The 57671-nt window shown below is 73.4% G+C and carries 38 protein-coding genes (1 of these 38 running past the window's edge); 9 read left to right on the forward strand and 29 right to left on the reverse strand.

Translation table 11 applies throughout. From position 1 onward, the window contains the following. Window positions 1–122 precede the first annotated feature (122 nt). The 12 genes from ACZ4TO_RS29000 to ACZ4TO_RS29055 all read right to left on the reverse strand — a co-directional run bounded on the left by ACZ4TO_RS29000 (window position 123) and on the right by ACZ4TO_RS29055 (window position 29383). Window positions 123–1355, reverse strand: coding sequence for a cytochrome P450 family protein (locus tag ACZ4TO_RS29000; protein WP_451076324.1), 1233 nt, complete (start codon window positions 1353–1355; stop codon window positions 123–125). A 237-nt stretch (window positions 1356–1592) separates the two neighbouring features. After that, the gene (locus tag ACZ4TO_RS29005) at window positions 1593–2354 is read right to left on the reverse strand and encodes an ABC transporter permease (protein WP_382778228.1); all 762 of its coding nucleotides are present in this window, start codon (window positions 2352–2354) and stop codon (window positions 1593–1595) included. Beyond that, window positions 2351–3325 carry an ATP-binding cassette domain-containing protein gene (locus ACZ4TO_RS29010; RefSeq protein WP_382778229.1) on the reverse strand — a complete coding sequence of 325 codons (975 nt, stop codon included), beginning with the start codon at window positions 3323–3325 and terminating at the stop codon, window positions 2351–2353. Before ACZ4TO_RS29010 ends, ACZ4TO_RS29005 begins: the two co-directional genes overlap by 4 nt. A 228-nt stretch (window positions 3326–3553) precedes the next feature. Then, window positions 3554–4288 (reverse strand): thioesterase II family protein, encoded by a 735-nt coding sequence (locus tag ACZ4TO_RS29015; RefSeq protein ID WP_382778230.1) that lies wholly within the window; start codon window positions 4286–4288, stop codon window positions 3554–3556. Window positions 4289–4332: 44 nt separating this feature from the next. Continuing rightward, window positions 4333–9318, reverse strand: coding sequence for a non-ribosomal peptide synthetase (locus tag ACZ4TO_RS29020; RefSeq protein WP_468025641.1), 4986 nt, complete (start codon window positions 9316–9318; stop codon window positions 4333–4335). After that, a complete protein-coding gene (locus ACZ4TO_RS29025; RefSeq protein WP_468025642.1) occupies window positions 9315–17090 on the reverse strand; it encodes an amino acid adenylation domain-containing protein in 7776 nt (2591 codons plus the stop codon). The genes ACZ4TO_RS29020 and ACZ4TO_RS29025 overlap by 4 nt, the downstream gene beginning before the upstream one ends. Window positions 17091–17094: 4 nt before the next feature. Then, window positions 17095–24828 carry an amino acid adenylation domain-containing protein gene (locus tag ACZ4TO_RS29030; RefSeq protein ID WP_468025881.1) on the reverse strand — a complete coding sequence of 2578 codons (7734 nt, stop codon included), beginning with the start codon at window positions 24826–24828 and terminating at the stop codon, window positions 17095–17097. A gap of 85 nt (window positions 24829–24913) precedes the next feature. Next, the gene (locus ACZ4TO_RS29035; protein WP_382778234.1) at window positions 24914–26101 is read right to left on the reverse strand and encodes an NAD(P)/FAD-dependent oxidoreductase; all 1188 of its coding nucleotides are present in this window, start codon (window positions 26099–26101) and stop codon (window positions 24914–24916) included. A gap of 77 nt (window positions 26102–26178) precedes the next feature. Then, on the reverse strand, window positions 26179–26406 hold the full coding sequence (locus ACZ4TO_RS29040; protein ID WP_382778235.1) for an acyl carrier protein: 228 nt from the start codon (window positions 26404–26406) through the stop codon (window positions 26179–26181). Continuing rightward, window positions 26406–27974, reverse strand: coding sequence for an amino acid adenylation domain-containing protein (locus ACZ4TO_RS29045; protein ID WP_468025643.1), 1569 nt, complete (start codon window positions 27972–27974; stop codon window positions 26406–26408). Before ACZ4TO_RS29045 ends, ACZ4TO_RS29040 begins: the two co-directional genes overlap by 1 nt. Before the next feature lie 189 nt (window positions 27975–28163). Beyond that, the gene (locus ACZ4TO_RS29050; RefSeq protein WP_468025644.1) at window positions 28164–29027 is read right to left on the reverse strand and encodes an LmbU family transcriptional regulator; all 864 of its coding nucleotides are present in this window, start codon (window positions 29025–29027) and stop codon (window positions 28164–28166) included. Between the two features lie 140 nt (window positions 29028–29167). After that, entirely contained in the window at window positions 29168–29383 is a 216-nt protein-coding gene (locus tag ACZ4TO_RS29055; RefSeq protein ID WP_328443621.1) for an MbtH family protein, read from the reverse strand. Between the two features lie 1000 nt (window positions 29384–30383). Here ACZ4TO_RS29055 and ACZ4TO_RS29060 point away from each other — a divergent pair. The 4 genes from ACZ4TO_RS29060 to ACZ4TO_RS29075 all read left to right on the forward strand — a co-directional run bounded on the left by ACZ4TO_RS29060 (window position 30384) and on the right by ACZ4TO_RS29075 (window position 34600). After that, window positions 30384–31535, forward strand: coding sequence for a serine hydrolase domain-containing protein (locus ACZ4TO_RS29060; protein WP_451076330.1), 1152 nt, complete (start codon window positions 30384–30386; stop codon window positions 31533–31535). Between the two features lie 271 nt (window positions 31536–31806). Beyond that, on the forward strand, window positions 31807–32493 hold the full coding sequence (locus ACZ4TO_RS29065; protein WP_382778239.1) for a DUF4097 family beta strand repeat-containing protein: 687 nt from the start codon (window positions 31807–31809) through the stop codon (window positions 32491–32493). A 29-nt stretch (window positions 32494–32522) separates the two neighbouring features. Further along, window positions 32523–33497, forward strand: coding sequence for an ATP-binding cassette domain-containing protein (locus ACZ4TO_RS29070; RefSeq protein ID WP_468025645.1), 975 nt, complete (start codon window positions 32523–32525; stop codon window positions 33495–33497). 290 nt (window positions 33498–33787) lie between these two features. Next, the gene (locus ACZ4TO_RS29075) at window positions 33788–34600 is read left to right on the forward strand and encodes an LmbU family transcriptional regulator (RefSeq protein ID WP_468025646.1); all 813 of its coding nucleotides are present in this window, start codon (window positions 33788–33790) and stop codon (window positions 34598–34600) included. A gap of 29 nt (window positions 34601–34629) precedes the next feature. Here ACZ4TO_RS29075 and ACZ4TO_RS29080 read toward each other — a convergent pair whose 3' ends face one another. Further along, window positions 34630–35319 carry an FMN-binding negative transcriptional regulator gene (locus ACZ4TO_RS29080; RefSeq protein WP_385042065.1) on the reverse strand — a complete coding sequence of 230 codons (690 nt, stop codon included), beginning with the start codon at window positions 35317–35319 and terminating at the stop codon, window positions 34630–34632. 559 nt (window positions 35320–35878) lie between these two features. On the opposite strand from ACZ4TO_RS29080, the gene ACZ4TO_RS29085 reads away from it, so the two are divergent. The 3 genes from ACZ4TO_RS29085 to ACZ4TO_RS29095 all read left to right on the forward strand — a co-directional run bounded on the left by ACZ4TO_RS29085 (window position 35879) and on the right by ACZ4TO_RS29095 (window position 39088). Then, window positions 35879–37231, forward strand: a complete 1353-nt coding sequence (locus tag ACZ4TO_RS29085; protein WP_468025647.1) for a lysine N(6)-hydroxylase/L-ornithine N(5)-oxygenase family protein — start codon at window positions 35879–35881, stop codon at window positions 37229–37231. Window positions 37232–37505: 274 nt separating this feature from the next. Beyond that, window positions 37506–38414, forward strand: a complete 909-nt coding sequence (gene argB / locus ACZ4TO_RS29090) for an acetylglutamate kinase (protein WP_468025648.1) — start codon at window positions 37506–37508, stop codon at window positions 38412–38414. Continuing rightward, window positions 38411–39088, forward strand: coding sequence for a hypothetical protein (locus tag ACZ4TO_RS29095; RefSeq protein ID WP_468025649.1), 678 nt, complete (start codon window positions 38411–38413; stop codon window positions 39086–39088). The genes argB and ACZ4TO_RS29095 overlap by 4 nt, the downstream gene beginning before the upstream one ends. Before the next feature lie 49 nt (window positions 39089–39137). Here the strand turns inward: ACZ4TO_RS29095 and ACZ4TO_RS29100 are convergent, their stop codons facing one another. The 16 genes from ACZ4TO_RS29100 to ACZ4TO_RS29175 all read right to left on the reverse strand — a co-directional run bounded on the left by ACZ4TO_RS29100 (window position 39138) and on the right by ACZ4TO_RS29175 (window position 55522). Further along, complete coding sequence (locus ACZ4TO_RS29100; protein ID WP_468025650.1) at window positions 39138–40187, reverse strand: AfsR/SARP family transcriptional regulator; 1050 nt, start codon at window positions 40185–40187, stop codon at window positions 39138–39140. After that, on the reverse strand, window positions 40184–40939 hold the full coding sequence (locus tag ACZ4TO_RS29105; RefSeq protein ID WP_382778248.1) for a thioesterase II family protein: 756 nt from the start codon (window positions 40937–40939) through the stop codon (window positions 40184–40186). Before ACZ4TO_RS29105 ends, ACZ4TO_RS29100 begins: the two co-directional genes overlap by 4 nt. Window positions 40940–41242: 303 nt before the next feature. After that, complete coding sequence (locus ACZ4TO_RS29110; protein ID WP_468025651.1) at window positions 41243–41704, reverse strand: nuclear transport factor 2 family protein; 462 nt, start codon at window positions 41702–41704, stop codon at window positions 41243–41245. 28 nt (window positions 41705–41732) lie between these two features. After that, window positions 41733–43022 carry an MFS transporter gene (locus ACZ4TO_RS29115; RefSeq protein ID WP_468025652.1) on the reverse strand — a complete coding sequence of 430 codons (1290 nt, stop codon included), beginning with the start codon at window positions 43020–43022 and terminating at the stop codon, window positions 41733–41735. 83 nt (window positions 43023–43105) lie between these two features. Beyond that, the gene (locus ACZ4TO_RS29120) at window positions 43106–44479 is read right to left on the reverse strand and encodes a M16 family metallopeptidase (RefSeq protein ID WP_468025653.1); all 1374 of its coding nucleotides are present in this window, start codon (window positions 44477–44479) and stop codon (window positions 43106–43108) included. Beyond that, window positions 44476–45786, reverse strand: coding sequence for a M16 family metallopeptidase (locus tag ACZ4TO_RS29125; protein WP_468025654.1), 1311 nt, complete (start codon window positions 45784–45786; stop codon window positions 44476–44478). Before ACZ4TO_RS29125 ends, ACZ4TO_RS29120 begins: the two co-directional genes overlap by 4 nt. Beyond that, the gene (locus ACZ4TO_RS29130; protein WP_468025655.1) at window positions 45783–46325 is read right to left on the reverse strand and encodes a GNAT family N-acetyltransferase; all 543 of its coding nucleotides are present in this window, start codon (window positions 46323–46325) and stop codon (window positions 45783–45785) included. Before ACZ4TO_RS29130 ends, ACZ4TO_RS29125 begins: the two co-directional genes overlap by 4 nt. Further along, window positions 46322–47242 (reverse strand): AAC(3) family N-acetyltransferase, encoded by a 921-nt coding sequence (locus ACZ4TO_RS29135; RefSeq protein WP_468025656.1) that lies wholly within the window; start codon window positions 47240–47242, stop codon window positions 46322–46324. The genes ACZ4TO_RS29130 and ACZ4TO_RS29135 overlap by 4 nt, the downstream gene beginning before the upstream one ends. Continuing rightward, complete coding sequence (locus tag ACZ4TO_RS29140) at window positions 47239–47418, reverse strand: hypothetical protein (protein ID WP_468025657.1); 180 nt, start codon at window positions 47416–47418, stop codon at window positions 47239–47241. Before ACZ4TO_RS29140 ends, ACZ4TO_RS29135 begins: the two co-directional genes overlap by 4 nt. Further along, window positions 47415–49463 (reverse strand): S9 family peptidase, encoded by a 2049-nt coding sequence (locus tag ACZ4TO_RS29145; RefSeq protein ID WP_468025658.1) that lies wholly within the window; start codon window positions 49461–49463, stop codon window positions 47415–47417. The genes ACZ4TO_RS29140 and ACZ4TO_RS29145 overlap by 4 nt, the downstream gene beginning before the upstream one ends. Then, window positions 49460–50809 (reverse strand): TfuA-like protein, encoded by a 1350-nt coding sequence (locus ACZ4TO_RS29150; protein WP_468025659.1) that lies wholly within the window; start codon window positions 50807–50809, stop codon window positions 49460–49462. The genes ACZ4TO_RS29145 and ACZ4TO_RS29150 overlap by 4 nt, the downstream gene beginning before the upstream one ends. Continuing rightward, window positions 50806–52005: a YcaO-like family protein gene (locus ACZ4TO_RS29155; RefSeq protein WP_382778259.1), complete on the reverse strand. Its 1200-nt coding sequence runs from the start codon at window positions 52003–52005 to the stop codon at window positions 50806–50808. The genes ACZ4TO_RS29150 and ACZ4TO_RS29155 overlap by 4 nt, the downstream gene beginning before the upstream one ends. Further along, on the reverse strand, window positions 52002–52973 hold the full coding sequence (locus ACZ4TO_RS29160; protein WP_468025660.1) for a JmjC domain-containing protein: 972 nt from the start codon (window positions 52971–52973) through the stop codon (window positions 52002–52004). The genes ACZ4TO_RS29155 and ACZ4TO_RS29160 overlap by 4 nt, the downstream gene beginning before the upstream one ends. Continuing rightward, a complete protein-coding gene (locus ACZ4TO_RS29165; protein WP_382778261.1) occupies window positions 52973–53839 on the reverse strand; it encodes a JmjC domain-containing protein in 867 nt (288 codons plus the stop codon). The genes ACZ4TO_RS29160 and ACZ4TO_RS29165 overlap by 1 nt, the downstream gene beginning before the upstream one ends. 72 nt (window positions 53840–53911) lie before the next feature. Then, complete coding sequence (locus ACZ4TO_RS29170; RefSeq protein WP_351867782.1) at window positions 53912–54088, reverse strand: hypothetical protein; 177 nt, start codon at window positions 54086–54088, stop codon at window positions 53912–53914. Window positions 54089–54271: 183 nt separating this feature from the next. Further along, window positions 54272–55522 (reverse strand): aminotransferase class V-fold PLP-dependent enzyme, encoded by a 1251-nt coding sequence (locus ACZ4TO_RS29175; RefSeq protein WP_468025661.1) that lies wholly within the window; start codon window positions 55520–55522, stop codon window positions 54272–54274. Window positions 55523–55924: 402 nt separating this feature from the next. Here ACZ4TO_RS29175 and ACZ4TO_RS29180 point away from each other — a divergent pair, with 402 nt between their 5' ends. Both ACZ4TO_RS29180 and ACZ4TO_RS29185 read left to right on the forward strand, forming a co-directional pair. After that, the gene (locus ACZ4TO_RS29180; RefSeq protein ID WP_468025662.1) at window positions 55925–56338 is read left to right on the forward strand and encodes a hypothetical protein; all 414 of its coding nucleotides are present in this window, start codon (window positions 55925–55927) and stop codon (window positions 56336–56338) included. Window positions 56339–56639: 301 nt separating this feature from the next. Then, window positions 56640–57671, forward strand: partial view of an AMP-binding protein gene (locus ACZ4TO_RS29185; protein WP_468025663.1) — the beginning only. 3759 nt of this gene lie beyond the right edge of the window; 1032 of the gene's 4791 nt are visible here — the first part of the coding sequence; it begins with the start codon at window positions 56640–56642; the stop codon falls past the right edge of the window.

The raw sequence follows: 57671 nt of genomic DNA on the forward strand, positions 1-57671 counted from the left end.
TCTCCGGGGGAACTGTTGGTTCCTTGCAACACCGTTGTGGAAAGCCCCTCCCCCCACACCTCCCCACAGGCCCCTGTTTCTTTGGGGTCCCCCCCCTCCTGTCCGCCGCACTGTTCAGGCGGTCACAGCCGCACCGGGAGGGCGTTGAGGAGCCGGGCGCCGCCGGGGGTGGCTTCGGTGTAGCGCAACTGGTCGCGGCCGACGGTGACTTCGAGGGTGTCGCGCTGGATGAGCAGGTGGTCGAGGGCGATCTCGGCCTCGAGCTGGGCCAGGGCGGCGCCGGGGCAGTAGTGCGGGCCCGCCCCGTAGGAGAGGTGGCTCTGCCCGCGCTCCAGGACCCGTTCCACGTCGCAGCGCTCGGGGTCGGCGAAGACCCGCGGGTCGTAGTTGGCCGACAGGTAGGAGCCGGTCAGGGCGTCGCCCTTGGAGATCGGGACGCCGGCGAACTCCATGTCCTCGGTGGCGTAGCGGGGTCCGGCGGTCGGGACGGGGTTCGCGATCCGCATCAGTTCGCCGATGGCGTGCGGCAGCGCCTCGGGCCTGGCGCGCAGCAGGGCGAGCTGGTCGGGGTTGTCGAAGAGGGCGAGGACGGCGTTGGGGATGAAGTGGGAGGTGGAGTGGTGGCCGTTGTTGACGACGGTGAGGACCACCGAGACGATCTCCTCCTCGCTGAGCCGGTCGCCGTCGGTGTCCCGCGCCTCCACCAGGGCGGAGACCATGTCCTGCGCGGGCTCGGCCCGGCGGCGCGCGATGAGGTCCTTGACGTGCTCGACCATGGACCGGCCGCTGGCGGCGATGTCGGCGCCGGGGGCGGTGTACTCGTTCATCCACTGGCGTACCTGCGGCTGGTCGGCCTTGTCGATGCCGATGAGCTCGCAGATGACGGTGCCGGTCAGCGGTGAGGAGTAGTCCTCGATGAGGTCGCCGGAGCCCTTGAGGGCGAGGGCGTCGAGGAATTCCGCGGAGATCTCCTCGACGCGGGTCCGCAGGGCCTTCATGCGCCGGACGGTGAACGCCGGTGTCACCAGGCGGCGCTGGCGGGCGTGGTCCTTGCCGTCCTTGAGCATCATGTTGGCGGCGACGTAGGGCACGAACTCGTCGGGCAGGTCGAGGGCGGCGACCATCTGGTCCGCCACGCTGGGTCCCTGGTGGCCGGGCACGTTGCTGTAGTCCACCACCAGGCGCGGGTCGCTCAGCGCCGCCTTGACGTCTTCGTTCCGTGTGATCAGCCAGACCCGCGGGCCGCCGGGGAACCCGATCCGCACGAGCGGGGCCTCTTCCCGCAGGCGCGCGTAGGCGCAGACGGGGTTCTCCGTGAACTCGGGGTTCGTGAGGCTGACGATCGGCTCGGACATGGTTGCCGTCTCCTTGGGATGTCGTCGGACGGGTGGCAAGCCCAGTGGTCGTGCGGGGTGCCGCAGCAACGGCACCGCCGCCCCGGCGAGGCGTGTCCCGCGGGAGCGGCTCGGGCCTGTCCGGCCGTCGCCTCCCCGCCCGGGCGGGCGGTGGGCGACGGCCGGACAGGCCCGTCAGGGGCGGTGGCCGGGTGGATTCCGGCCGGTGGGTCGGGCGCGCGGATTCCGGCCGGTGGGTCAGGCGCGCTTCTTGAAGGTGGACAGGGCCCACACGTAGCCCAGGACGGCGAAGCCGAGGCACCAGGCGACCGCGGCGATGGCGTCGCCGCCGGAGACGTGGCCGGCCAGCAGTCCGCGCAGGGTCTCGATGATGGGGGTGAAGGGCTGGTACTCGGCGAACTGCTTCACGCCGGCGCCCATGGTGTCCGCGGGCACGAAGGCGCTGCTGAGGAACGGCAGCATGATCAGTGGCACGGTGGCCAGGCCGGCCGACTCGGTGGTCTTGGCGGCCAGGCCCATGGCGACGGTGAGCCAGCTCGCGCCGACGGCGAGCAGGACGAACAGGCCGAGCACGCCGAGCCAGTCCAGGGCGCTCGCGGCGGGGTCGAAGCCCATCGCGAAGGCCACGCCGACGATGGCGGCGCAGGCCACCAGGCAGCGCACGGTGGTGACGACGACGTGGCCGGTGAGCATGGCGCCGCGGGAGACGTCCATGGTCTTGAACCGGTTGATGATGCCCTTGGTCATGTCGTCGTTGACGGCCGTCGCGGTGGCGCCGAGGCCGTAGCTGACGGCCATCACGAGCAGGCCCGGCGTCGCGTAGTCGATGTAGTGCTCGCCGACGCTGAAGGCGCCGCCGAACACCTTGACGAACATCAGCATGATGACGATCGGGAACAGGACCGCGTTGAACACCGTGGTGGGGTTGCGCAGGGTGTGCTTGACGTTGCGGCGCAGCATGATGCCCGAGTCGGTGAACGCCGTCGCGACCGTGCTCATCGCGCGATCGCCTCCTTCTTCTCGCTGGTGTCCTGGGCGTCCTCGGCGTCCTTGGCGGTGTGCTCGGTCAGGGCGAGGAAGACGTCGTCGAGGTCGGGGGTGTGCACGGAGAATTCCTGTGCGTCGAGGGTGTGTTCGTCGAGGCGGTCCAGCAGGGCCCGCAGTGACCGTGAGCGGCCGTCGCTGGGCACCCGCAGGATCAGCTCCTCCTCGTCGCGGGTGGAGTCGGTGAAGATCCGTGCGGCGGCGTCGAGCTGGAAGGCGTCGGTGAACCGCAGCCGTACGTGGGTGCCGGGGATCTGCCGCTTGAGCTCCTCGGCGGTGCCCTGGGCGACCAGGCGGCCCTGGTTGAGGACGGCGATGCGGTCGGCGAGCTGGTCGGCCTCCTCGAGGTACTGGGTGGTGAGGAAGATGGTGGTGCCCTCGGCCACCAGCTCGCGGACGATCCCCCACAGCGTGCGCCGGCTGCGCGGGTCGAGACCCGTCGTCGGCTCGTCGAGGAAGATGATCTGCGGGCTGCCGACCAGGGTCATCGCCAGGTCGAGCTTGCGGCGCATGCCGCCGGAGTAGGACGCCGCGTGCTTGTCGGCCGACTCTCCCAGGTCGAAGCGTTCCAGCAGCCCGTCGACGAGCGGGCCGCTGGAGCGCACGCGCTTGAGGTCCGCCATCAGCTGCAGGTTCTCGCGGCCCGTCAGCAGGTCGTCCACCGCGGCGAACTGGCCGGTCACGCCGATGGCGGCGCGTACCTGCTTGGTCGCGTTCGCCACGTCGTGGCCGGCTACGTACGCGGTGCCGGCGTCGGCGGTGAGCAGCGTCGTGAGGACGTTCACCGTAGTCGTCTTGCCCGCTCCGTTCGGACCGAGCAGGGAGAAGACCGATCCCGCGGCGACTTCGAAGTCGATGCCGTCGAGCACGACCTTGTCGCCGTATGCCTTGCGCAGCCCTGTCACTGCGATAGCGGAACTCTTCATGTCTCCACTGTCGGGCCGGGGATCGGCATCACCCTGTCACAGCCCTGTCATGGCCCTCGAGCCTTCCTCGACACCGTGGGCGGCGGGGCGGGAAAGCGGAATCGGGGGCCGGCCGGAGGCGTCGGGGCGGGGCGCACGGGCAAGGGCGTCCGCCGCAGCGGACGCCCTTGGCTCTGGCCGTGCCGCGGTGGCGGGCCGGATCGTGCCGTCACCCGCGCCGTCGTCGTGTCAGCGTTCCCGGGCGCACTCCGCCTCGATCACGTCCAGGATCTCGCGGCCCCGGTCGACCAGGTACATGTGATCGCCCGGGAATTCGGTGTAGCGGAACGCGGCCGTGGTGGCGTCGCGCCACTGGCGGCCCTCCTCCGCGGTGACCAGGCCGTCGCTGTCGCCGCGCAGCGAGGTGATCGGCACCGTGACCGGGTCGTCGGTGCTGGGGACGTAGGCCTCGTGCATCTCGCAGTCGGCCTGCAGGGTGGGCAGGATCAGCTCCCGCATCTCGGGGTGGTCCAGGGCCTCGTGCCGGAAGCCGGCGAACTCCTCGACGCGGGCGAGGAATTCGTCGCCCTGAAGGCCTGCCGCGCGGCGTTCGCGCTGGGTCCAGGGTCCGGGCGAGCCGCTGACGACCAGCCGTTCGACGTGCACGCCGCGTCCGGTCAGCAGGTGCACCAGTTCGTAGGCGAGGACCGCGCCCAGGCTGTGTCCGAACAGGACGGCCCGGCTGCCCTCGCCGAGGTCGGCGGCGATGGCGTCGATCTCGGTCTTGGCGGCCTCGACGACGTTGCGGTAGGGCTCGTCGAGGATCCGGCGTTCCCTGCCGGGCAGTTCGACCGAGGTCACCCGCCAGCGGCCGGCGGCCAGGTCCTGCCAGGGGTGGAAGAAGGAGGGGCCCGCTCCGGCGAACGGCACGCACAGCAGGGTGGTCCGCTCCCCCGTTCCCGCCGATGTGCCCGGTCCTGTCACCGCTGCCGACTCCTCTCGTCGTGTTCCCGGTTCGCGCGGCCCGCTCACCGCTGCGCCAGCTTGCGGGCGATGACCCGCATGATCTGGCCCGCGGGCTTGGGCATGTGCAGGTCGTGGTGGGTGGCGTCCACGTCGTACTCCTCGATGGTGCCAAGGACGTGCGGGCGCCAGTCGGGGCCGTAGGAGGTCACTCCGTCGACCTTGTCCAGGCGGGCGTTGAAATACAGCACGTCGCCGCGGTAGACCGGCGACTCGAAGACGCCCATCTTCTGCAGGTTGTTGGCGCCGACCTGCGACATGGTGTCGAGGAAGGCGTCCATGTTGACGGTGTTCATGAACTTGCCGAAGACCTCCTCGATGTCGGCGCGGTAGAGCTCCTTGGTCCGGCCGGCGACCTCGCGGAAGCCGTTGTTCGTGGCGGAGTTGGCGGGCTGGGAGTCCAGGACGGCGATGAGGGCGACCTCCAGGCCGCGGCGGTCCATCGCCTCGGCGACGGCGTGCGCGATGGGGCCGCCGAAGGACCAGCCGATCAGGTGGTAGGGGCCCTGCGGCTGGACGGCGAGGATCTGCTCCAGGTAGTCCTCGACCATCTCCTCCACCGAACGGGCCATCGGCTCCTTGCCGTTGGAGCCGCGGGACTGCAGGGAGTAGGCCGGCCGGTCGGGCACGTGGGGGGCGAAGGTGAAGAACGCCCAGCCCAGGCCACCGCCGCCGTGGAAGAACCACACCGGCTCCTTGCCGGTGCCGGGGTCCCGGTTCAGCGGCAGCACGACGTCGAAGGAGTCCTCGTGGTCGCCGGGGATGCTGCCGATGAGCAGCAGCGCGGCGAGTTCGGCGACCGTGGGGTACTGGATGATCGTGCGCAGCGGCATGTCGACGCCGAACCGCTTGCGGATGCGGGCGCTGAGCCGGGTGGCGAGCAGGGAGTGCCCGCCGAGCGCGAAGAAGTCGTCGTCGATGCCGACCCGCTCCAGCTTGAGCAGTTCGCTGAAGAAGGAGCACAGCGCCTCCTCGTGGGAGTTGCGCGGCTCGCCCTTGCTGACGGTGGTGGTGTGCTCGGCGGGCAGCGCGCTGCGGTCGATCTTGCCGGCCGGGTTGAGCGGGAGGCGTGAGAGCGGCACCATCGCGGCCGGGACCATGTAGTCGGGCAGCCGGGCGCCCAGGTAGGCGGGCAGTTCGGCGAGCAGCGGGCCGATCGCCCGGGCCAGCGCGGGTGCGGTGGCGCGGATGCGGCCGGCCACCCCGCTGGGTACGAAGGTGCCGGTGACGGTCCGTCCCTGGGGCAGCAGGACGGCCTCGAAGCCGTGGCTGCTCTCGCCCGACCAGGTGAGGACGGCGTCCAGGCCCTGCCGGTGCGCCCAGGCCGTGACGTCCTCGGGGTCGAGCGGCCGGCCGGTGGGGGCGTCCTCGGTGACGACTCCGGCGAAGGTGGCCGCGGCGGCCTCCTCCACCAGGCGTGCGTTGGGTATCCCGGTGACCCGCAGTGTGCCGCCGGCCCGCTCGGCCTGTGCGGCCAGCTGGGTGAGGTCGGACACCTCGGCGCCCCAGGCGAGGGCGGGCACGCCGCTCAGGTCGAGTGCGCCGCTCTGCCCGGTGTGCAGGACGACTTCGTAGCGGTGGCGGGTGAGCGCGTTGTGCGCGGCTCCGGCCTTGAGGCGGATGTCGGCGCCCAGGCCGTGGCGGTCGGCCCATTCGGCGAACCATTCGGGGGCCAGGAGCAGTTCCCGTTCGGTGAGCAGGGCCTGTTCCACGGCCGCGCGGATCTCGTCGTGGGAGGCGTAGGGCTGCTGGGCGCGCTGTTCGGCGGTCGCCAGGATCCGCTGGGTGGCGGCGTTGCGGACGTCGCCGACGATGATCCGGCCGCCGGGTGCGAGCAGGCCGAGGATCCGGGTGAGGACCTGGTCGAGGTGGGCGGCGCTGGGGAAGTACTGGACGACGGAGTCGAGGACGACGGTGTCGAAGGCGGCGTGGGGCAGGCCGGTGAGGTCGTCGGCGGCCTGGACGGAGAGGTGGACCCGCTCGCCGAGGCCGGCCGCCCGGGCCTGGGTGCGCAGCCGGTCGATCGCGGCGGCGGCCAGGTCGGTGCCCCAGTACTCCTCGACCTGGCCGGCGATCTTCGCCAGGAGCAGGCCGGAGCCGGCGCCGATCTCCAGGATCCGGCGCGGGGCGTGCCGCAGCACCTGGGCGGCGGCCGCGTCCTGCCACTGGCGGAGCTGCTCGTGCGGGATCGGCTCGCCCGTGTAGACGTTCTTCCAGGGCTGGAAGTCCTCGCCCCAGGTCTCGTCGGCGGCGTCCGCGTGGGCGTCGTCGTGGAGTTGGCGCCATTCCTCGATCTGGGCGGTGGTGTCGGTGACGGCGGCGTCGGGGTCGGGTTCGATGTAGGCGACCAGACGCTGGTCGCCCTTCTGGTCCTCGCGGACCACGACGGCGGCCTGCGCGACCGAGGGATGCCCGGACAGGACGTGGTCGATCTCGCCGAGTTCGATGCGGAAACCGCGGACCTTGACCTGGGAGTCGGTGCGCCCGAGGTATTCGACCTGCCCGTCCTTGTTCCACTTCACCAGGTCACCGGTGCGATACATCCGCGTGCCGGCCGCGCCGAAGGGGCAGGCCACGAAGCGTTCCGAGGTCAGTCCGCTCTGGCCCAGATAGCCGCGGGCCAGGCAGGTCCCGGCGAGGTAGAGCTCGCCGGCCACGCCGGGGGCGACCGGACGCAGGGAGGCGTCGAGGATGTAGACCTGGTTGTTCCAGATGGGGGTGCCGATGGGGACGCGGTCGGCGCCGGGGACGTGCTGCCAGCCGGTGACCTCCACGGTGGCCTCGGTCGGCCCGTACAGGTTGTGGGCGGCGCAGGAAGGCAGCAGTTCGGTGAAGCGGTTGGCCAGGGCTGCGGGGAAGGCCTCGGCGGCCACCTCGATCCAGCGCAGGCTGCCGCAGTGCGCGGCGGCGGGTTCGGTGACGAACGCGGAGAGCAGGGAGGGCACGAAGAACGCGGCGCTGACCTGCTCGCGCCGGATCAGTTCGGCGAGGTAGGCGGGGTCGCGGCGGCCCTCGGCCCCGGCCACCACGACGGAGGCGCCCATCTGCAGGTTGGAGAACATCTCCGGCACCGAGGCGTCGAAGCTGGCCGAGGTGCTCATCAGCATCCGGTCCTCGGCCGTGACCTGGAAGTGCTCCAGGCCCCACTCGATCCGGTTGGTGATCGAGCGGTGGGCCACGGGGACGCCCTTGGGGCCGCCGGTCGAGCCGGAGGTGAAGATGACGTAGGCCGCGTTGTCCGGCGACAGGGCCCGCTCCGGGTCGCTGTCCGGATACGCCGACACGTCCGGCAGGGTGTCTTCGAGGAGCAGCAGGGGGTTGGCGGCGGCCAGGATGTGGCGTACGCGTTCGGCGGGCAGTTCGGTGTCCAGCGGTACGTAGGCGGCGCCGGCCTTGACCACGCCGTAGACGGCGACGAGCAGGTCCACGGAGCGGGGGATCTTGACCGCGACGAGCTGTTCGGGGCCCGCGCCCTGCTCGATCAGCCAGTGGGCGAGGCGGTTGGCGCGGGCGTTGAACTCGGCGTAGGTCAGGGTCTCGTGCTCGCCGATGACCGCGACCGCGTCCGGGGTGCGGCGCACCTGTGCCTCGAAGGCGTCGGGCAGGGTGGTCGCGGCGACCGGGCGGGCGGTGTCGTTGACCTGCCGTACCAGGCGGTCGTGTTCGTCCTCGCCGAGCACGTCGATGGCGCTGAGCGGGGCCCTGGGTGCGGCGGCGACCTGCTCCAGGACCCGTACGAACCGGTCGGCGAGGGCTTCGGCGGTGTCGCGGTCGAAGAGCTGGGTGGCGTACATGAGGTCGCCGCGCAGGGCGCCGGTGGTGTCGTAGGCGAGGCTGAAGAACAGGTCGGCCAGGGAGGTGTTGGTGAGGTACTGCTCGAACTCGACCTTGAGTCCGGGCAGTTCGAAGTCGGCCTTCTCGAAGCTCTGCCAGGCGAACATGACCTGGAACAGGGGCTGGTAGGCGGTGGAGCGCTCGGGGTTGATCAGTTCGACCAGGGTCTCGAAGGGCACGTCCTGGTGTTCGTAGGCGGCCAGCGCCTTGTCGCGGACCTGCGGGAGCAGGTCGGTGAAGGAGGGGTTGCCGGAGAGGTCGACGCGCAGGACCTGGGTGTTGACGAACAGGCCGACCAGGTCGGCCAGGCCCTCGTCGGTGCGTCCGGCGATCGGGTTGCCGATGGTGACGTCCTCGCCGCCGCTGAGTTTGCCCAGCAGGACCCCGAGCGCGGCCTGTACGACCATGGACATGGTCATGCCGCGCTCGTCGGCGAGGCGCTGCAGGGCGGCCGCCGTCTCGGGCCGCACCGCGAGCGGCAGCGAGTCGCCCTTGGAGTCGCGGGTGGCGGGCCGGGGGCGGTCCAGCGGCAGGCCGAGCGGCTGCGGGACCCCGGTCAGTTCCTTGCGCCAGTAGGTGGCCTGCGCCGCGGCCAGCGAGCCGGGGTCGGTGACGTCGCCGAGGAGTTCGCGCTGCCACAGCGCGTAGTCCTTGTAGGTGACGGCGAGCGGCTCGTAGCGGGGTGCCCGGCCGGCCAGGCGTGCGGTGTAGGCGGTGGTCAGGTCGCGGGCCAGGGGGCCGCCGGAGACGCCGTCGGAGGCGATGTGGTGGATGAGCAGGACCAGGACGTGTTCCTCGGGCGAGCAGCGGAACAGGCGTGCCTGGAAGGGGATGTCGGCCATCAGGTCGAAGCGGTGCGCGATGAACGCGTCGACCGCCTCGTCCAGGGCGGCGGGTGTCACCTCGACGACCGGCACCTGGACCGGGGCCTGCGCGGCGGGCACGATCCGCTGGTGGGGCTCGTCGTTGTCGTCGAGCACGTAGGTGGTGCGCAGTGTCTCGTGCCGGGCGACCACGTCGCCGATCGCGGCGACGAGGGCGGCCTGGTCCAGGGGACCCTTGAGCCGGAAGGCCGGGGAGATGTTGTAGGTCTCCGCCCCGCCCTCGAGCTGGTGTGTGAGCCACATGCGGCGCTGTGCGAACGAAAGCGGAATCACGAGTTCTGCTCCTCTGGGATCATCCTGCGGAGAGCGGGGCGAAGGGGGACAGCCGATTCCTCCGACCAGGCGGCGAGCGCCGCGACCGTCGGCAGGTCGAAGATCTTGCGGATGGGTATCTCCATCCCGATCTCGGCACGGGCCCGGGTGATCAGCCGGGTGGCGAGCAGGGAGTGCCCGCCGAGTTCGAAGAAGCCGTCGTCGGCTCCGACCTTCTCCACGCCCAGCACCTCGGCGAACAGGCGGGCCAGCGCCTGTTCGCGGGGGGTGGCGGGTGCCCGGAAGGGGGTGGCGGAGGTGAGGTCGGGTGCGGGCAGGGCCTTGAGGTCGAGCTTGCCGTTGGGTGAGAGCGGCAGCCGCTCCAGCGGCACGTAGGCGGCGGGCACCATGTACTCGGGCAGCCGGTCGGCCAGGTGTTCCTGGATCCCGGCCGCGTCCGGCAGGCTCGCGCCGTCGGCGGGGACGAGGTAGGCGGCCAGGTAGGGGGTGGTGTCGCCGGGCTGCTGGGTGACGACGGCGACCTGCGCGATGCCGGGGTGGGTGGTCAGCGCGGCCTCGACCTCGGCGGGTTCCACGCGGTAGCCGCGGATCTTGACCTGGGTGTCGATGCGGCCCAGGTGCTGGAGCTGTCCGTCGGCGGTGAAGCGGGCCAGGTCGCCGGTGCGGTACATGCGCGAGCCGGCGGGCCCGTAGGGGTCGGGGACGAACCGGTCGGCGGTCAGGGCCGGCTGGCGGTGGTAGCCGCGGCCGGCTCCCGCCAGGTAGAGCTCGCCGGGGGTGCCGGGGGGCAGCAGGCCCAGGCCGGGGCCCAGGATGTAGGCCCGCACGCCGGGGAAGGGCCGGCCGATGGGCACGCCCGTGGGGTAGGGCTCGTCGGGGTCGAGGAGGAAGCCGGTGGCGTAGAACGTCTCGCTGGGGCCGTAGCTGTTGATGACGCGGGCTTTGGGCCAGCGGGTGCGTACCCGCTGGGCCAGGACCGGGGTGAGCACCTCGCCGGAGATGTTCAGGGCGGTGGGGTCGATGCGGTCGGCGAGCTGGTCGACGAGCTCGGCGAAGGCCGAGGGCACCGAGCAGATGACGTCGACGTCCCAGGCGTCGCGTTCGGCCAGTTCCAGCACGTCGCGGACGATCTCGGCGGTGCCGCCGGTGGTGAGGGCGGCGAACGTCTCGAAGGTGGCGACGTCGAAGCCGAAGGAGGCGGCGACCAGGACGCGCCGGCCGGACTCGGCGCCGGCCTGCGCGACCAGCGTGTCCACGGCGTTGACGACGGTGGACTGGGTGACGCCCACGCCCTTGGGCACGCCGGTGGAGCCGGAGGTGTAGATGACGTAGGCGAGGCTGTCGGGTCCGGCCTGCGGCCGTGCCGGGGCGGGCGCGGGCGGGGCCTTGAGGTCGATGTCGTCCAGGACGAGGACGGGGATGCCGGTGGCGGGGACGAGGGGGCGGGTGCCGGCGTCGGTCAGGACCAGGTGGGGCCGGGCGGTGGGCAGGACGTGCGGGAGACGGGCGGCGGCGTAGGCGGGGTCGACGGGCAGATAGGCGCCGCCCGCCTTGAGCACGCCCAGCAGGGCCACGACCACGTTCACGGTGCGCGGCAGGACCAGGGCGACCACGGTCTCCGGGCCCACGCCGTGCCGGACCAGCTCGGCGGCCAGCACCTCGGCGCGGGCGTCCAGTTCGGCGTACGTCAGCGACTCGCCCGCGGCGACCACGGCGGTCTTGTCGGGGATGCGGGCCACCTGCGCCTGGACCAGTTCGGTGAGCGTGACGTGGCGGGCCCGGGCGGCGTCCTCGTCGAAGGGGGCCAGCATCCGCTCGCGTTCGCCCTCCTGGAGCGCGTCGACCTGGGCGATCTTCAGCGCGGGGTCGGCCGCGAGCTGCCGCAGGAAGCGCACCAGGCGGGCCGCGTACGTCTGGACGGTGTCCCGGTCGAAGACGCCCGGCGCGTACTGGATGACGAGCTGCAGGTGCGGGTCGGCCGCCGCCGTCAGGCACAGCGCGTAGTGGTTGCCGGCAAAGGGGCGCAGGCCGGTGAAGGTGATGCCGTCGGCGGCGTCGCTGGCGTCCTCCAGGCCCTCCCGGTCGACCGGGTAGGACTCGAAGACGACCAGGGTGTCGAACAGGGACCGCACCCCGGCGGCCTGCTGGATCTCCGCGAGCCCGTGGTGGTGGTGCTCGGCCAGGGCGGCCTGGCGGCGCTGGAGCCGGTCCAGGACCTCGCCGACGGTGTCGCCGGGCGTGTGGGTGACGCGTACGGGAAGGGTGTTGATGAACATGCCGACCATCGACTCCACGTCCGTCACCGCGGGCGGGCGCCCGGAGACGGTCGCGCCGAACACCACGTCCTGGCGGCCGGTGAGCTGGCCGAGCAGCAGCGCCCAGGCGCCCTGCACCAGGGTGTTGACGGTGATGCCCATCGCGGAGGCGCGGCGCACGAGTTCGTGGGCCTCCTCTACCGGCAGCGCGACCTCGACCTGGTCGCGGACGCCGTCGTCGCTGTCCGCGGAGTCGGGGGCGAGCAGGGCCGGCTCGTCGATCCCCTCGAGCTCGCCCGCCCACGCCCGCGCCGCCTCCTTCGGGTCCTGGCGGGTGAGCCAGGACAGGAAGGCGCCGTAGTCGCGGGGGGCGGGCAGCGCGCTCGCGTCGCCGTCGGCGGCGTACAGCAGCAGCAGTTCCTGCATCAGCAGCGGTGTGGACCAGCCGTCGTACAGGGCGTGGTGGGCGGTCAGGACGAGTTCGGGCCGCTCGGGGTCCAGGACGGCGAGGGCCAGGCGCAGCAGCGGCGGGGTGTCCGCGTCGAAGTAGGCCTTCTGGTCCGCGGTGAGGAACTCCTCGAACCTCTCGGTGCGTCGCGGCTCGTCGAGGTCGGTCAGATCCAGGTGCTGCCAGGGCAGCGTCACCGACCGCGGGATCACCTGGACGAGGCCGCCGTCGGCGCGGTCGACGAACGCGGCGCGCAGGACGGGGTGGCGGTCCAGGAGGGCCTGTCCGGCGCGGTGCATCCGTTCGGGGTCGACCGTGCCGGACAGGTGGAAGACGAGCTGGATGTGGTACGGGTCGAAGGAGGCGCCGGCGAGCTTGGCCTGGAAGAGGATCCCGGACTGGGCGGGGGTGGTGGGCCAGATGGTGGCGAGCTTGCCGAAGCGGGCCTCCCAGGCGTCGATCTCCGTCTGGCCCACGGTGACCAGGGGGGCGTCGCTGGGGGTGAGGCCGCCCGCGGCGGGGTCGGTGGCGTGGCGGGCCAGCGCGGTCAGGGCCTGCGTCCACAGTGCGGCCAGTTCGGTGACGTCCTCGCGGGACAGGACGCCGGTGGGGAAGCCGAAGTAGGCGCTCAGTTCGTCGCCGTCGCCGGTGTCGGTGGCCACCGCGTTGATCTCCAGCGCCGAGAGGACCGGCATGTCCGCGTCCGGTGCGGCGATCAGGTCGCGGTGGGTGGTGTCGGGTGCCCAGCCCAGGCCGCGCAGTTCCTCGGGGATGTCGGCGCCGGAGGCCTTGCCGAGGTAGTTGAAGCCGATCTGCGGGCGGCGCAGGCGGGCCAGCTCGGGCGTGGTCCTGGCGTTGAGGTGGCGCAGCAGGCCGTAGCCCATGCCGTGGTCGGGGACGGCCCGGAGCTGTTCCTTGACGGCCTTGACGGCCCGGCCGGCGGCGGGGCCGCCGGCGAAGGCGTCGGCCAGGTCGATGCCGGCCAGGTCGAGACCGACCGGGTACATGGCGGTGAACCAGCCGAGGGTGGAGGACAGGTCGGCGCCGGGCACCAGGTGCTCCTCGCGGCCGTGGCCCTCGAGCCGGACCAGCGTGGCGGCGGCGGGCAGGCCCCGGGTGCGGCGCCAGCGGGCCAGGGCCAGGGCCAGGCCCGCGAGCAGGCCGTCGTCGGCGCCGCCGCCGAAGACGGCGGGCACGGTGTTCAGGAGGGTGGCGGTGACGTCGGCCGGGAGCTGGACGCGGACGGTGTCCACGGTGGAGGTGACATCGCGTGCCGGGTCCAGCGGGCGGGTGCCCAGGACCGGTTCGTCACCGGCCAGCATCTTCTGCCAGAAGGGCAGTTCGGCGACCCGCCCGGCGGTGGCCGCCTCCTCGGCGAGCGCGTGCGTCCAGCGGCGCAGCGAGGTGCCGGTGCCGGCCGGCCGGGGTTCCAGGCCGCTCTTGACCCGCTGCCAGGCGGCGACCAGGTCGGGCAGCAGGATCCGCCAGGACACGCCGTCGACGACCAGGTGGTGCAGCACGATCAGCAGCCGGTCGGCGTCGGTGGTGGAGGTGAGCCGCACGAACTGGGCCATCACGCCCGCGTCCGGGTCCAGCCGGTCCGCGGCCGCGTCCAGCTCGGCCTGCAGGGTCGCGGCGTCGTAGGGGACCTCGCGGATCAGGGCGGCGGCCGCCACGGTGCCGGCCTCCCGCATGCGCAGGCCCTTCTCGGCCCGGTCCAGGCGGGAGCGCAGCACGTCGTGCCGGTCCAGGACGGCCTGCAGGGTCGCGGCGAGTGCGGTGCGGTCGATGTCCTGGGGCAGGGTCAGCAGCGCGGACATGCAGAACCGGCCGATGGGGCCGCCGAGTGCCAGGACGTGGGCGGCGGTGGGCGGCAGCGGGGCCCAGCCCGTGCCGCCGCCCGGCAGTTCGGCCAGCGTCACGCGTTCTTCCCCGGCCCGCTCCTCGACCAGTTCCGCGAGCCGGGCGACGGTGCGGTGCTCGAAGATCTCCCGGGTGGTGACGAGGACGCCGCGGGTCTTGGCGCGGGCCACGACCTGGATGGAGCGGATGCTGTCGCCGCCGCCGGTGAAGAAGTCGTCGTCGACGCCGATCTGTCCGGCGCCCAGCACGTCGGCGTACACCTCGGCCAGGATCCGCTCGGCCTCGGTGCGCGGTGCGCGGTAGCGGGCGCCGGTGAACTCCGGCTCGGGCAGCGCGGCGCGGTCGAGTTTGCCGTTCGCGGTCAGCGGCAGCCGCTCGAGGACCACGAGCTGGGCGGGCACCATGTAGTCGGGCAGCCGCCTGGCCGCGAACCGGCGCAGGTCGGCCGCCGACACGGTGGCGTTGATGTCCGCGTCGCCGCCCGGGGCGCCGGCGCTGTCGTGTGCCACGTAGCCGACCAGGCGCCGGGTGCCGGTGTGGTCCGCGCACACGGTCACGACGGCCTGCGCGACGGCGGGGTGCTGGGCCAGGACGGTCTCGATCTCGGTGGGCTCGACGCGGATGCCGTTGACCTTGACCTGGTCGTCGGCGCGTCCGGCGTAGCGCAGCCGGCCCTCGGCGTCCCACCGGGCCAAATCGCCGGTGCGGTACATGCGGGCGCCGGGCGGGCCGAAGGGGCAGGCGACGAAGCGCTCGGCGGTGGCGGTGGGGTTTCGGTGGTAGCCGCGGGCGACCGGGCCGGCGACGTACAGCTCGCCGGTCACGCCCTGCGGGGCCGGGGCGAGTTCGGGTCCCAGGACGTAGGCGCGCATGTTGGCCAGCGGGGTGCCCACCGGTACCGCGCCGAGGTCGCCGCCGTCCTGCTCGGGGACGGTGAAGGTGGAGGTGTAGAAGCTCTCGGTCTGGCCGTAGGCGTTGACGACGCGGGTGCCGGGCAGGACGCGGCGCACGGTGCGGACCAGGTCCGCGGAGAGCGCCTCGCCGGCGAGGATCACCGTGTCGACGTCGAGGCGGGATCCGGCCGTGCCGTCGGCGGCGAGCTGGTCGAGCAGTGCGGAGAACACGGTGGGCACGGCGCTGATCGTGGTGCCCGACCAGGCCTCGCGTTCGCCGAGTTCGAGGACGTCACGGACGATCTCGACGCTCGCTCCGCAGGTCAGCGCGGTGAAGATCTCGAACACGGAGACGTCGAAGTTGACCGAGGTCGCGGCCAGCATCCGGGAGCCCGCCGTGACGTGGGTGCGCCGGGCCAGGTCCTGTACGCCGTTGACGACGGCGGCGTGGGTGACGCAGACGCCCTTGGGGGTGCCGGTCGACCCGGAGGTGAACATCACGTAGGCGAGGTGGTCCGGCCGCACGCCGGTGTCCGGGGTGGCGACGGCGGGTCCCTGAAGGCTCAGGTCCTCCAGGTGCAGGAGGCGCTGCGGGCATGCGGCCACCGTGCCGGCCGTCGCGTAGTCGGTCAGCACCAGGGCCGGGTCGGCGCTGGTGAGCAGCAGCTCGACGCGGGCGGCCGGGTAGCCGGGGTCGATGGGCAGGTAGGCGCCGCCGGCCTTGAGGACGGCCAGCAGGGCCACGACCAGGTCCGCGGAGCGGGGCAGGGCCACGGCGACCAGGACGTCCGGGCCGACCCCGCGGTCGCGCAGGACGGCGGCCAGCCGGCCGGAGCGGGCCTCCAGTTCGCGGTACGACAGCTCGGTGCCCCCGCACAGGACCGCGGTCGCGTCCGGTGTCCGGGCCGCCTGGGCGGCGACCCGTTCCGGCACCGTCGTGCCCTCGACGGGCGCGGCCGTGTCGTTCAGCGCGGTCAGCGCCCGCTGTTCGGCGGGGGTGAGGATCTCCACCCGGCCCAGGCGTGTGCCGGGGTCGGTGACGACCTGGCGCAGCACGCGCACGTAGCGCTCGACGAGGCTCTGGGCGGTGGTGTGGTCGAACAGTTCGGTGGCGTACTCCAGGCGTCCGTAGGCGCGGCCCGAGGGGTCGGGGACGATGTTGAAGAACAGGTCGAACTTCGCGGTGTCGGTGCCCAGCGGGAGCGGGGTGACCTTCAGGCCGGGCACCTGGAGCGGGGACCAGGCGAACTGCCAGGCCAGCATGACCTGGAAGAGCGGCTGGTAGGCGGTGGTGCGGTCGGGGTCGAGGAGTTCCACCAGGTGCTCGAAGGGGACGTCCTGGTGGTCGTAGGCGCCCAGCGCCCGCTCGCGGACCTGGTCCAGCAGGTCGCCGAAGGTCGGGTTGCGGGAGAGGTCGACGCGCAGCACCCAGGTGTTGGCGAAGAACCCGATCAGGTCCTCGAGCTGTTCGTCGGGGCGGCCTTCGATGGGGCTGCCGATGGTGAGGTCGTTGCCGGCGCCGAGGTGGTGCAGCAGGACCGCGAGGGCGGCCTGGGCGACCATGGGCGCGGTGGCGCCGTGCTCGGCGGCCAGCCGGCCGATCCCGGCGACCACCTCGGGTTCCAGTTCGAGGTCGACGTGGCCGCCGTGGTGGCCGGCCGCCGTCGGCCGCGGCCGGTCCAGGGGAAGCTGCACCGGCTGCGGCACCCCGGACAGCTCGCCGCGCCAGTAGTCGAGTTGTTCGCGGGCGACGCTGTCGGGGTCGTCCTCCTCGCCCAGCATCCGCCGCTGCCAGAGGGTGTAGTCCTTGTACTGCACGGCGAGCGGCTGCCAGTCGGGGGCCTGGCCGCGGCCGCGGGCGGCGTAGGCCTCCAGCAGGTCCCGCAGGAACGGGGCCATCGAGGCGCCGTCCGCGGCGACGTGGTGGAAGACGAACACCAGCACGTGCTCGTGCGCGGCCAGGCGGAAGACGCGGGTGCGCAGCGGCAGGTCCGTGTCCAGCTCGAAGCCCTCGCCCACGAAGGCGCGCATCGCCTCGTCCAGCGCGCCGGCGCTCACGTCGGCCACCTGGAAGGCGAGGTCGGCCTCCTGGGGCGGCAGGATGCGCTGCTGCGGTGTGCCGTCCTCGTTCTCGACGAGCAGGGTGCGCAGGCTCTCGTGCCGGGTGGCGACGTCGCGTACCGCCGCGGCCAGGGCGGCGGTGTCCAGCGGCCCCTCCAGGCGCAGCACGAAGGGGATGTTGTACGTCGCGGACGGCCCTTCGAGACGGTGGAGGAACCACAGCCGGCGCTGGGCGAAGGACAACGGGATCATCGAGCTACTCCTCAACGTTCATCTGTCGGAGCTGGAGGCGGTTCGACCGGCCCGACGTCTCGATCCGGGCCGCCAGTTCGGCGACGGTGGGGCTGCGGAAGACGGTCGTGACCTTCACGTCGACGCCGAGCTCGTTGCGTATGCGGCCGACCAGCCGGGTGGCCAGCAGCGAATGCCCGCCGTTGTCGAAGAAGTCGACGTCGATGCCGACCTCGTCGGTGTCGAGCAGCTCGGCGAACAGCCGGCACAGGACTTCCTCGTTGTGGTTGCGCGGCCCCCGCCCGGTGGCGGTCTCGGCGCGGTCCGGTGCGGGCAGGGCGCCGCGGTCGAGTTTCCCGCTGGGGGTGGTGGGCAGTGCGGCCAGCGTCACGAGCGCGGTGGGCACCATGTACTCGGGCAGCCGTTGCCTGGCCAGGGCGGTCAGGGCCGCGAGGTCCGGGCCGTCCGCCGCGACAACGGGGGCGGGCACCAGGTAGGCGACCAGGCGCTGGTCGCCGGGGTGGTCCTCGCGCACCAGGGCGACCGCGGTGTCGATGTCGGGGTGTGCGGTGAGGGCCTGCTCGATCTCGCCGAGTTCGATGCGAAAGCCGCGGAGCTTGACCTGGAAGTCGGAGCGGCCGATGTACTCGACCTGGCCGTCCCGGCTCCAGCGCACGACGTCGCCGGTGCGGTACATGCGGGTGCCGGGTGCGCCGAAGGGGCAGGCCACGAAGCGGCCCGCGGTCAGGGCGCTCTGTCCGAGGTAGCCGCGGGCGAGCTGGTCGCCGGCGAGGTAGAGCTCGCCGGTGACCCCGGCCGGCACCGGGCGCAGGGCCGCGTCCAGGACGTAGACCTGGGTGTTCCACACCGGTGTGCCGATCGGCAGGCGGCCGCTGCCGGGCACGTACTGGTGGGCGGTGACCTCGACGGCCGCCTCGGTGGGCCCGTAGAGGTTGTTGGCGGTGCAGTTCGGCAGCAGTTCGGTGACCCGCTGGGCCAGCGCGGGTGGGAACGCCTCGCCGGCGACCTCGATCCAGCGCAGGCTGGTGCAGTTCCCGGCGGCGGGTTCGGCGATGAACGCCTCCAGCAGGGAGGGCACGAAGTCGGCGCCGGTGACGTGTTCGCGGTGGATCAGCTCCGCCAGGTAGGCGGGGTCGCGGCGGCCGTCGGGGCGGGCGATGACGACGGCGGCGCCGGCCTGCAGCGGGGCGAACAGCTCCGGCACCGACACGTCGAAGCTGGCGGTGGTGCTCAGCAGGACGCGGTCCTCGGGTGTGACGTCGAAGTGCGCGAGTCCCCAGCGGAGCCGGTTCATGATGGCGTGGTGGGCCACGGGGACGCCCTTGGGGCCGCCGGTGGAGCCGGAGGTGAAGATGGCGTAGGCGGCGTTGTCCGGCGACAGGGTGCGCTCGGGGTTCGTGTCGGGGTGGGCGCAGACGTCGGGGAGGTTCTCGTCGAGGACCAGCAGGGGGCGTGCGCTGTCCAGGACGTGCCGTACCCGGTCCTCGGGCAGTTCGGTGTCGACGGGCAGGTAGGCGGCGCCGGCCTTGACGACGGCGTAGATCGCCACCAGCAGGTCCACCGAGCGGGGGATCCTGACCGCGACGAGCTGTTCGGGGCCTGCGCCCTGTTCGAGGAGCCAGTGCGCGAGGCGGTTGGCGCGGGCGTTGAACTCGGCGTAGGTGAGCCGCTCGTGCTCGCCGATCAGGGCGAGGCGGTCGGGGGTGCGGGCGGCCTGGGCCTCGAACGCGTCGGGCAGGGTGTCGGGGGTGAGGGGGTGGGCGGTGTCGTTGATCTGCCGTACCAGCAGGTCGTGTTCCTCCTGGCCCAGCACCTCCACGGCGGCCAGGGGCACCGAGGGGTCCTCGAGTACCTGTTCCAGTACGCGCACGAGCCGGGCGGCGATGGTCTCGGCCGCCTGGTGGTCGTAGAGGTTCTTCTGGTAGTCGAGGGACAGGCGCAGGTAGGGGTCGGAGGAGTTGAGGGTCAGGGGGTAGTGCGAGCCGGCGAAGGGGCGGATGGCGTCGATCGTGAAGCCGGCAGAGGTGTTCGCCTCGACGATGCCCTCGCGGTCGACGGGGTAGTTCTCGAACACCACGATCGTGTCGAACAGGGCGGGCAGGCCGGTGCCGCGCTGGATGTCGGCCAGGCCGTAGTAGTGGTGGTCGAGGAGGGTGACCTGCCGGTTCTGCAGGTCGGTGATGACCTCGCCCAGGCTGGTGGCGGGCGTGCACCGGGCCCGGGTGGGCAGGGAGTTGATGAACAGGCCGACCATCTCGTCGCTGCCAGTCACATCGCCGGGGCGGCCGTTGACGGCGGCGCCGAACACCACGTCGTGCTGCCCGGTCAGTTTCGAGATCAGCACCGCCCACGCGCCCTGCAGCAGGGTGTTGAGGGTGACGCCGAGCTGGGCGGCGCGCCGGGCCAGTTCGCGGCCCTTGTCGATGGACAGCGGCACCTCGACCCGTCCCAGCGAGGACGCCTGGCCCCGGGAGGTCAGGCCAGCGGCCACCAGGGTCGGCTCGTCGAATCCGTCGAGCTCGGCCTTCCAGCGGGCGGCGGAGGCCTCCTTGTCCTGGCGGGTCAGCCAGGCCAGGTAGTCGCCGTAGGAGCGGACCGGGGGCAGGGGTGCGGTGCCGGCGTACAGCCGCACCAGGTCGGTGATGACCATCGGTGAGGACCAGCCGTCGAACAGGGTGTGGTGCGCGGTCAGGACGACCTTGGACCGGTGGGGTCCGCAGGTGAGCTGGGCCAGGCGCAGCAGCGGCGGCCGGGTGGGGTCGAGCTGTTCGGCGCGGTCGGCGGCCAGGGCCGCGTCCAGGGCCGCGTTCTGCTCGGCCTCGCTGCGGCCGGTGAGGTCCAGGTGCCGCCAGGGCAGTGTGACGTGCTCGGGGACGACCTGGACGGGCTCGCCGTCGGCGGTGGCCAGGAACGCGGAGCGCAGGTTGGGGTGGCGTTCGAGCAGGGCCTGTCCGGCGGCCCGCATGCGGTCGGGGTCGACGTGTCCGGACAGGTGCAGCACGAACTGCATGTGGTAGACGTCGAAGGCGCCGTCGGCGAGCGCGGCCTGGAACTGGATGCCGGACTGTCCCGGGGCCTGCGGCCACACCTCGGTGAGCGGGCCGTAGCGCTGTTCCCAGGTCTCCAGGTCGCCCTGGCCGACGGTGACCAGCGGGGCGTCGCCGGGGGTGAGGCCGCCGGCCTGGCCGCCGGCGGCGTAGGCGGCCATGCCGTGCAGGATCCGTACCCACAGGTCGGCCAGTTCGCGGGTCTGTTCGCGGGAGAGCACCCCGGTGGGGAACATGAACGCGGCCTGCAGGCGGGTGCCCTCGTCCGTGTCGGTGGCGACGGAGTTGACCTCGAGTGCGGACAGGGCGGGCAGGTCCGGGTCGGGTTCGGCGATCAGTTCGGCGGACCAGGACGCCGGTCCCCATCCGTGCTCGCGCAGGTGCTCGGGCACGTCCGTCTCGGAGATCCGGCCGAGGTAGTTGAACCCGATCTGGGGGACGGCCAGGCCGGTGAGCTGTTCGGCGGTCTCGGGGTTGAGATGGCGCAGCAGTCCGTAGCCCAGGCCCTTGTCGGGGGCCTGGCGCACCTGTTCCTTGACCAGTTTGATCGCCTGGCCGGCGGCGGGGCCGCCCGCCAGCACGGCGTCCAGGTCCACCGCGCCGACGTCGACGCGGGCGGGGTACATGGTGGTGAACCAGCCGACGGTGCGGGAGAGGTCGGCGCCGGGGACGGCGTCCTCCTGGCGGCCGTGTCCCTCCAGGCGGACCAGGGTCGGGCCGGCGGCGGTGCGCCACTGGTCCACGGCCAGGGCGAGGGCGGCGAGCAGTACGTCGGTGCCGGTGCCCTTGAACGCGGCGGGCAGTGTGGTCAGTACGGCGTCGGTGATGTCGGCGGGAAGCTGGACCCGCACGGTGTCGACGGTGGACCACACGTCCAGGGCGGGGTCGAACGCCCGTGTGCCCAAGGGGGGGTTGGGTGATTCGAGGAGGTCGCGCCAGTACGGCAGTTCGGCTTCCCGCCGCTCGCTCAGGGCCTCGTCGGCCAGCGCGGCCGCCCAGCGGCGGGCGGAGGTGGCGACCGCGGGCAGTTCGGGCGTGGTGCCGGAGCTGACCTGCTGCCAGGCCTCGGCGAGGTCGGACATGAGGATGCGCCAGGAGACGCCGTCGACCACGAGGTGGTGCAGCACCACCAGCAGCCTGCCCTCGCCCGAGGCGGCGGCGAACCAGACGAAGTCCGCCATGGTCCCGGCCTCGGGGTCGAGGCGGCCGAGGGCCTCGTGCAGTTCCGCCTTCGCCGCCGCCAGCGCGGACGGCTCGTCCCAGTGGCCGGCGCAGTCGACCCGGCGGATCACGTCCGCGGCCCGTACGCTGCCCGCCGCCCGGGCCACGAGCAGCGGTTCGTCGCCGGGGACCAGGCGGGCGCGCAGCAGGTCGTGCCGGTCCAGGACGGCGTCCAGGGTCGCGGCCAGGTGGTCCGCGGTGATGCCCGCGGGCAGTTCGAGGACCATCGACATGGCGAACCGCCCGGTGCCGCCGCCGTGTTCGAACACGTGCCGGGCCACCGGCTGCAGCGGCATCGGGCCCACCCCGCCGCTCTCGTCCTCCTGCAGGACGGGCGTTCGGCCCTGGCGGGCGGAGGCGACCTCGGCGAGGCGGGCCGCGGTGCGGCACTCGAAGATCTCCCGCGTGGACAGCTCCAGGCCGCGGGCGCGGGCGCGGGCGACGACCTGGATGGAGCGCAGGCTGTCGCCGCCGACGGCGAAGAAGTCGTCGTCGGCGCCGACGCGCTCCACGCCCAGGACGTCGGCGTAGGCGGCGGTGATGACCGCCTCGGCCTCGGTGCGCGGTTCGCGGTAGGCCTCGCCGAGGAACTCCGGTTCGGGCAGGGCGGCGCGGTCCAGTTTGCCGGTCGGGCCGAGCGGGAGGCGGCCCAGGGCGACGAAGGCGGCGGGCACCATGTAGTCGGGCAGGCGGGCGGCGGTGAACTTGCGCAGTTCGGCGGAGGAGGCTCCGGCCAGGACGTCCACGTCGCCGATGCCGCCGGCGCCGTCGTCGCCGACGGCGCCTTCGCCGGTGTGCACGACGTAGGCGACGAGGCGTTTGCCGCCCGAGGGGACCTCCCGGCTGATCACCACCGCCTCGCTGATCCCGGGGTGCTGGGTGATGGCCGCCTCGACCTCGGCGGTCTCGATGCGAAAGCCGCGCACCTTGACCTGGCCGTCGCCGCGGCCCACGCATTCGAGCTGTCCGCGGGCGTTGGTGCGGGCCAGGTCGCCGGTGCGGTACATCCGCTCGCCGGCCGGCCCGTAGGGGTCGGCGACGTAGCGTTCGGCGGTCAGGGCGGCGCGGCCGTGGTAGCCGCGGCCCAGGCAGGTCCCGGCGACGTACAGCTCGCCGATGACGCCCTGGGGCACCGGGGCGAGGCCGGGGCCCAGGACGTAGGCGCGCATGTTGCCCAGCGGGGTGCCGATGGGCACGACGTCGCCGTCCGGCCATTCCTGGGCGGGGTCCAGGGCGAAGGCGGTGGCGTAGAAACTCTCGCTCTGGCCGTAGGAGTTGACGATCCGGGCGGCGGGCAGGGCCTGGCGGACCTGGCGGACCAGCCGGCCCGGGAGCACGTCGCCGGCGAGGACGACGGTGTGCACGTCGGGGGCGTTGCCGAGGTGGCCGGCGAGTTCGCCCAGCACCGAGGGGACGCCGGAGACGATGTGCCCGTCCCACCTGTCCCGTTCCGCGAGCGCCAGCGCGTTGGCGACGATCTCGGCGGTGCCGCCGGTGCTCAGGGTGGTCAGCAGCTCGAAGAGGGAGACGTCGAAGTTGACGGAGGTGCCGGCCAGCATCCGCCACCCGGGCGGCGCGTCGAGGACGCCGATGAGTTCGCGTACGCCGTCGACGACGCCCCGGTGGGTGAGGGCGGCGCCCTTGGGCTTCCCGGTGGAGCCGGAGGTGTACATCACGTACGCCAGGTTGTCCGGGGCCGGCGGCGTGCGGCGCACCGTGTCGTCGGCGGCGTCGGGGGCCGGTTGCCAGTCGGCGCGTTCGTCGAGGCGGACGACGGCGGCGATGTCGTTGGCGGGGATCTCGCGCCAGGTCGCGGTGTCGGTGACCGCGTAGCGCGGGGCCGCCTGGCCGAGCACGCTGTGGGCCCGTCCCTGGGCGTACTGCGGGTCCAGCGGCACGTAGCCGGCCCCGGACTTGAGGATGCCCAGCAGGCCGATCACCAGGTCCTCGGTGCGGGGCAGCGCGAGGGCCACCAGGTCCTCGGGGCCGGCGCCGCGGCGGATGAGCTCGTGGGCGACCGCGTTCGCCCGCTGGTCCAGTTCCCGGTAGGTCAGCGTCCGCTCGCCGCACACGAGGGCCGGGGCGTCGGGGGTGCGGGCCGCCTGGCTCTCGAACAGGTGCGGGATCGTCTCCCCCGGCCCGGTCGCGGCGGTGCGGGCGGGCCGGCCGAGCAGCAGGTCGCGTTCGGCCGTGTCGAGGACGTCGAGGGTGGCGATCGCGCGGGCGGGGTCGGCCACGAGCCGGCCCAGCACGCGCACGAAGCGCTGGGCGATGGCCTCGGCGGTGTCCTGGTCGAAGAGGCTGGTGGCGTACTCCAGCCGGCAGGTGGCGCCGCCGGCGCTGTCCGGGAGCAGGTCGAAGAACAGGTCGAACTTGGCGGTGTCGGTCTCCAGGCGTTCGACCTGCACGTCCAGGCCGGGCAGTTCGAGCGGCGGCACGGGCGGCTGCCAGGAGAGCATGACCTGGAAGAAGGGGTTGTAGGCGGTGGAGCGGTCGGGGTTGAGGAGTTCCACCAGCCGCTCGAAGGGCATGTCCTGGTTGTCGTAGGCGGCCAGTGAGCGGTCGCGGACCTGGTCGAGGAGGTCGTGGAAGGTGGGGGTGCCGGAGAGGTCGACGCGCAGCACCCAGGTGTTGACGAAGAAGCCGACGAGGTCGCGCAGTTCCTCGTCGGTGCGGTCGGTGATCGGCGCGCCGATGGACAGGTCGTCGCCGCAGCCGAGGTGGTGCAGGAGCACCGCCAGCGCGGCGTGCATGACCATGGAGACCGTGGTGTCGGCCGCGGTGGCCAGTTTCTCCACCGCGCCCAGCAGGTCGGGGTCGATGGTGAAGGGGATCCGGTCGCCGGCGGGGCTCATCACCCGCGGGCGCGGGCGGTCCGTGGGCAGGGCCAGCGGCTGCGGCAGGTCGGCCAGCGTTTTTGCCCAGTAGGCGAGTTGGCGGGCGGAGACGCTGTCCGGGTCGGATTCGTCGCCGAGCACCTCGCGCTGCCACAGCGTGTAGTCCGCGTACTGCACCGCGAGCGGCTCCCAGGCGGGGGCGCGGCCCTTCGCGCGGGCGGCGTAGGCCGTGGTGAGGTCGCGGAACAGCGGTCCGAAGGACTCCCCGTCCACGGCGATGTGGTGTGCGACGACGACGAGGGTGTGCTCGCGGGGGGCGCAGCGCAGCAGTCGGGCCCGCAGGGGGATGTCGGCGGCCAGGTCGAAGGTGGTGGTGGCGGCCGCGGTGACGGCCGCCGCCCGCTCCTGCTCGGTGACGTCGGTGACGGCCAGGTCGACGGGCTCGTCCCCCGGCGCCAGCACCCGCTGGTGCGGGACGCCGTCGCCGTCCTCGACGATCACGGTGCGCAGGACCTCGTGGCGGTCGACGACGTCCGCGAGGGCGGCCCGGAGCGCGCCGACGTCCAGGTCACCGGTCAGCCGCAGGGCGAAAGCGCCGTTGTAGGTCGGCGAAGGGCCTTCGAACCGGTCCACGAACCACAGCCGGCGCTGCGCGAACGACAACGGGATCATTGTTGTGTCTCCATATCGGCGGAACCAGGAGGGAGCGGGCGGCGGCTCAGCTCAGGTCGAGCAGGTCCAGCAGTTCGTCGTTGTAGAAGTCGTCGATGGAGCACGCTCCCGACAGGGTCGAGAAGTAGCGGTCGATGTGCTCCTGGTGGCCGACCAGGTGCCGCAGCATCTCCACGCGGCCCTCGGGCTTGAGCTCGGCCACGTTCAGGGCGCCCTGGTAGTGGCTGAGGGCCTCGCCGCTCAGGTCGTTCTCGTAGCGCTTGAGGGCGGTGCGCAGGGCGGCGTCGTCGTGGAGCTGGGTGCCGACGTGGTCGACGAGGGACTGGGCCTGGACGAAGGCCTCGGTGATGCCGCGGGCGGTGATGGAGTCCTTGTGGTTGACCGCGTCGCCGACCAGGACCCAGCCGGGTCCGTAGGCCTTGCGGAAGTAGTTCTCCTGGTGGCCGGTGCCGTAGATCTGCTCCACGCGCCGGCCCGCCTGCATCCGCTCGTACAGTTCGGGCGCGGTGGTGCGGAAGGAGTCGAGGTAGAAGGGCTCCACTCCCTTGCGGACCTCGTTGTAGAGGTCCTGGGGGAAGTAGGTCATCAGCAGGGTCAGGTCGTCGTTGGTGGGGATGACGCCGATCCAGCGGCCGGGCCGCTCGTAGAGTTCGAAGTGCGAGGGGACGTCGGCCCAGTAGCTGTAGTAGGTGCAGCTCACCCGCGGGTGCTCGATGACGTTCTGCGCGCCGGTCTTGCGGGCCACCAGCGAGCGCATGCCGTCCGCGCCGACGACCAGGCGGGCCCGCTCGGTGGTCTCGGTGCCCTCGGGGGTCGTGTAGCGCACGCCGGTGACCCGGTCGTCCTGCCACACCAGGTCCTTGACGGCGCAGCCCTCCCGGAAGTCCACGCCGGCCTCGACGGCTCCCTCGGCGAGCAGCGGGTCCAGGACGTAGCGCCGGGGCGCGTAGGTGTGGTCCAGGCCGTCGACCGGCAGGGAGAAGCCCTCGATGCGCACCCCGGGGCCCTGGTAGCTCTGGCGGGTGATGGGCCGGCAGCCCGCGTCGCGGAGCTTGCCGAGCAGCCCCCAGCGGTTCAGCAGCCCCATGCCCTGCATGTGGATGTAGTGCGAGGACAGGGTGTCCTGCGGGAACCGGGCCTTCTCCAGGAGCAGGACCCGGTAGCCCTGCCGGGCGAAGAGCATGGCCGTCGGCGAACCCGCGCAACGGGCACCGATGACAATCACGTCGTACATGGGCGCGCCTCTCTAACCAGGTAGTTTTCTGCACGCGACGCGGCCCGTGGGCCGGTGGTCCGGGTGAGTCCGGCGCGCTATCGGTGCGGTGTCAGGGATTCGATGTACGTGGAGATCGACGCCACCGTCGGGTGGAGGAACATCTGGTCCATGGGGACCTCGGCGCCCAGTTCCTCCAGGAAGGCGCCCTGGATCCGGACCATGATCACGGACTGGCCGCCGAGGGCGAAGAAGTCGTCGTCGGCCGCGATGTCCTCGCGTCCCAGTTCCCGGCACCAGATGGCGCGCACGCTGTCGGCAGTCATCACAGTCCTCGGTTCTTGAGGGCGTCGACCAGCGCCGCGCGGTCGACCTTCCCGTGCGGGCTCAAAGGAATGGCCGCCACCTCGACGAAGCGGGCCGGGACCATGTTGCGCGGCAGGGTCGTAAGGAGGCGGGCGCGCACGGCGTCCTCGGCGAGAGCGCCCGCCTCCGGTACCACGAACGCGGTCAGCTCGGCCTCGCCGGCGTCGGTGTGGGTGACCGCCACGGCGGCCTCGCGCACCTCGGACAGCCTGCCGAGCGCGCGCTCGATGTCGGTGGGGTCGATGCGCATGCCGCGCACCTTGACCTGGGCGTCCATCCGCCCGGCGACGACGAGGTCACCGGCCTCGGTGACCCGGCCCCGGTCGCCGGTGCGGTACAGCCTGACCGGGGTGCCGTCGATCTCGACGGTGGCGAACTTGGTGTTCTCGGGGCCGGCGGCGCCCAGGTAGCCGGCGCCGACACCGGCGCCGGCGATGCAGATCTCGCCGTCCTCCCCCGCCCGCACACCGCGCAGCCGCTCGTCGAGGAGGTGGATGTCGGTGTTGTACGCCGGCCGGCCCACCGGGGCGATGTCGTGCTCGCCGGCCCGGTAGCCGGCGAGGTCGAAGGAGGTGGCCACGTCGGTGCACTCGGCCACGCCGTACTGGTGCAGCAGGGTGCAGGTGTTGCCCTCGCGGCGCATCCAGTCGGTGAGGCGCTCGGGCTTGAGCGCCTCCCCGCCGAAGAGCACGTAGTCCAGGCGGGTGAGGGCGTCGCCGCCGCGCGCGTTCTCCCAGTCGATCAGCACGTACAGGGTGCTGGAGGCGCAGTGCACGACGCGGATGTCGTGCTCGCGCAGGACGCGGTAGGCGAGCATGGCGTCGAAGTTGCGGCTGGCCAGCAGGTGCTGGGTGGCGCCGCAGAACAGCGGTGTCATCAGGGCGCGTTGGGACAGGTCGAACCCGAACGCGCTGACGACGAGGTTGTGCGAGCCGCTGTGCAGGCCGTATTCGAGCCGGAGCCAGTTCATCAGGTTGAACCAGCCCTCGTGGCGCACCGCGGTCAGTTTCGGTGTGCCGGTCGAGCCGGAGGTGAAGACGGCGTAGCAGAGGTCGTCGCCGGTGACGGTGATGCCGGGAGAGGTGGCCGGCAGGCTCGCCAGGTCGTCGGCGAGCTCGTCGAGGTCGACGACGTCGACGGCCGCCGTCTCGACCATGGCGGCCGTGGCCGGGGAGGCCACGATCAGGGCGAGTGAGGGGACCTGGTCCAGCAGGAGCTGGAGCCTGGCGGCCGGGTAGGCCGGGTCGAAGGGCACGTAGGCGGCGCCCGCCTTCAGCGTGCCGAGGATGGCGACGAGCAGGTCGACGGAGTAGTCGAGGCAGAGGCCCACCTTCGCGCCGCGGCCGTGTCCGCGCGCGGTGAGGAAGTGCGCGAACCGGTTGGCCCTCGCGTCCAGTTCGGCGTACGTGACCTGCCGGCCGGCCCGGACGACGGCGACGGCGTCGGGGGTGGCCTGCGCGTGCTCCTCGAACTGCTGGTGGACGACGGGCGCCGAGGGCAGGGCGACCCGCTTTCCCTGAAGGATCATCAACTGACTCCGATATGAAGGGTGTCCGGTGGGACGGGCCGCCGGCCCGCCACGCGGTGCGCGTCCGGGCGGTGCCGCGTTCCGGCGGTACGCGTCCGGGCGGTGCGCCGGTGGGTGGTGCGGTGGGCCGGTGGTGCGCCGGTCGGGTGGTGCCGGGGCCGGTGGGTGATGCCGGCGGGTGGTGCCGGTTCAGGCGGTGCGCCGGCCGGTGGCGGGGCCTTGCGGGTGCCGGCCCGGGGTGGGGCGGCCCGCGGGGTGCCGGTCGGTGGCGAGGCGGTCCGTGGCGAGGCGGTCGGTGGCGGGGCGGTCCGTGGCGGGGCGGTCGGTGGTGTCGAGCGTCCGGGTGACCCACTGGGCGACGGGCAGGCCGTGCGCGGCGGCCGCCCGGGAGTAGTGCTCCAACTGCTCCGCGGACAGCTCGATGGTGAGCGTGGTGACCTGGTGCCGCTGCTCGGTACCGGCCTGGCGCCGTTCGGCGGCGGGCTCGGCGGGGTGGGGCACGTGCGCTTCCCGCTCCCCCGGACCGGGGCTGCTGCCGGGACCGGTGCCGGGGTCGGTGACGGGGTCGGTGGCGGTGGCGGTGCCGGGGTCGGTGGCGTCGCTCTGTGCGGCCAGGCCGGCGCGGACCGCCCTGCGCAGTTCGTTGCGCGACCACTTCTGCTGTTCGGCCCGGCGCAGCCAGTAGTCCTGCTCCGGCGGCGAGAGGCGGGTGACCTCGGCGTGGTGGGCGAAGCTGAGGCTGTCGCGCCGGCGGTGGTGCTCGAAGCGGCGGGCCACCCACGCGTAGTTGCGCAGGGTCTGGTAGTCGAGCCCGGTGCGCTCGATCGCCTCCTTGTAGCGCCGCCACCCGTAGGTGGCCTCACCGTAGAGCAGCCAGTCGGCGAGCCACCACGCGGAGGAGTTCACCAGTTCGCGCAGGTTGGCGCCGATCCGCTCCCAGGACCGCTCCGGCAGGTTGGGAGGCAGGACCATCCCCGATTTCTGCACCGTGGCCTGCGATCCCACGAAGGACAGGACCACGTCGCCCTGCGCCGGCGCACGGCCGGCGTCCACGGGCCCCGGTCCGGGCCTGCCCGCGGTTCTCACAGCCCCCGTCACAGTGTTCAACTCCCCACTCGAAGTGTCTTCCTGGGCGCGGACCGGCCGGGCGGACGACGGTGTCGTCCCGGTCGGGTCCGCGGGAGGGACGGCTCTCAGTCCGCCGCCATGGCCTCCTGCAGGCTCTTGGGCCTCAGGTCGGTCCAGTTCTGCTCGACGTACTCCAGGCACTCGGCCTTGGCCGCCTCACCGAAGACCACACGCCAGCCCGCCGGGACCTCGGCGAACACCGGCCACAGGGAGTGCTGCTCCTCGTCGTTGACGACCACGTAGAAGCGGCCGTCCGCGTCATCGAAGGGGTTCGTGCTCAACAGGGCACCGTCCTTGTCGGTCAGGGGGTGGCTCGGGATTCGGACATCGCCGGCCGGGTGCGCGGAGCACACCGGGCGCGGGTCCGCCTGGCTGTGTGCCCGTCCGGTCGACGGGACATCCGCGCCGTCCGGTCGACAGGACAGCCGGCGCCGGCGGCGGCCCCGGCGATGCCTCGAAACCGTAGGGAGCGCGCCGTCGGCGCTACAAGGGCACCGGCCCCGCCGGCCCCCCGGCGTGCGGCAGCGGCTGCGCGCCGCGGTGATCCTCTGTACCGGGCCGGTTTCCTGTGCCACGATGCCGCGCCCGCGGGCCGGCGGCGCACCTGAGGCCTGCTAGAGGGCCGCCTGACCAGCGGCGGAGTCCCCACGGTGCCGCGTCCGCCCGGCGCGGTCCGGCCCGGCCCGGCCGCGTTCCGGGCACGCAGGGGCGCCCTCGTGGCGTACGGGATCACCCGGCGGGCCGTGCGGCGGGATCACCCGGCGGGCCGTGGGGCGGGGTGGACAGCGGGCCCTCGCTCCCGGCCCCCCTCCCCTGCCCGCGGCGCCGTCCGTCCACGCACCCCCGGCCACCCCTCCGTCCGCGCCCGCCCCTCCGCGCCCGCACGCCCGCATGCGCGCACACCCGCGCGCGCACCCGCGAGGACGGCAGACGGCGTACGACGGACAGCGGGCGGCGGGTGGTGGGCGGCTCGCAGCCGGACGGGGCGCCGGGGACCGGTGAGCCGGTGACCGCGATGACGGGCCATCCCCGGCACTCCCCCAACTCCCTTCCCCTCGACGGTAGAACGACCAATTCCGGCCTCTCGCGGGCGGGGCGGCGAACGGCCGGAGACGCCGTACCTGCGCCTTTTCGGACGTGGCGCCGCCGCACGAGTTGCCCGCGAGCCAAGTGACCTACGGTGCCGCCACGAACCGCACCTGTACGGATCCGGCCAACGTGCGGACACGACGAAGAGACGGGGCAGAGACGATGACGATGCGGAACAGGCCAAGAGCGGGCGTGGTCGCTCTGGCGGCGGTGGCGTTGACGGCCACCGTCCTGACGGGTCCCGCCCGGGCATCGGGTGACACGGCCGCGGGGGCGGCCGGCCATCAGAACACGCAGGCGGCGATCGAGGCGGCCGTCGCGGCGGGTGTCCCCGGCGTGAGCGCCGAGGCACGGGATTCCGCCGGAGTCTGGAAGAGCGCCGTGGGTGTCGGCAACCGGGCGACGGGCGCGCCGCGCGGCAAGAGCGACCGGTTCCGCACCGGCAGCATCACCGACACGTTCGTGGCGGCGGTCCTGCTCCAGATGGAGGCGGAGAGGAAGCTCAGCCTCGACGACCCGGTGGAGCGCTACCTGCCCGGCGTGGTCGGCGGCAACGGCAACGACGGCGGCGCGATCACCGTCCGCCAGTTGCTGAACCACACCAGCGGTCTGTTCGACTACCTCGCCGACGTGTCGTACTACCAGACGTACACCATGGGCGACAGCTTCCTGGCGCACCGCTACGACACCCTGACGGCCCAGCAGCGCCTGCAGGTGGCCTTCTCCCACGCGCCGCTGTTCCAGCCCGGCGCCCGGCACGCGTTCTCCCACACCAACGACCTGCTGGCGGCGCTGATCGTCCAGAAGGTGGCGGGCAGGCCGTACGAGGACGAGGTGCGCCGGCGCATCATCGGGCCGCTGGAGCTGAAGGCGACGTCCAACCCCGGCACGAGCAGTGAGCTGCCCCGGCCGAGCAGCCGCGGCTACTCCAAGCTGTTCTACGACACCCAGCCGGACCGGATCGACGACGTCACCGACCTGAACGGCTCCCAGAACTGGGGCGACGGCGACATCATCTCCAGCGCCCACGACCTGAACCTGTTCTACCGGGCCCTGATGGGCGGCAAGTTGCTGCCGGCGCAGCAGCTCAAGGAGCTGAAGACGACCGTCGTCAATCCCGACCTGCCGATCACGTCGTACGGGCTGGGCGTCGAGAAGCTCACGCTGGGCTGCGGGGACATCTGGTACCACGACGGGGGTGTGGTGGGGTCGCTGACGCTGGCCGCCTTCACCGAGGACGGCCGCCATCAGCTCACCTTCAACTACAACGGCGACTGGGACGCGTCGGGGATCGTCCCCATCCTGAACGCCGAGTTCTGCGGCCAGCCGTCCACGTCCGGCTGACAGCCCGACCGACAGCCCGCTGACAGCCCGAGGAGACCCGGCCGGAACCCGGCCGGGTCTCGCGTCGCAGGGCGCGCCGTCACGGAGCATTAACTCCCGCCCCATTGCAACAATGGGGGTTACTGACGTTGCATTACATTCAGGCCCGTTGCAACAATTGGGCGCAGTTGAGCTGGAGTTATAAGGGTGATGCGCAACAGACTTGTTGCCAGATCACTGAACGCAACGTAGCGTTTTCTGCATCGGAAAACACGAGCCTGAGGAGCCACCGATGCAGAAGACCGAGTACGCGACGCAGAGGTTCGACACCCCCTCCCCCATCCGCGCCGAGGTGGACATCCCCGCCGGACGCATCCGGTTCATCGCCGCCGACCGGGCCGACACCGTCGTCGAGGTCCGCCCCGCCGACCCGGCCAAGAACCGCGACGTGAAGGCGGCCGGGGCGGTCGAAACCGCCTTCGGTGACGGCATCCTGCGGATCGGGGCCGCGCCGGCGGCCCGCAAACTCCTCGGGCACCCGGGGTCCGTCGAGGTCACGGTCATGCTGCCCGCCGGCTCCGGGGTCGAGGCGAAGGCGGCCGCCGCCGAGTTCCGCGGCGTGGGACGCCTCGGCGACGTCGCCTTCACGGGCGGCCACCGCTCGGTCAAGATCGACGAGGCCGCGAGCGCCCGCATCGACGCCCACGACGGCGAGGTCTTCCTCGGCCGCCTCGACGGCCCCGCCGAGATCGGCGTCCACAAGGGCGGCATCCGCATCGAGGAGGCCGCGCGCGGCACGGTCACCCTCAGCGTCCAGCACGGCGACATCACGGTGGGCGCCGCCCGCGGCGTCTCCGCCTCCCTGGACGCCCGGACCGGCTACGGACGCATCGACAACTCCCTGCGCAACAACGGCACATGCGACCTGGACCTCCACGCCGCCACCGCCTACGGCGACATCACCGCCCGCAGCCTGTGACCGCCCACGGCCCCGAAGGAGCACCCCTGATGAGCACCGTGGCCATCGCGGCGAGCGGGCTGCGCAAGTCCTACGGCGACAAGACCGTCCTGGACGGCATCGACCTGGCCGTCGAGGAGGGCACGGTCTTCTCCCTGCTCGGCCCGAACGGCGCCGGCAAGACGACGGCCGTCAAGATCCTCTCCACCCTGATCCGCGCCGACGCCGGCGAGCTGCGCGTCGGCGGCCACGACCCGGCCCGGGAGGCGCGGGCCGTACGCGCCGCGATCGGCGTCACCGGCCAGTTCTCCGCCGTCGACAACCTGATCACCGGTGAGGAGAACATGCTCCTGATGGCCGACCTGCACCACCTGCCCAAGGCGGAGGGCCGGCGGGTCAGCGCCGAACTCCTGGAGCGCTTCGACCTCACCGAGGCCGCACAGAAGCCCGCCTCCACCTACTCCGGCGGCATGAAGCGCCGCCTGGACATCGCCATGACCCTGGTCGGCGGCCCCCGCATCATCTTCCTCGACGAACCGACCACCGGTCTCGACCCCCGCTCGCGCCACACCATGTGGGGCATCGTCCGCGAGCTCGTCTCCGGCGGCACCACCGTGTTCCTGACCACCCAGTACCTGGAGGAGGCCGACCAGCTCGCCGACCGGATCGCCGTGCTGAACAACGGCAGGATCGCCGCCGAAGGCACCGCCGCGGAACTCAAGCGGCTGATCCCGGGCGGGCACATCCGGCTCCGCTTCACCGACCCCGCCGCCTACCGGTCGGCCGCCACCACGCTGCGCGGGGCCACCCGGGACGACCAGGCGCTGGCGCTGCAGATCGTCAGCGACGGCACCCAGCGCGAACTCCACTCCATCCTCGACTGGCTGGCCGCGACGGACATCGAGGCCGACGAACTGACCGTGCACACCCCCGACCTCGACGACGTCTTCTTCGCCCTCACCGACAGCGGCCAACCGCCCGGCCGGCCGGGCCGGCCCGACCGGCCCACGGAGACCCTGCGCTGAGCTCCCCCTCCCCCGCCGTTCTCCCGGCGGGAAATACGGACGCCCTTCACCGAAGACGGCTTCACCGGCCGGCGGGCGCCATGCCAACGGCAGCCTTCATCGACCGGTGGAATTCATCGACCGGTGGACGTCATCGACCGGTGGACACAATTGACCGGGCGGGATTCATCGGCCAATGGGATTCATTCGGCCCGGAAGTTCGACGTGCAACCGTTCGAGTGCCGCTCCGGTGCCACCCCAGGCGGCGCTGCGACGCTTATCGACGGTTATATGCACCGTTCTTTGGAGGCATGATGGCGCATCAGGCCGGTCAGACCGCGGGGTCGCACGGCGGCACGGCGACCACCGTCCCGCAGGCGACGCCGCGGCAGGCGCGCGCCACGGCGTCCGCGCCGCGCCGGGTCCCGGTGCTGACGACCAAGGTGGGCCTGCAGATGCCCGCCAAGATGGCCTACGACGAGTGGGAGCGGGCCGGCCGGCAGCTCGCCGACGTCCTCGACTCGTCCTCCTGGTGGCTGGGCGACTGGATGGTCTACGGCAAGGACCACTACACCGACCGCTACCAGCGCGGGATACGCGCCGCCGGACTGTCGTACCAGACCCTGCGCAACTACGCGTGGGTCTCACGGCGTTTCGACCTCACCCGGCGCCGCTCCGCCCTCAGCTTCCAGCACCACGCCGAGCTGGCCTCCATGCCGGTCGCGGACCAGGAGCTCTGGCTCGACCGCGCCGAACAGCGGCAGTGGACCACCAAGCAGTTGCGCGGCGCCCTGCGCGCCGCGCGCCAGGGCGATCAGCAGCCGGCCGCTCCCGCCGTGCCGGGCCGCCGCCTGGAGGTTCCCGGCAGCCGTCTGGAGTGGTGGCACCAGGCCGCCCAGCAACTGGGCGTCGACTTCGAGCAGTGGGTGATGGCCACGCTGGACAGCGCGGCCGCGACTGCCCTGGAGGCGCTCGGCACCGCGCCGGAGCGCCCCGAGGCGGCCGGACTCAAGGGCGTGCAGGACCTGCAGGACAGGCTGGACAGGAACGTGCAGGACGGCAACGTGCAGGACATGAAGGGGACCGCCGAGCAGCGGACCCGGCCGGTGGCCATCAGCGCCTGAGGCCGCCCGCGCCGGGTGCCGCCGGCGTCTCAGGGCAGCCGGTTCATCAGCCCGGCGACCTCGCGCTTGTACGTGCACCCGCTCTGCCCGAACGAGGTCTGGACCCGCTCGCGCACCTCGCCCGGCTGTTCCTGGCTGAGCTTGAACATGCCCTCGGCGCCCGTGACCGTGAACCGGAAGGCCCCGACGGCGGGCACGATCTGGCGGAAGTAGCCGAGCGATTCGGTCATGTCCCAGCCGTCGCCGAACGCCTTCTCGAAGGCGCGCACGGTGGACTGCACCACCTCCAGCGTCTCCTCGGTCGAGTCGATCTTCTCCACCACGCCCCGGACATGCACCGCGGTGAAGTTCCACGTGGGGGCGGCCGGGGTCTTCTCGTACACCGTGGGTGACACGTAGGAGTGCGGGCCGGTGAACGTCAGCAGCAGCACGTCGCCCGACCGCAGCGCCGCCCAGTGCGGGTTGGCCCGGTTCATGTGCCCGAGCAGCGTGACCCCCCGCAGCCCGTCGCCGGCGTCGTCGGCGTCCCCGGAGGCGTCCGGGGCTTCCGTGACATCGGGGGCGTCGGGGGCGTCGGGGGCGAAGATGACCGGCAGGTGCGTGGCGAAGGGACCGCTGTCGGGGCTGCCGTTCGTCACCGCGAGGGCCAGGGGGTTGTCGCGGATCAGATCCGCCGTCCAGGAATTATTCGGCTCGCGATAAAAGCGGGGCACGAACATTCGCATTCTCCTTTTCGGAAATCGGCCTGTTTCGAGGTCCCCGACCGTACGGCCGTCCTGCCCGACAGGACAATGCTTCCACATTCCGGGGACCTGGAGAAGGTCTGAAGAAGTCCTGCAGAAGTCCTCGAGCGGTCTTCGATTATTCTTCGAGAAACGCTCCGAAAAACACCTCTGCCGCACCCCGTTCCCGCATTTCCGCGCACCCGGTGGCGCACACGGGCCGGCACCCGCACGGCACCGGCCGCGCGACGGGACCGGCACCGGCGACGGGACGCACCGCCACGAGCGGGAGCACGACGAGCACGGGCACCGGGCACCGGGCACCGGGCACCGGGCACCGGGCACCGGCAGTATCGGGCGGCGCCGGGCGGTGCGAGGCAAGGGTTCCCCGCCGCCGCGGGCCGAAGTCACCTCTCCCACCAGCGACTCCGCCACCACTCCAGCGTCACGAGACCGGATCTCAGGATCGCCTTGCCAACATCATGGCAAGGTTTTGCCAAGCCGGAAGGCGTTGTGGGCCACCGGGTTGATTTCCAGACGCATCGGGAGCATTCACATGGAGACAACGGGCAGGCGGAGCGAAGAGGTCTACGACGTGGTCGGTATCGGGTTCGGCCCGTCCAACCTGTCGCTCGCCATCGCTCTGGAAGAGCACGGGGCGAGCACTCCGCAGCATCCGGTCACCGCCCACTTCTTCGAGCGGCAGCCCGCCTTCGGCTGGCACCGGAACATGCTGCTGCCGTCGACGACCATGCAGATCTCGTTCCTCAAGGACCTGGCGACGTACCGGAATCCGCTGTCCCGGTACAGCTTCGTCTCGTATCTGCACGCCTCGGACCGGCTGGTGCAGTTCGTGAACAACCAGGACTTCTTCCCCACCCGCCAGGAGTTCCACCAGTACCTGGAGTGGGCGGCCGCCGATCTGGGCGACCGGGTCACCTACGGCGCCGAGGTCACCTCGATCCGGCCCGTCACCGAGGCCGCGGCGCCGTCCTGCGACCTCCTGGAGGTCGAGGTGCGCACCGGCGACGGCGGCACCCGCGTGGTCGCCGCACGCAACGTGGTCATCTCGACCGGCCTGGTGCCCAGGCTGCCGGAGGGCGTGCGCTCCGACGAACGGGTGTGGCACAGCTCGGAGTTCCTCGCCAGGTTCGACGCGCAGGACCCGAAGGACCTCAAGAGCGTGGCGGTGGTCGGCGCCGGCCAGAGCGCGGCCGAGATCGTCCGGTTCTTCCACGACGCGCTGCCGCACGCCCAGGTCAGCGCCGTCGTCCCGTCCTACGGCTACGCCATCGCCGACGACACGCCCTTCGCCAACCAGGTGTTCGACCCCGACGCGGTCGACGACCACTACTTCGGCACCGAGCAGGCCAGGGACGCCTTCTGGCGCTACCACCGCAACACCAACTACTCGGTGGTCGACTCCGACGTCATCCGGGACCTGTACCGGCGCAGCTACGACGAACGGGTGCGCGGCACCGAACGGCTGCGCTTCCGCAACCTCACCCGGGTCACCGACGTCAAGCGCGCCGGGAACGAGACGCGGGTGGGCCTGCGCTCGCTGCTCGACGACCGTACCGAGGAACTCGCCGTCGACGCGCTGGTGTTCGCCACCGGCTACGACAACCTCGACCCCGCCCGCCTGCTCGGCGACTTCGACGGCCACTTCCTGCGCGACGCGGCGGGCCGGCACCAGGTGGAGCGCGACTACCGCCTGCTGAGCGCGTCCGGGCTCAAGAGCGGGGTCTACCTCCAGGGCGGCACCGAGCACACCCACGGACTGTCCTCGGCCCTGCTGTCGAACATCGCGGTCCGCAGCGGCGAGATCGCCGACTCGATCGTGCTGCGGCGCACCGAACGGGAACTGGGCCGCACCACCGCCGCCCGGGCCACCCGCTCGGCCGCCTGAAGCACCGGGCCCGGCCGCTGTCTTGTTGACAGGACGTGACCTCGCGGCAGGACACTCGAGAACCCGCGCGCGAGAGCGCGCCGCGCCCCCTCGGGCCGGGCGGAGTTCACCGTCCCAGGAACCCGCAGCACAGCCAAGTCCTTTCGTGCAGCTTTCCAGCGCATGTCCACCGGTCATGGGGTCCAGCCCCGCGACCGGGGCCCCCACAGAAGGAGTCGTGACCCATGAGCGCCAATTCCCCGGTCGGCGGCCTCGTTCGGCGGGCGAGGGTCTCATGACCGTCAGCGTGCAGCAGGCCCAGGCCAAGGCCCGCTCCCTCGGCGACGCCCTGCCGTGGCTGGCCCGTCACCAGGGCCGGACGGTCGTCGTCAAACTGGGCGGACACGCCATGGTCGACGCGGACCTCACGGCGGCCTTCGCCCGCGACGTCGTCTTCCTGCGCTACGCCGGGCTGCGGCCCGTGGTGGTGCACGGAGGCGGCCCCCAGATCGACGCCGAGCTCGAACGGCGCGGCATGAAACGCGAGTTCGCCGCGGGCCTGCGCGTCACCTCGCCGGCGGCGATGGACGTCGTACGCATGGTCCTGGCCGGGCAGGTGCAGCGCGAGCTGGTCGGGCTGATCAACCGTCACGGCCCGCTCGCCGTCGGTATGACCGGCGAGGACGCCGACACCCTGACCGCGGTGCGGCACGTGCCGTGGATCGAGGGGGAACCCGTCGACGTCGGCAGGGTCGGCGACATCACCGGCGTGGACACCACCACCCTGGACGGCCTGCTGGCCGCCGGCCGGATCCCGGTGGTCTCGCCGCTGGCCCGCAGTGTCGAGGACGGCCTGGTCTACAACGTCAACGCCGATACCGTGGCCGCGGCGCTGGCGACCGCGCTCGGGGCCCACGCGCTCGTCATGCTCACCGACGTGGCGGGGCTGTGCGCGGGCTGGCCGCACCGGGCCGAGGTCATCCCGCGGCTGACGGCCGACGAACTGGAAAAGCTCCTGCCGGAACTGAGCGAGGGCATGGTGCCCAAGATGGCCGGCTGCCTGGCGGCGGTACGGGGCGGGGTGGGCGCGGCCCGGGTGATCGACGGGCGCGTCCCGCACTCGGTCCTGCTGGAGATGTTCACCGACGACGGGATCGGGACGGTGATCGTGCCGGACCCGGACGATCAGGAGGTCCTGGCGTGAACGAGCAGTGGCACCAGCGACAGCAGCCGCCCGCCGGTCCGGCGGGGACCCTGGGGCCGCCCCCGGGCACCGGGCACCCCCCGCAGCCGGCCGTGCTCGTGCACGAGCTGGTCGCCGTGGCCGCGGCGGGCGGGGCGCGGGCCGAAAAGTGCGCGCGCCGTCTCGCCGCCTCGCTGCCGCCCCGGGCCCGGTCCGTGCTGCTGGACGCCCTGGCCGAGGCGGACACCCCGGCCGAGGCGGCGGGCCCGCCGACCGGGGAGGACGGCCCGTACGGGGACGAGGGCGGTGACGCGCTCTCCTTGGGCGGACCCGAGCACCCGCTGCCCGCGGCCCGCTCCCATCTGAGCCTGCTGCCCGCCTACCGGGCAGCGGGGCCGGACCCGCAGACCGGCACCGGTGACGGGGGGTGGCCCGAGCCGCGTAGCGGGCCGCCGGCCGCCGTCATCCGGCTGCGGTTCGCCGACGCGATCGCGCTGGAGCGGGCCGGCGCCTGCTTCGAGGGTGCCTGCGGCGACCCGGTCACGGGCACCCTGCAGATCCCCGCGGACGCCGGCGTCGAGGCGGTGCGGGCCGTGCTCGCGGCCCTCGACGCGGCGGCCCTGGCACCCGAGTCGTTCACCGTGCACTCGAACGAACTCGACGACGTCTTCGCCGCGTTCACCGGCCTGCTCTGACCGCGCCGGGCCCGGGGCCGTGCGCCGCCGGGCGGCGGTGGTCCGGGTGTCAGGTGCCCGGGTCCTGTTCCCGGATGCCGCGCAGCAGGCGGGCCTGGTCCTCGACCAGTCGGTCGATCCGGGTCTGGAGGCGTGCCACCTCGGCCGCCAGGTCCGGGCGGTGCGGATCCGCGGGGGCCAGGGTGGGGCAGTGGTTGAGGACCGCCTCCAGGCGGCGGCGCAGCGCCGGGCCCGGTTCCACGCCCAGGGTGCCCAGAAGGCGGCGGCGGGCGCGTTCGTAGACGCCGAGGGCCTCGGACTGCCGGCCGCACCGGTACAGGGCGAGCATCAGCAGGTCGTAGAGGCGTTCGCGCAGCGGGTGGGCGGCGGTGAGGCGTTCCAGGTCGCTGACGGTCTCGGCGTGGCGGCCGCAGTTCAGGCTCGCCTCGTACAGGGCTTCCAGGGTGGTCAGGCGCGCTTCCTCCAGGCGGTCGGCCTCGGCCGTGCACAGCGGGCCGTGGCAGGAGTCCTGCAGGGCCGTGCCCTGCCACAGCGCGAGTGCCTGGCCCAGGAGCCGGGTGGCGTGGCGGGGGTCGCCGGGGGCGGTGGCGCGGCCCTGGCCGGACAGGCGGGTGAAGCGGGCGGCGTCGGTGGAGGCCCGGCCGAGGCTGAGCAGGTATCCGGTGGGCAGGGTGCTGATCCACTCGTGGCCGGGGGCGGGCAGCAGCCGGCGCAGCCGGGCGACGTGGGTGTGCAGGGCGCTGGGGGCGTTGGCGGGGGGCCGGTCGCCCCACAGTTCCTCCACCAGGCGGTCCACGGAGAGCTGTTCGCCGGCGTGGACGACGAGGGTGGCGAGCAGGGCCCGCTGTTTGGGTCCGGCGGGGGTGATGCCGGTTTGGGTGAGCCGGTTGTGGACGGCCACCGGTCCCAGCAGCCGGAACTCGGTCGCCTCGACGGTCTCGGCGACCGAGGCCGCCCCGGTGGCCTCGCCGGCCCCGGTGGCCCCGGTGGCTCCGGTGGCTCCGGTGGCTCCGGTGGCTCCGGTGGCTCCGGTGGCCCGCACGGTGCGGGTGCGGGTGGGTGCGGTGGGGGCGGGTGCGGGGAGGTCCAGGACGCTCATCGGGCGGCCGTGGACGGTGCGCGGGTGGCCAGTTGGGCGCGGCGTACGTCGTCCTGGATCTGTGCGGCGACCGCGGGAAGGTGGTCCTGGAAGTAGAAGTGGCCGCCGTCGAAGAGGTGCCGGCCCAGGAAGTGCTCGGTGACCTCGGCCCAGCCGTCCAGGCGGTGGGGCGGGGCCACCTGGTCGAGGGTGCCGCCGAACACGGACAGCGGGACGGGCAGCGGCGCGGTCAGGGGCGGGGTGCGCCAGGTCTCGCTCATGCGCAGGTCGGCGCGGATGGTCGGTTCGAACAGTTCCCACAGTTCGTCGTGGTCCATGACCTCGGCGGGGGTGCCGCCCATGGTGGTCAGCTCGTGGCGCAGTGCGGTGTCGCTCAGCAGGTGGCGGCGCACCGGGTCGCCGTCGGGGTGCAGGGTGCCGCGGGCGGACACGCCGAGCCAGAGGGGGGGTGTGCGGCCCTGGTCGAGGAGGCGGCGGGTCAGTTCGTAGGCGACCAGTCCGCCCATGCTGTGCCCGAAGAAGGCGTAGGGGCCGCTCAGCCGGGTGTCGAGTTCGTGCAGGAAGTGGTCGAGCAGGGCGCCGGCGTCGCGCAGCGCGGGGCGCCGGTCGCGGGGGCCGCGGCCCGGTGCGTCGGGGATCTGCACGTCCCAGTGGGCGGGGAAGCAGGAGGTCCAGTCGCGGTAGGCCAGGTGCGAACCGCCGGAGTGGTGGAACACGAACAGGCGCAGCTTCGGCTCTTCCGCCTTGTGCATGAGAACTCCATCGAGAGGACACTCGCCCGTCCGGTCCGCCGCGAACGGGTCCGGACCGGGGTGGAATGGGGACGATAGCGGCGTCCGGGCCGTGGGGCCCGCTGTCCTGAGCGGGCCTCGAACCGCTCTCGAGTGCGTGTGGACGTGCCTGCTCCCGCGTCGACGCGCCCGCCCTCGTCGGGACGGCAGGCGGGCGCGGACGGGGAGGAGGATGTGCGTGTACGACGTTAGGCGGGCGGGGTCCTCACGTCTCGTGTGCTGGACGGAACGTCGAGTTCGGCTGCAGCGGCCGTGGGCCGGGGTTCAGGCGAGGTCGTCGCGGGTGACGTGGCGGTGCGTGATGCGCCACTGGCCGCCGGAGCGGACCAGGACGTCCTGCATGACGTACACGTGCAGGGCCTTGGGGCGGCCCTGGCCGGGGGTGGTGTGGACCAGGGCGGAGCAGCGGGTGTGCAGCGAGCCGTCCTTCTGCGGGTGTACGTCGAGGAGGCCGACCCAGTGCTGCAGGCGGTCTCCGGCCCGCCGCCGGTGGGCGGCGCCGGCCCGTACGTAGCCGGGCAGGGCGGTGCGGGCCTTGAGCGGTGCGGGCAGTGCGGGCAGGTGCAGGACGGCGTCCTCGGCGAAGGTCTCGGCCCAGCGCCCGGTGTCGTGGGTGTCCAGCAGCCGCATCTGGTGTGCGTAGAAGTGCTGTGCCTGCGCGTACAGGGCGGCGAACTCCTGTGCGGGCGGGGCGGGGTGGGTGGTGTCCGCGAGTTCGACGGTCATGTGCGAGGCCTCCGCTTCTGCGTCCGCGTCAGACCGTGCCCTGCGGCTCGGGGGCCGGTTCGGGGCGGGGTGTGGGCTGCGAGGTGGGGGCCGGGCCGGGGGCGGGTGCCGGGCCGGGGAGGGTGCGGCGGGCGTGGGTGACGGCGGGGCCGATGGCCGCGGTGCCGGCCAGGAAGAGGGCGGCCAGGGCGAGCCAGCCCAGGGCGTCGTGGCCGACGACGAGGAAGGTGACCAGGGCGGGGCCGAGGGTGGCCTGGATGACCATGTGCAGGTGGAAGGCGCCGAGGTATTCGCCGCGTGCGTGCTCGGGGGCCAGTCCGAAGCCCAGGCCGAAGCCGCTGGCGGCCTGCCACAGTTCGGCGAGGGTGAACAGCAGGACCGCGCCGAGGGTGATCGCGGCGGTGGCGGCGGATCCGGTGAGGGTTCCCGCCGCCAGGGCGGCGCAGGCCAGCATGCTGACGGCGCCGGATCTGCGGGCGGCGCGGACGGAGCCGTCCAGGCTCTCCGAGCCGCGGGCCGCCGCCACCTGGAAGAGGACCACCAGGACGGTGTTGACGGCCAGGATCAACGGGACCAGGGCGCGCGGCAGGTCGGTGTTGCGGACGATCCACAGCGGTATGCCGGCCAGCAGGACGGCGCTGTGCAGGGCGAGCAGGCTGGAGGAGCCGATGACGCCGAGGAAGGGCAGGTCGCGCAGGACCCGCAGGGGCTGGGAGCCGGCGGCGGCCCGGGCGTCGTTGGCGGGCAGTCTCAGCACCAGGGCGGCGGCCGCCAGGAAGGTCAGGCCGTTGCCGAGCGGCAGCAGGGCCAGGGTGTCGCGGCCCAGGGAGATCAGCGCGGCCGCGGTCAGCGCGCCGGCCGAGAAGCCGGCGTTGAACAGGGAGCGCAGGGCCGCACGGGCCCTGACGCGTTCGCCGTCCGGGACGAGTTCGGCGATCAGCGCGCCGAACGCCGGTCCGCAGCCGTACTCCAGGGCGCCGGTCAGGACGACCACCGGGAAGTAGACGGCGGGCGAGTGCACCGCCGGGTAGAGGGTGTAGGCGCCGGCCAGGAGGAACAGCAGGACGGCGAGCAGGCGGCGGGCGCCCGCGGTGTCGGTCATCCGGCCGAAGACGAGGCTGGCCACGAAGCCGCTGAGGCCGGCCAGGGACAGGCCCAGGCCGACCGTGGTGGCGGGCAGGCCGGCCACGGTGACGAAGTAGACCGCGGAGCCGGCCATGAACAGGCCGTTGCCGAGGCTGTCGACGAAGTGCAGCGCGCCAAGCGTGCGGGCCGGGCCGCGCAGTGGGGAGAACGTGCGCTTCAGGAGCGTTTTCACGGGCGGTGGGTCCCATCCTTGAGGTGGTCCGGGTCGGTGGGGCGGTCCGGGCCGGTGTCCGGCCCCGCGTCGTCGCCGCGCTTTCAGGTGGCCTGGGGCGCGGTGGGCGGCAGGCCCTCCAGGGCGGCGGGGGCGACGACGGCTCCGGTCAGGGCGGGCGCGGCCAGGTGGGCGGCCGCGGCGCGGGCCACGTCGGCGGCGGTCAGGGCGCGCAGCTTGTCCTCGTAGTGGGCCGGCCAGCTCGCGGGCAGTGCGCTCGCCAGCACGGCGGCGTACGTGGAGGCCAGTCCGGAGCGGGAGGAGCAGGCCATCGCCATGGAACCGACGGCGTAGTTCTGGGCGTTGCGCAGTTCCTGGGCGCTGAACGCGCCGTCGGCCAGGCGGCGGGTCTCCTCGGCGATGAGGGTCAGGGCGCGGGCGGCGCCGTCGTGGCGTACGTCGGCCTCCACGGTCAGTACGGCGTCGCCGCCCAGCGGGTCCAGGACGGCGCGGGGCGCGTAGGCCAGGCCCTCGCGTTCGCGCAGGACGAGGGTGAGGCGGCTGGCGTAGTAGCCGCCGAGCATGAGTGCGGCCAGTTGCAGGGCCGGGTAGTCGTCGTGGCCCCGGCCGGGCACCAGGGCGCCCAGGCGCAGCAGGGTCTGCGGGGTGGCCGGGTGGAGCACGGTGCGGCGCGGGCCCGGGGCGGGTGCGGGCGGGCGGGGGGCGTCGGCCCGGTCGTGCGGTGCGGTGGTGGTGCGGGGCAGCAGGGCGGCCGCCTGGGCCAGGAGTTCTCCGGCCGGGTCCGGGCCGACGAGGACGCTGTGGCGGCGGGCGGCGGGCGTGCTGTGCAGCAGGGCCGCGGTCTGGGCGCCGTCGACGCCGGCGGCGTCGGCCGCTGTGGCCGCGCGGCCGTAGGGGTGGGGGCCGAAGACGGCGGCGAGGAAGTGGCTGCGGGCGAGGTAGGCGGGTACGGCTTCGGCGGCGGCCAGCCGCCGGGCGACCCGGCCGGCCGCCTCGCGCACCCGGCGGGTCTGGTGGGGGCGGCCGGTGTCGAGGCAGTCGCGGATACGGGCGCGGGTGGCGGCGACGTCGTCGGCGAAGGTGCGCACCGCGACGACGGCCCGGTCGCCGCGTGCCTCCACGCGGACGGTCGCGAGGTCGGCGGCGGCCTCGGTGAGCGCGTCGCGCAGTGCCTCGGCCATCACCTCGACCCGGCTCTGGTGCGCGCCGGGTGCCGGTGTCAGCGGGAACAGCAGTCTGGCTTCGGCCAGTTGGCCGGTCCCGGCCCGCTGGACGGCGACGGCGGTGCCGCGGCCGGTGACCTGCTCGCTGTACGCGGGAGCACGGAAACGGGACACGGCCGCGGGCGCGGGTGCAGCGGGCGCGGGTGCGACGGGCCCGACGTGGGGGGCAGTGGGTGCGGCCGGCGTGGTCCGGGGTGCGGTGGGTGTGGTCCGGGGTGCGGTGGGGGCGGTCATCGTGCGGCTCCTGTGGGGACGGCGGTGACCGCGGCGGGCGCGCAGGCTGCGGGGGCGGGGCGGCTGGTGAGGCGGGCGGCGGGGGCGGCGGCGAGCCGGGCGGCCGCGGCGGCCACCTCGGTGTCGGGCAGCCGCAGCAGGGCGCCGGGCAGGCCGGCCAGGTGGAGCGGATCGCGGTGGACGGCGGCGCCCACGCACAGCCAGGACGCCTGGCCGGCCACGGAGTCCAGTTCGGCGTGCAGGGCCAGCGCGAGCTGGCGGCGGATCCGGGCCAGGGGCCCGGCCAGGGGCACGCTGCCGTCGGCGACGCAGGCCAGCACGGAGCGCAGGCAGTGTTCGGCCTCGTCGGGGTCGAGGTCCACGGGGTGCGGGAAGTCCACGGCGAACAGGGCGTCGCGGGCGACGTCGAAGGGGTTGCCGGTGCGGTGGGCGCGGGCCTTGAACGCGCCCCAGGTCCGCCGGGTGCCGCGGTGGCAGGCGCAGTCGGTGCCCAGGTCCTCCAGCAGTTCGCCCAGCAGCACGGTGGCCAGGTGTGCCTGGGGTGCGGTGGCCGGGTCGGGGGTGCGAAAGCCGAGCGCGGTGCGCGCGGTGGCGGCGATGCGTTCGTCGCGCAGTGCCCGGCGCGGGGCGGTGAGCGGGGCCTCCGCGGTGTGGGGGCGCGGCGGCCCGGTGCGGGCCGGCACCGGTGCCAGGTGCTGCTCGACCAGGTCGCGGGCGTGGTGGGGGTCGAAGTCGCCGACGAGGGCGAGGTGGGTGTTGCCGGGTGCGTAGGAGGCCTGGAAGAAGCGGCCCAGTTCGGCGGGGCCGAGGTCCCCCAGGGCCTCGATGTCGCCGTATCCGTTGTGCCGGTTGGCCCAGGTGTCGTGCAGCAGGGCGGGCAGGTCGAACAGCACCAGTCCGCCGTGCGGGCGTTGCAGCATGTTGCGGCGGATCTCGGCCTGGACGACGGCGGTCTGCGCCGTGACGTGGGCCGGGCCGAGGTCGGGGTCGGTGAGCCGGTCGTGTTCGATGCGCAGGGCGAGTTCGAGCGCGCCGGCCGGGAGGATGGCGGTGTACTGGGTGTAGTCGGCCGCGGTGCGCGCGTTGACGGTGCCGCCGGCGGCGGCGACCGCGTCGGTGAGCGGCCTGCTGCTGGAGGCGCCCTGGGCCAGGACGTGCTCCAGCAGGTGCGCGGCGCCGGCGACCGGTTCGTTGCGGAAACCGGTGCCGACGTGCAGGCAGGTGGCGACGACCTGGCAGCCGGGCAGCGGCTGCAGCAGGACGCTCAGCCCGTTGCCGAGAACGAGACGGGTCGGCTGTGAGGTCATCGGGGCTCCTCGTCCCACAGGGGTGTGTCGGTGCGCAGGACCGAGTAGAGGACCTGGTCGTGCCAGCGGCCCGAGCGCCACTGGGCGGAGCGAAGGGTGCCCTCGCGGGTGAAGCCGGCCTTTTCCAGGGCGCGTTGCTCGGCGAGGTTGGCGTGGTCGGTGAAGGCCTGGACGCGTTCGGCCCGGGTGTGGGCGAAGAGGTAGTCGACGACCTGGCGCTGGGCGGCGGTTCCGGTGCCGCGGCCGCGGGCGGCGGGCACCAGGGCGATGGCGATGGTCCAGCAGGCGGAGGTGTCGGGGCGTCCCCAGGCGGAGGCGAACCATTCGACGCGGCCCACCGCCCGGCCGGCGGCGGTGATGGTGAGCATGCCGCCCTCGCGGCCCAGGAGGCGGTCCTCGGCGTAGCGTTCGCGCAGCCGGTGGGTGGAGGTGAACCCGAACCACTGGAAGGGGCCGGTGCCGTCCTGGGTGGTGAACTCGCTCTCGAAGAGGTCGAGATCGCCGGGGACGACGGGACGCAGGGACACTTCGCTGCTCATGTGGATGGCTCCTTGGCCGCCGAGTCGGTGGGTGCCGCGCCGAGTCGACCGGCGGGCAGCGGGGCTTCAGCATCCACCACCTCCAGCCAGCCGGGCGGGGCGAGGGCGCCGCTCAGGTCGCGGTGCCCGGCCAGCCAGCGGCAGGCGAAGCGGACCAGGTCGCGCAGCGGCACGGCCCGGCAGTGCGCGCCGCCGACGCGTGCGTCGGCGAGGGGGGCGCCGGCGGCTTCGTAGGCGGCGCCCAGGGCGTCGAAGTCGCCTTCCCACACGAGGAGTTCGGGGACGCGGTGCCAGCGGCTGCCGCCGCGTCCGTCGGGTTCGGGCAGCGCCCACAGGCCGGCTCTGCGGCCCCGGTAGGCGGTGGCGTACTCGGCGAGGTGCAGGGCGGTGGTCTTGTTCCAGGGGGCGCCGAGCAGCAGGACGTGGGCGTCGAGGTCCCACAGCCGGCCCAGGGGTCCGTGGGCGGCGAGCCGCCAGGCGGCGGGGTGGGTGCGTACGACGGTGGCGGCGTGGGGGCCCTGGGCGGCGAAGGAGACGTGCGGGTGGCGGGAGCGCAGGGCGCCGGGCTGGGTGCGCAGCAGTTCGGGCAGCACGCCCATGGTGCGGGCGGCCGGGGTGCGCCGGGGGTCGAAGGGCGGCATCCGGGCGGCGATGCGCGGGTCGGTGGCGGCCTCGGCGAGGTCGGGGGCGCGCCAGGTGGAGGGATGGCAGAGCTGGGGGGTGAAGGCGGGCATGACGAGGGTGCCGTCGGGGCCCAGGGCATCACGCAGGGCGAGCAGGACGCCGTGGGCGCCGCCGACGACGTAGCCGAAGGAGCTGAGGGCGCTGTGGACGATGACGGTGGCACCGGGCCGCACGCCGAGGGCGGTGAGGCCGTCGGCGATCTGCGCCCGGGTGACGATGTGACGGCCCGTCATCGCGGCATCTCCGTACGGGTGTCGGCGGTGCGGGGGCCGGGACCTCGGGTGGCCCGGGAGGAGCGGGCGACGATGTGACGGCACACCGTCGCGACGCCGGGGCGCGGGGGTCCGAGGGTGCGGGGGCCGGGTCCGCCGGCGATCCGGGAGCGGGCACCGATGTGACGGTCTGTCATAACGGCACCTCCGTAGGGGTGTCGGCGGTTTGGGGGGTGAGTTCGTCGGTGACGGCGGAGAGCACCCAGCGGTACCAGGCGCGGATGTTGCCGGGGCGGCTGAGGGGGTGTGCCTCGGAGCGGAAGAAGGCGACCTCGCTGCGCACTCCCTGGCGGGCGAGGGCGCGGTGGGTGCGCAGGGTCTCGGTGGGCGGGACGAGTCCGTCCTGCAGTCCGTGCGAGAGCAGCACGCGGGCGTCGGGCCGTACGGGGCGCGGGGCGAGGCTGTTGACCTGGTAGAGCGGGCGCCATTCGGTGGGGTCGCCGAACTCGCGGATCCACTGCCAGCCCACGTCGCTGCCCTCGGCGACCTGGGTGAGGTCGAGGGGGGCGGCGTGCGCGACGACCAGGTCGGGGTTGAGCAGGTCGGCGGTGGTCAGGGCGAGGTAGCCGCCGAAGCTGCCGCCCATGAGGGCGAGGGGTGAGTCCAGCAGGCCCTCGGCGGCGCGGACGGCTTCGACCTGGGCGGCGGCGCTGGCGGCGATGCCGCCGCGCCACTGGCGCCAGCCGGTGCGCACCGCGTCGGGGTAGCCGAGGCTGAGCGGGGGTTCGACCAGGACGACGGCCAGGCCGCAGGCGACGAAGGGCCACGGGTTCCACCGCCAGGACCATTCGCCCCAGCTCTGGAACGGGCCGCCGTGGTAGAGGACGACGGTGGCGTGGGGTGTGCCGTGCTCGGGCAGGCAGAGCCAGCTCGCGACGTCGCCGTCGGTGCCGGGGATGCGCTGGGGCCGGTAGTGGAGCCGGCCGGGCCTGGGGGGTGCCTCGGCGGACACGACATGCTCGCCGGGGGGCCGGCCGGGGCCGGGGTGCAGGCCGGTCACCTCCAGGGCGGGCGGCAGGTCGGGGGCGGAGGTCAGGACGGCGGCGCGGCCGTCGTGGACGCGGGCGTGCATCACCGAGGCGCGGGTGGGCACCGGCCGCCAGGTGGCGTCGTCGAGGTCGTGGACGTACAGGCCGCGGCGCGGACCGGATTCGGCGGTGCACACCAGGCGGCGCGGTCCGTCCCAGCCGACGGGGCGCTGCCACAGCCCCCTCTCGGCGTTCAGCAGGACCGGCCGGCCCAGGTGTTCGCCGACGAGGCAGGCGTACTGGGTGATGGGCGCATTGTCGTGGCGTGGTGTGGTGCCCAGGTAGGCGACCTGTCCGCCGGGGCCGGGCACGGGGTAGCAGAGGTCGACGATGTCGCTGAAGAGCTCGCGGGTGACGCCCTCACCCCCGTCCTCATCCCTGTCTCGGTCTTCGTGGCCGGTGTCGACGGTGAGGGCGAGCAGGCCGAAGTTGCGTACGCCGTGGCGGTGGTGGCGCAGGGCGCCCAGGAACAGGGTGGCCGGGGTGGCCCAGGCGGCCTCGCCGGAGAGGGCGAGGCCGGCGGGGATGTGCGGGGTGAGCCGGTGCGGTTCGGTGCCGTCCAGCGGCACGAGGTGGACCTGCCAGGGTCCTTGGGGCTGTTTGGCGTAGCTGAGGGTCATGTCGGAGCCTTCGGCCCACACGGCGTCGGAGCCGGCCAGCAGTCCTTCGGGGTGTTCGCCGGGGCCGCCGAAGGTGCTGGTGGTCACCGCGAGGTGGCCGCCGCCGGGGCGGGGGGCGAGCGCGCCGACGTGTCCGGGGGTGGTCAGCAGGAGCCGTCCGGGGCCTCCGTCGGCGGGGCGCAGTTCCACCAGGGTGCGGCCCTCGGCGCGGCGGACGCAGACGTAGCCGCCGGGCACGGACAGGGCCTGGGTGCCCCAGGGCAGGGTCCAGCCGGCTTCCCAGGTGCCGTTGGGGCGGCGCCGGTAGTGGACCAGGTAAGGGTGTTCGGCGCCGTGGCGGGTGGGGACGTCGACGCGCAGGAGCAGGCCGTCGTCGCCGTGGGCGGCGACCTGGGTGGGGCGGGGCTCGGTGCAGTGCGCCTCGACCAGGGCCAGCGCCGACGCCGGAACCGGAGCCGACGCCGGGGCCGGGGCTGGGGCTGGGGCGGGGTTCTGGTCGGGGCGGGTGGGGGTGGGCGGTGCGGTGGGGGTCATCGGGTGGCCGCCGGCTCCCGCAGCAGCCGTGCGATCAGGGCGAGGTCGAAGGCGCCGGCGAGCCGGGCGGCCTCGGCGGTGTCGCGGAAGCCGCGTTCCAGCGCGCACAGCCGGTAGTCGTGATCGCAGTCGGTCTGCCACAGCTCCTGGAGCAGAGCGTGGCGCCGGCTGGTGGGGGCGGGGGGTGCGGCGGGGGGCAGCAGCAGGTGCAGGCAGCGCTGTTCCAGTTCGTCCAGGGTGCTGCCGGCGACGGCCTCGGGGGGCAGGTCCTGGTAGACGAGCCGGCCCGGCGGAAGACGGAAGGTGCGGGCCAGGAGGCGTTCGTCGGCGGTCCAGTGGGCGGTGGCCTCGGTGGCACGGGCCAGACGGGCATAGGGACGCGTGGCCGGAGCGAACCCGGCGGCACTCAACAACGCCCCGGCCGCACCGACGGCACCGGCCGTGCCTGTCGCACCAGCCGTGCCCGTCGCACTGGTGGCACCGGCAACTCCGGCGGCCCCGGCGGCTGTGGTGGTGGTGGCCAGGCGCAGTGTGTAGGCGCGGTGGCGTTCGGGGAAGTCGGGGGCGAACAGTTGCAGGCAGGCCAGGGCGAGCCGGGCGCCGACGGTGGAGCCGGGTTTGAGCGGCCGGTGTTCGAAATCCCATTCCCGGCCGTAGGAGCTGGTCCACACCTCGGCGGCGGACGCGGCGCCGGGGGCGGGGGGCGGGACGGGGCGGGCGGCCAGGGTGTCCAGGGCGTGCCGGGCGTCGCGGGTCTTGATGTCGCCGTGGTGCCGAAGGTGGTCCAGGAGCAGGTTCATGGCCTGGCGGTCGGGGCCGGCTGCGTGGCGCAGGCCCGTGTGGGAGCGTTCGGTGAAGTGCAGGCGGGCGGCGGCCTGTTCGAGGCGGGCCGCCTGGCCGGCGTCCAGGGTGCCGGCGTCGCGCAGTTCGGTCAGTGCGTGGCGGACGCAGACCATGGCCTCGGTCAGGCGGCGGGCGCCCGCGCTGTCGTCGGTGTGGAGCACGGCGACGTCCGCGTCCGCGCTCAGACGTCCCGCGCGGGCCTGTCCGTACACCTGGCCCAGGCCCTGCATGCCGAAGTCGGCGAGTTCGGCGGCGCGCAGCGCGCCGAGGCTGGCGGTGCCGGCGACGTGCACGCCGCGGGCGAGCTGGGCGAGGATCTCCTTGTGCCGGATGGGCGCGAAGTGCTGGTAGACGCCGTCGATGATGAGGACCTGGTCGCCGGGGCGCAGGGCCAGGTCGAACAGGTCGCCGTGGCGGATGGGCGGCCGGTAGGCGAAGGGGCCGCGGGGCCGCTGGTGTGCGGGCAGGGTGGGGCCGACGAAGGCGATGCGGCGGGGGGTCACGCGAAGCTCCTGCTGGCGAGGGACTGCGGGCGGGGGTGGTGCAGGGTGAGCCCGAGTCCCGGTGCGAAGACCTGGACGACGGCGGGCCAGGGCTGCCGGCCGGGGGTGAGGTCGACGGCGATGACGGGTCGTCCGGTGGTGCGGTGCACGGCGGTGACGAGGTCGTCGAGGACCTGTTCGAGGGTGCGGGAGGCGGCCGGTGGGGCCGGTGTGGGCATGGGTTCGGTGTGCCGGGGGGTGGGGCGTGGCCGGTCGGCCGGGGCGCCCAGGCGACGGAAGGTCCATTCGGGGATGTCGTCGCGGCCGCCGCTGATGGTGGAGCCGCGGCTCTGGACGGCTTCCAGCAGGGCGCGTTCGGCGGCGATCGCGGGGTCGGTGTGGCAGCCGGATCCGGCGAAGATCTGCCACATCTCGGGCTGGGTGAGCCAGCAGGTGTAGGCCCAGGTGCCCGGCACGGAGGGGATGCGTTCCAGGGCGACGTCGGCGCCGGCGGCGCGGATGCGGTCGACGACGGTGCCGAGCCGCTCGCCCAGGGTGTCCAGGTCGGTGGCGACGGCGTCGGCGGGGCGCAGCCGGGCCAGGGCGTCGCGTTCGACGGTCTCCAGCAGGGCGTGGAGGGTGGCTTCGACGTGGTCGTTGCCGGAGGCCAGGCCGTTGGTGGTGGTGACGAAGGTGGGGGGCTGCCAGCGGGCGGCGGCCCAGCCGCGCAGTCCGACGGCGGCCGAGGGGATCAGGCCCGGCGCGGCACCGGTCAGGTCCCAGCCCCTGGTCCATTCCAGGACGGTGCGGTCGTCGACCAGGGAGACGGGGTGCAGGGTCAGTTCGTCGACGCCGTAGCCGGGGTTCAGGGTGCGGGCGGTGCCGTGGGTGACGCCGGGGGGCCGGGCCTGTTCGGCGACGGCGACCTCCAGGGACTCCATCACCGCGGAGATGCGGGCGGCGGTGTGCGACAGGCCCTTGCCGGCGCTGGCGGCCAGGGTGGCGGCGGCGGGCCGGATCGCCGTCCACACCGGTACGCCGAGGATGTCGAGGCCGGTCAGGTCGGCGACGCGGGTGATGCCGCGGGCGGCGAGCTGCGGCTGGAGGCGGGCCCAGGTGTCCTCGAGGCCGAGGGTGCGCAGGGTGCCCTCGGCGACGGCCGCGGGTCCCCCGCCGCTCATCCAGGGTGCCCGGCCGGGTACCCGCGGCCCGCTCACCGGTGCTCCCTGCGCAGGGTGACCGCGGCCCGGGCGGTGGCGTTCTCGTCGGCGCGGGCGAGGTGGTCCAGCAGTGCCTGGCGCAGCAGTTCGGTGCGCTCGGCCAGGGGATGGTGGTGGTGGCTGTCGTGCAGGGCCTTGAAGACGGGGTCGCCGAGGAAGCCGGCGAGGAACACCTCGGCGAGGTTCTGCGCGGTGGGCTCCTCCACGGTGATGGCGATGTGGATGGAGTTGCCCTCGCGGGCGGTCGCGTAGTGCGGGGTGCCGTGCGGCATGTACATCACGTCGCCGGGGCGCAGGGTCAGCTCGATGCGGCGTTCGTCGGGGATGGCGCCCTCGTGGAGGACGGAGTCGCTGGTGGAGGTGTCGTCGACGCGGCCCACCACCCAGTCCTTGACGCCGGCGATCTGGAGGATGAAGACGTGCGCGCCGTCCATGTGGGCCTGCATGGCGGTCTTGCCGGGCGGGCTGAGGAAGACGAAGGACTCCAGTCCGCCGCTGAAGTGGGGTTCGAGGGCCTTGACCAGGGTGCGGATGCGCGGGTGCCAGTGCTCGGCCTGGTTGAACTTGAAGGTGGCGCCGTTCGCGAAGTCCTCGCGGATGCGCTCGGGTTCGATGAAGCCGGGCAGCTCGTGGCCGACCACGGTGCGTCTGCGGGTCATGTCGCTGATCGCGGTGCGTACGCCCTCGTTGAAGATGGTGAAGTAGGGCCGGGACAGCAGGCCGCAGTCGACCTCGTCCCACATCTCCTGCTCGGTGATGAGCCGGCTCAGATCGCTGTGCGCGCGCAGCAGGACGGGCTGGCCCGCCCAGTGGTCGCGGAAGAAGGTGTCGGTGTCGCCGACCAGGTGCTCCAGGCGTGCGGGCAGCACGTCGTGCCCGCCCGCACAGCCGGCACCGCATCCGCCGTCCTGGCCGGGGGGCCGGGCCGGTGCGGTCTGACGGGTCTCGGTGGTCGTGGTGGGCATCAGCCGATCGCCTCCCGCATCGTCTCGAGCGCGGTGCGCGCCCAGTGGTCGCCGTCCAGCGTCCGGGCCCGTTCGGTCAGGGCCGAGCGGACCTCGGCGGTACGGGCCGGGAGCGGGCGGGTGTGGAAGTGGTGGACGAGGTTGTGCTCGTCGTCGAGGAAGCGCCGCAGGAGCGCGTCGAGCAGGTCCTGCGGGGTCGGCTCGGTGAGCGTGAACGTCAGATGGAGGGAGTCGCCGCCGCGGGCGACGGCGTCGTGCGGCCAGCCGTGCGGCAGGTAGAGCACGTCACCGGGTTCGAGGGTGAAGACGTGGCTGGGCCGGGCGGCGTCCACGTCCAGGCCCGCCGAGGCGCCGACCTGGCCGGGTCCGGCGTACAGGTGCCACTCCTTGCGGCCTTCGAGCTGGATGACGAGCACGTGGGCGGCGTCCCGGTGGGGAAGCATGCCGCGTGATTCCTCGGGCGTGTGGAAGACGTAGGAGTTGACCGCGACGGGGCGGATCTCCTCCAGGTGCCGCGCGATGGCGCGGGTGGGGCGGTGCCAGTCGCCGACCTGGTTGAGCTTGAGGGAGGCGCCGCCCTTCATGTGGCGGGCGATCGCGGCGGGGTCGGCGAATCCGGCGACCTTGTGGCCGATCACGTCCCGCTTCGTGGTGTACGAGGACACCGTGGGCACCTCACCGTGGCGCAGCAGGGTGAAGTAGGGCCATTTCAGGAGGCTGGCGTCGAGCAGGCGCCGGACGGTGTCCGAGGTGAGCAGGGCCGAGGGGTCAAGGGCCTGCTTCTCGACGCGGTGCGCGCGTCCCCAGGTGCTGTCGCCGAGGAGCCTGCCGGTCAGGGCGGCAGGCAGAGGAGTGGCTGCGGGCATGCTGATGCCAACCTTTCCGGTCCGGGGGCGCCTGGGAGCATGTCGCTCCCAGGCGGCCGCCTGTCAGGCTGCTCAGGCCTCGTTGATCTGGCTGAGGACGGTCATGGGGGCGTCCGCGGCCTCCTCGTTGTTGTTGAGGACGGCGGCCTTCTCCGGGTCGAGGACGCCCTCGCCCGCCAGACGCGACTCGGCCGGAGAGGCGACGGCGTCGGTCTCGTTCAGGGACTGGAAAACGTCGCGCAGAGCCATGCGAAACCTCCTTTGGGGCCACTGCCGTTCAGTGACCGCATCTGGAGGGAACAGGACCTGACTCGGGATGTGCCTGGAGACCCCTCGTGCCCGGCTCGAACCACCGGCCACGGCCGCCCGACCTCCGCACGAGGCCCGGGAGTTCTCCTCCCGTACCTGGTACCGCGGGCCGGCCGGGGCGGTTCAGGTGCCGGGGCGGCCGGGATCCGGGGTGCGGTCCGGGACCAGGGCCAGGTGGCGCCGGCCGGCCGCGCGCACGCGCGCGGTGGAGGGCCCCGCCGGCCGGGACGGCACGACATCCGCCGGTACGGGTACGGGTACGGGTGCGGGCGGGGCGGGGGCGGGGAGGGGGCGGGGGCGGGTGACGGCGTCCTTGAGGGCGTGGGCGAACACCTCGATGTCCTCGGCCGAGTTGTCGTGGTGGACGGAGGCGCGTACGGCCGTGAGGACGCCGCGCTCGGGCAGGTACAGCGGGACCTCCTCGGCGACCGTCTTCCACACCACGACGCCGCGGTCGGCGAGCCGGCGGCGCACGAGTGCGGCGGGCACGTCCGGGTGGCGGAAGGTGACGATGCCGCTCTGGAGGCGTCCGGGGGCGATCAGTTCGGTGCCGGCGGTGTCCTCGACGGCGGCGCGCAGGCCGGGGGCGAGGTCGCTGCCGGGCGGCGAGGCCGGGTGCAGGGCCAGGGCCCGGTTCAGCGCGGCGGCCGCGGCGCCGTGCGGAGGCGCCAGGGGCAGGCCGCCGTGCGGGGCCAGCATCGTGCGCAGCCGTGGTGCCACGCCGGCGAATCCGGTCGCGTAGGGGCCTCGCAGGAACCTCCAGCCGTCCCCGGTCAGGAGGTGGCAGCCGATGCGGGCGGCGTCCAGGGGCAGTTGGCCCACCGCGTAGGAGGCGTCGACGGCGTACAGGCAGCGGTGGGGGGCCAGGAGGCGCCCGATGTCCTCGACGGGATGGACGATGCCGCAGCCGGAGGGCACGTGCGGGACGCAGACGAGGGCGACGTCGCCGCCGATGTGCCGTGCCATCCACTCCAGGTCGAGGTCGCCGTCGGGGCGCAGCGGTACGACCTCCAGCCGGCAGCCGGTGCGGGCGCGCAGCGCGAGGACGGCGCTGAGGTTGGCGGCCGACTCGTAGGGCGTGGTCCAGACGCGGTCGCGCGGGCCCAGCGGCAGCCGGGACAGCACGGCGGCGAACGCGTCGGCGGCGCCGGTGCACAGGAAGGTGTCCCCGGGCGGCATGCCCAGCAGGGCGGCCAGCCGCTCGTGGATCTCCCGGTGCAGGACGTCCTCGAGGCGTTCGTCCAGCTCGTAGGGACCGTGGCGGTCCTCGAAACGCGTCCACTCGGTGAGGACCTCCCGTACGGCCGCGGGCATGCGGCCCGTGCCGGCCGGGTTGAGGTGGATCCTGCGGTCACCGTGGGATTTCTCGTTCACTTCAGGGGCCTCCCCCCACAGGTGAGGCAAATGATTGCCTAGTTCTTGGCAACACCTTGCCTTCCGTGTTGGAGTTTTGGCAACCTCGGACAGCACCGGCTCAGGCACGGCTCTAGTTGCCGGGCCGGCGGCAGGGGTCTCGACCGCGTCCGGCCCGGTTCCCCAGGAATTGCCAAGCGTTGCCAGAGCGTTTCCGGCTCTGCCAAGAATCCTCGTTTCCGCAGCTCAGGGCGGCTTTTTCTAGGCAACTCGGCGACGGTGGGCCGCCTCCTGGGGTGTTCCTGGCGTGCACCTTGAGTCCGAATCGACCCATTCCCGACCAATTTGCGAGCTTTGGTTGCCAATCTTCTTGGCAGAAGGTTGCCAAGCAACGAAAACGAAATTGACACCGAGGAGCCCGCCATGAACCGCATCGCCCGCATCGCCGTCGCCGCCGCCGCCCTCACCGCCTTCTCCGCCGCGGGTGCCACCGCCGCCGACGCGATCGACTGGCCGACGACGGCGAAGACGGTCTCCACGTTCCAGGCCGGCGACATCAACTGGCCGGTCGCCCCCACCGCGGTCCAGGCCGACACCCACTGGCCCACCGCCCCCACCGCGGTCCAGGTCGGCGACATCAACTGGCCGGTCGCCCCGGCCGCGATCCAGGCCGACACCCACTGGCCGACCGCGCCGACCGCCGTGCAGGTCGGTGACATCAACTGGCCGGTGGCCCCCGCCGCGGTCCAGGCCGACACCCACTGGCCGGTCGCCCCCACCGCCGTGCAGGCCGGTGACATCAACTGGCCGGTCGCCCCGGCCGTCGCCAGCGTCTGATCCGCGCCCCGGGCCTTCGCGCCCGCCCCGTGACGCCCCCGCAGGCAGCGACGCCCAGCGGGGGCTTCGGTGTTTCCCGGGGTGGCATCCGCACGCGGCACGGCGTCCCGGTGATCGCCGGCCACTCCCCCGCCCCGGGCGCCTTGGCAACCTCGCCCCCGCCGCCCCGGCGGCAACGCCCCCTCGCCACCAGCGACTCCAGTGCCGCTCGACCGCCTCAGGACCCCACCTCAGGCCACCCTTGCCACCATTCAGGCAATATTTTGCCAAGCCGGAAGGCTGTCATAAGGAGCGAGTGGCGATGTCCATCTCCGGCCTCATCGAGCAGCAGGTCCAGGAGCGTCCCGACGCGGTCGCGGTGCACCATCCCGAGCAGGCCGGCGGCCCCGGCGGCCGGCTCACCTACCGGGAGCTGGGCCGCGCGGCCAACCGTCTCGCCGCCCATCTGCGGGCGCGCGGCATCGGCCGCGGCGACCGGGTGGTGACCTCGCTGCGGCCGGGCCCGGAGACGGTGACGGCGTTCCTGGGGATCGTGCGGGCCGGGGCGGCCTACGTCCCCCTGGACCCGGCCGACGGTGCGGAGCGGCGGCGGCTGATCGTGCGGGACAGTGCGGCCGCGGCGGTGCTGAGCGACAGCGCGGGCGTCGGGGACTACGCGGGTCTGGACACGGTGGTCCTCGCGCTGGACGCCGAGGCGCCCGAGATCGCGCGGCGCTGCGCGGAGCTGCCCGAGCAGACGGCCGGCCCGGACGACGCCTTGTGCGTCTGGTACGCCCCTGGTGGCGTCGAGGGTGTCGTCGTGCCGCATCGGGCGGTGCTGGACCTGGTGGGCGGCTCGGCCCCGGCGCGGCCGGAGCCCGCCGGTGTGGCGGGCCGGACCGGTGCCGGGCGGGCCTTCGACGCGGCCGTCTTCGCGGTGTGGGGTGCTCTGGCGTCGGGTGCTCTGGCGTCGGGTGCCCGGCCCGCCGGCGGCCCGGGCGAGGACGGCGGACGAAAGCAGCCCGAAGGGGCGGATGAGCGGGTCGAACGGGGGGCGGAGTGGGCCGAGTTGTGCGGGCGGCGCTTTCGGCTCGGTGAGGTCGAGTCGGTGCTGGGCGCGCATCCGGCGGTGTCGGCGGCCGCGGTGTCGGTGCACGAGGGCGCGGACGGCGGCAGGCGTCTGGTGGCGCATGTGGTGCCGGCCCGTCCGGCCGCGGCGGCCGCCGACCAGGACGCGCAGACCGCGCAGTGGAAGGAGATCCACGAGGCGCTGCACGCCGGTGCCGCGGCTCGCGCGCTGGGGGACGACTTCACCGGCTGGACCAGCAGTTACGACGCCCTGCCGATCCCGCTG

This window comes from Streptomyces sp. NPDC028298 (genome assembly GCF_055565895.1).

What these genes read in the sequence shown, in the direction of transcription:
- ACZ4TO_RS29000 (WP_451076324.1), bottom strand. Translation starts at nt 1,355, where the DNA reads ATGTCCGAGCCGATCGTCAGCCTCACGAACCCCGAGTTCACGGAGAAC.
- ACZ4TO_RS29005 (WP_382778228.1), bottom strand. Translation starts at nt 2,354, where the DNA reads ATGAGCACGGTCGCGACGGCGTTCACCGACTCGGGCATCATGCTGCGC.
- ACZ4TO_RS29010 (WP_382778229.1), bottom strand. Translation starts at nt 3,325, where the DNA reads ATGAAGAGTTCCGCTATCGCAGTGACAGGGCTGCGCAAGGCATACGGC.
- ACZ4TO_RS29025 (WP_468025642.1), bottom strand. Translation starts at nt 17,090, where the DNA reads ATGATCCCGTTGTCCTTCGCCCAGCGCCGGCTGTGGTTCCTCCACCGT.
- ACZ4TO_RS29035 (WP_382778234.1), bottom strand. Translation starts at nt 26,101, where the DNA reads ATGTACGACGTGATTGTCATCGGTGCCCGTTGCGCGGGTTCGCCGACG.
- ACZ4TO_RS29040 (WP_382778235.1), bottom strand. Translation starts at nt 26,406, where the DNA reads ATGACTGCCGACAGCGTGCGCGCCATCTGGTGCCGGGAACTGGGACGC.
- ACZ4TO_RS29045 (WP_468025643.1), bottom strand. Translation starts at nt 27,974, where the DNA reads ATGATCCTTCAGGGAAAGCGGGTCGCCCTGCCCTCGGCGCCCGTCGTC.
- ACZ4TO_RS29065 (WP_382778239.1), top strand. Translation starts at nt 31,807, where the DNA reads ATGCAGAAGACCGAGTACGCGACGCAGAGGTTCGACACCCCCTCCCCC.
- ACZ4TO_RS29070 (WP_468025645.1), top strand. Translation starts at nt 32,523, where the DNA reads ATGAGCACCGTGGCCATCGCGGCGAGCGGGCTGCGCAAGTCCTACGGC.
- ACZ4TO_RS29075 (WP_468025646.1), top strand. Translation starts at nt 33,788, where the DNA reads ATGATGGCGCATCAGGCCGGTCAGACCGCGGGGTCGCACGGCGGCACG.
- ACZ4TO_RS29080 (WP_385042065.1), bottom strand. Translation starts at nt 35,319, where the DNA reads ATGTTCGTGCCCCGCTTTTATCGCGAGCCGAATAATTCCTGGACGGCG.
- ACZ4TO_RS29085 (WP_468025647.1), top strand. Translation starts at nt 35,879, where the DNA reads ATGGAGACAACGGGCAGGCGGAGCGAAGAGGTCTACGACGTGGTCGGT.
- argB (WP_468025648.1), top strand. Translation starts at nt 37,506, where the DNA reads ATGACCGTCAGCGTGCAGCAGGCCCAGGCCAAGGCCCGCTCCCTCGGC.
- ACZ4TO_RS29100 (WP_468025650.1), bottom strand. Translation starts at nt 40,187, where the DNA reads ATGAGCGTCCTGGACCTCCCCGCACCCGCCCCCACCGCACCCACCCGC.
- ACZ4TO_RS29105 (WP_382778248.1), bottom strand. Translation starts at nt 40,939, where the DNA reads ATGCACAAGGCGGAAGAGCCGAAGCTGCGCCTGTTCGTGTTCCACCAC.
- ACZ4TO_RS29110 (WP_468025651.1), bottom strand. Translation starts at nt 41,704, where the DNA reads ATGACCGTCGAACTCGCGGACACCACCCACCCCGCCCCGCCCGCACAG.
- ACZ4TO_RS29120 (WP_468025653.1), bottom strand. Translation starts at nt 44,479, where the DNA reads ATGACCGCCCCCACCGCACCCCGGACCACACCCACCGCACCCCGGACC.
- ACZ4TO_RS29125 (WP_468025654.1), bottom strand. Translation starts at nt 45,786, where the DNA reads ATGACCTCACAGCCGACCCGTCTCGTTCTCGGCAACGGGCTGAGCGTC.
- ACZ4TO_RS29130 (WP_468025655.1), bottom strand. Translation starts at nt 46,325, where the DNA reads ATGAGCAGCGAAGTGTCCCTGCGTCCCGTCGTCCCCGGCGATCTCGAC.
- ACZ4TO_RS29135 (WP_468025656.1), bottom strand. Translation starts at nt 47,242, where the DNA reads ATGACGGGCCGTCACATCGTCACCCGGGCGCAGATCGCCGACGGCCTC.
- ACZ4TO_RS29140 (WP_468025657.1), bottom strand. Translation starts at nt 47,418, where the DNA reads ATGACAGACCGTCACATCGGTGCCCGCTCCCGGATCGCCGGCGGACCC.
- ACZ4TO_RS29145 (WP_468025658.1), bottom strand. Translation starts at nt 49,463, where the DNA reads ATGACCCCCACCGCACCGCCCACCCCCACCCGCCCCGACCAGAACCCC.
- ACZ4TO_RS29160 (WP_468025660.1), bottom strand. Translation starts at nt 52,973, where the DNA reads ATGCCCACCACGACCACCGAGACCCGTCAGACCGCACCGGCCCGGCCC.
- ACZ4TO_RS29165 (WP_382778261.1), bottom strand. Translation starts at nt 53,839, where the DNA reads ATGCCCGCAGCCACTCCTCTGCCTGCCGCCCTGACCGGCAGGCTCCTC.
- ACZ4TO_RS29170 (WP_351867782.1), bottom strand. Translation starts at nt 54,088, where the DNA reads ATGGCTCTGCGCGACGTTTTCCAGTCCCTGAACGAGACCGACGCCGTC.
- ACZ4TO_RS29180 (WP_468025662.1), top strand. Translation starts at nt 55,925, where the DNA reads ATGAACCGCATCGCCCGCATCGCCGTCGCCGCCGCCGCCCTCACCGCC.